General features: G+C 66.2%; 49 protein-coding genes, 1 other RNA gene and 1 riboswitch (2 of these 51 cut by a window edge). Of the genes, 31 read left to right on the forward strand and 19 right to left on the reverse strand.

Annotated elements, in window-relative coordinates; translation table 11 throughout:
• From gspD to pncB, 4 genes are all read left to right on the forward strand, one after another.
• Nucleotides 1–655 carry the 3' end of a type II secretion system secretin GspD gene (gene gspD / locus QP457_RS03180; RefSeq protein WP_180166726.1) on the forward strand. It extends 1,559 nt beyond the left edge of the window, so only the last 655 of its 2,214 coding nucleotides appear in the window; its start codon lies beyond the left edge, outside the window; the stop codon is at nt 653–655.
• Nucleotides 656–1,212: 557 nt separating this feature from the next.
• Nucleotides 1,213–2,067 (forward strand): glycosyltransferase, encoded by an 855-nt coding sequence (locus QP457_RS03185; RefSeq protein ID WP_180166727.1) that lies wholly within the window; start codon nt 1,213–1,215, stop codon nt 2,065–2,067.
• Nucleotides 2,064–2,903, forward strand: a complete 840-nt coding sequence (locus QP457_RS03190; RefSeq protein ID WP_205406027.1) for a glycosyltransferase family 2 protein — start codon at nt 2,064–2,066, stop codon at nt 2,901–2,903. Before QP457_RS03185 ends, QP457_RS03190 begins: the two co-directional genes overlap by 4 nt.
• Nucleotides 2,904–3,020: 117 nt before the next feature.
• Nucleotides 3,021–4,208, forward strand: coding sequence for a nicotinate phosphoribosyltransferase (gene pncB / locus QP457_RS03195; RefSeq protein WP_205406028.1), 1,188 nt, complete (start codon nt 3,021–3,023; stop codon nt 4,206–4,208).
• On the opposite strand, the gene QP457_RS03200 is transcribed toward pncB, so the two are convergent.
• Entirely contained in the window at nt 4,199–4,564 is a 366-nt protein-coding gene (locus tag QP457_RS03200; protein ID WP_089238703.1) for a type 1 fimbrial protein, read from the reverse strand. The genes pncB and QP457_RS03200 overlap by 10 nt on opposite strands.
• A gap of 421 nt (nt 4,565–4,985) precedes the next feature.
• On the opposite strand from QP457_RS03200, the gene QP457_RS03205 reads away from it, so the two are divergent.
• The 4 genes from QP457_RS03205 (at nt 4,986) to QP457_RS03220 (ending at nt 10,021) form a co-directional block, all read left to right on the forward strand.
• Nucleotides 4,986–5,525 (forward strand): fimbrial protein, encoded by a 540-nt coding sequence (locus QP457_RS03205; RefSeq protein WP_049469455.1) that lies wholly within the window; start codon nt 4,986–4,988, stop codon nt 5,523–5,525.
• Nucleotides 5,526–5,610: 85 nt separating this feature from the next.
• The gene (locus tag QP457_RS03210) at nt 5,611–6,339 is read left to right on the forward strand and encodes a molecular chaperone (RefSeq protein ID WP_089238705.1); all 729 of its coding nucleotides are present in this window, start codon (nt 5,611–5,613) and stop codon (nt 6,337–6,339) included.
• 92 nt (nt 6,340–6,431) lie between these two features.
• A complete protein-coding gene (locus QP457_RS03215) occupies nt 6,432–8,996 on the forward strand; it encodes a fimbria/pilus outer membrane usher protein (protein WP_205406100.1) in 2,565 nt (854 codons plus the stop codon).
• Nucleotides 8,987–10,021, forward strand: a complete 1,035-nt coding sequence (locus QP457_RS03220; RefSeq protein WP_205406029.1) for a fimbrial protein — start codon at nt 8,987–8,989, stop codon at nt 10,019–10,021. Before QP457_RS03215 ends, QP457_RS03220 begins: the two co-directional genes overlap by 10 nt.
• Before the next feature lie 99 nt (nt 10,022–10,120).
• On the opposite strand, the gene QP457_RS03225 is transcribed toward QP457_RS03220, so the two are convergent.
• Nucleotides 10,121–11,437 (reverse strand): NCS2 family permease, encoded by a 1,317-nt coding sequence (locus QP457_RS03225; RefSeq protein WP_180166731.1) that lies wholly within the window; start codon nt 11,435–11,437, stop codon nt 10,121–10,123.
• Between the two features lie 160 nt (nt 11,438–11,597).
• Entirely contained in the window at nt 11,598–13,262 is a 1,665-nt protein-coding gene (ettA, locus tag QP457_RS03230; protein WP_025876664.1) for an energy-dependent translational throttle protein EttA, read from the reverse strand.
• A 252-nt stretch (nt 13,263–13,514) separates the two neighbouring features.
• On the opposite strand from ettA, the gene QP457_RS03235 reads away from it, so the two are divergent.
• The 6 genes from QP457_RS03235 (at nt 13,515) to ribD (ending at nt 18,242) form a co-directional block, all read left to right on the forward strand.
• Entirely contained in the window at nt 13,515–13,991 is a 477-nt protein-coding gene (locus QP457_RS03235; RefSeq protein ID WP_105163431.1) for an RcnB family protein, read from the forward strand.
• 184 nt (nt 13,992–14,175) lie between these two features.
• Entirely contained in the window at nt 14,176–15,429 is a 1,254-nt protein-coding gene (glyA, locus tag QP457_RS03240) for a serine hydroxymethyltransferase (RefSeq protein WP_099820330.1), read from the forward strand.
• A 67-nt stretch (nt 15,430–15,496) separates the two neighbouring features.
• Entirely contained in the window at nt 15,497–15,916 is a 420-nt protein-coding gene (locus tag QP457_RS03245) for a hypothetical protein (RefSeq protein ID WP_205406030.1), read from the forward strand.
• Nucleotides 15,917–15,945: 29 nt separating this feature from the next.
• Complete coding sequence (locus QP457_RS03250) at nt 15,946–16,389, forward strand: hypothetical protein (RefSeq protein WP_205406031.1); 444 nt, start codon at nt 15,946–15,948, stop codon at nt 16,387–16,389.
• A gap of 94 nt (nt 16,390–16,483) precedes the next feature.
• A complete protein-coding gene (gene nrdR / locus QP457_RS03255; RefSeq protein ID WP_025876654.1) occupies nt 16,484–17,005 on the forward strand; it encodes a transcriptional regulator NrdR in 522 nt (173 codons plus the stop codon).
• 151 nt (nt 17,006–17,156) lie between these two features.
• Nucleotides 17,157–18,242 carry a bifunctional diaminohydroxyphosphoribosylaminopyrimidine deaminase/5-amino-6-(5-phosphoribosylamino)uracil reductase RibD gene (gene ribD / locus QP457_RS03260; protein ID WP_180166734.1) on the forward strand — a complete coding sequence of 362 codons (1,086 nt, stop codon included), beginning with the start codon at nt 17,157–17,159 and terminating at the stop codon, nt 18,240–18,242.
• Nucleotides 18,243–18,305: 63 nt separating this feature from the next.
• Here the strand turns inward: ribD and QP457_RS03265 are convergent, their stop codons facing one another.
• From QP457_RS03265 to QP457_RS03275, 3 genes are all read right to left on the reverse strand, one after another.
• Nucleotides 18,306–18,938: a hypothetical protein gene (locus tag QP457_RS03265; RefSeq protein ID WP_205406032.1), complete on the reverse strand. Its 633-nt coding sequence runs from the start codon at nt 18,936–18,938 to the stop codon at nt 18,306–18,308.
• Nucleotides 18,925–19,806, reverse strand: a complete 882-nt coding sequence (locus tag QP457_RS03270; RefSeq protein ID WP_205406033.1) for a hypothetical protein — start codon at nt 19,804–19,806, stop codon at nt 18,925–18,927. The genes QP457_RS03265 and QP457_RS03270 overlap by 14 nt, the downstream gene beginning before the upstream one ends.
• Before the next feature lie 149 nt (nt 19,807–19,955).
• Nucleotides 19,956–20,579 (reverse strand): outer membrane beta-barrel protein, encoded by a 624-nt coding sequence (locus QP457_RS03275; protein WP_100551543.1) that lies wholly within the window; start codon nt 20,577–20,579, stop codon nt 19,956–19,958.
• Nucleotides 20,580–20,778: 199 nt separating this feature from the next.
• Nucleotides 20,779–20,925: riboswitch (FMN riboswitch) on the forward strand.
• Between the two features lie 77 nt (nt 20,926–21,002).
• Between QP457_RS03275 and QP457_RS03280 the strand changes: the two genes are divergently transcribed.
• The 5 genes from QP457_RS03280 to thiL all read left to right on the forward strand — a co-directional run bounded on the left by QP457_RS03280 (nt 21,003) and on the right by thiL (nt 24,910).
• Nucleotides 21,003–21,629, forward strand: coding sequence for a riboflavin synthase (locus QP457_RS03280; RefSeq protein ID WP_205406034.1), 627 nt, complete (start codon nt 21,003–21,005; stop codon nt 21,627–21,629).
• Nucleotides 21,626–22,726: a 3,4-dihydroxy-2-butanone-4-phosphate synthase gene (gene ribB / locus QP457_RS03285; RefSeq protein ID WP_205406035.1), complete on the forward strand. Its 1,101-nt coding sequence runs from the start codon at nt 21,626–21,628 to the stop codon at nt 22,724–22,726. The genes QP457_RS03280 and ribB overlap by 4 nt, the downstream gene beginning before the upstream one ends.
• Nucleotides 22,727–22,875: 149 nt before the next feature.
• Nucleotides 22,876–23,343 (forward strand): 6,7-dimethyl-8-ribityllumazine synthase, encoded by a 468-nt coding sequence (gene ribH, locus QP457_RS03290; protein WP_089238735.1) that lies wholly within the window; start codon nt 22,876–22,878, stop codon nt 23,341–23,343.
• Nucleotides 23,340–23,819 (forward strand): transcription antitermination factor NusB, encoded by a 480-nt coding sequence (gene nusB, locus QP457_RS03295; RefSeq protein WP_049469504.1) that lies wholly within the window; start codon nt 23,340–23,342, stop codon nt 23,817–23,819. Before ribH ends, nusB begins: the two co-directional genes overlap by 4 nt.
• 125 nt (nt 23,820–23,944) lie before the next feature.
• Nucleotides 23,945–24,910, forward strand: a complete 966-nt coding sequence (gene thiL / locus QP457_RS03300) for a thiamine-phosphate kinase (RefSeq protein WP_180166739.1) — start codon at nt 23,945–23,947, stop codon at nt 24,908–24,910.
• A gap of 10 nt (nt 24,911–24,920) precedes the next feature.
• Here thiL and QP457_RS03305 read toward each other — a convergent pair whose 3' ends face one another.
• The 3 genes from QP457_RS03305 to QP457_RS03315 all read right to left on the reverse strand — a co-directional run bounded on the left by QP457_RS03305 (nt 24,921) and on the right by QP457_RS03315 (nt 29,309).
• A complete protein-coding gene (locus QP457_RS03305) occupies nt 24,921–27,914 on the reverse strand; it encodes an ATP-binding protein (RefSeq protein ID WP_205406036.1) in 2,994 nt (997 codons plus the stop codon).
• Nucleotides 27,915–28,013: 99 nt separating this feature from the next.
• Nucleotides 28,014–28,736: a fimbria/pilus periplasmic chaperone gene (locus QP457_RS03310; RefSeq protein WP_100551547.1), complete on the reverse strand. Its 723-nt coding sequence runs from the start codon at nt 28,734–28,736 to the stop codon at nt 28,014–28,016.
• 60 nt (nt 28,737–28,796) lie between these two features.
• Nucleotides 28,797–29,309 (reverse strand): fimbrial protein, encoded by a 513-nt coding sequence (locus QP457_RS03315; protein WP_205406037.1) that lies wholly within the window; start codon nt 29,307–29,309, stop codon nt 28,797–28,799.
• A 325-nt stretch (nt 29,310–29,634) separates the two neighbouring features.
• On the opposite strand from QP457_RS03315, the gene QP457_RS03320 reads away from it, so the two are divergent.
• The 3 genes from QP457_RS03320 to QP457_RS03330 are packed head-to-tail and all read left to right on the forward strand — an operon-like array spanning nt 29,635 to nt 33,550.
• A complete protein-coding gene (locus QP457_RS03320; protein WP_240196672.1) occupies nt 29,635–30,489 on the forward strand; it encodes a fimbrial protein in 855 nt (284 codons plus the stop codon).
• The gene (locus QP457_RS03325) at nt 30,486–33,002 is read left to right on the forward strand and encodes a fimbria/pilus outer membrane usher protein (protein WP_205406038.1); all 2,517 of its coding nucleotides are present in this window, start codon (nt 30,486–30,488) and stop codon (nt 33,000–33,002) included. Before QP457_RS03320 ends, QP457_RS03325 begins: the two co-directional genes overlap by 4 nt.
• 38 nt (nt 33,003–33,040) lie before the next feature.
• Entirely contained in the window at nt 33,041–33,550 is a 510-nt protein-coding gene (locus QP457_RS03330; RefSeq protein WP_240196673.1) for a fimbrial protein, read from the forward strand.
• A 95-nt stretch (nt 33,551–33,645) separates the two neighbouring features.
• Here the strand turns inward: QP457_RS03330 and QP457_RS03335 are convergent, their stop codons facing one another.
• From QP457_RS03335 to QP457_RS03370, 8 genes are all read right to left on the reverse strand, one after another.
• Entirely contained in the window at nt 33,646–34,056 is a 411-nt protein-coding gene (locus QP457_RS03335; RefSeq protein ID WP_205406039.1) for a hypothetical protein, read from the reverse strand.
• A gap of 529 nt (nt 34,057–34,585) precedes the next feature.
• Nucleotides 34,586–36,985 carry an autotransporter outer membrane beta-barrel domain-containing protein gene (locus tag QP457_RS03340; RefSeq protein ID WP_240196674.1) on the reverse strand — a complete coding sequence of 800 codons (2,400 nt, stop codon included), beginning with the start codon at nt 36,983–36,985 and terminating at the stop codon, nt 34,586–34,588.
• Between the two features lie 459 nt (nt 36,986–37,444).
• Nucleotides 37,445–39,862: an autotransporter outer membrane beta-barrel domain-containing protein gene (locus QP457_RS03345; RefSeq protein WP_205406040.1), complete on the reverse strand. Its 2,418-nt coding sequence runs from the start codon at nt 39,860–39,862 to the stop codon at nt 37,445–37,447.
• A 77-nt stretch (nt 39,863–39,939) separates the two neighbouring features.
• Nucleotides 39,940–42,321 (reverse strand): autotransporter outer membrane beta-barrel domain-containing protein, encoded by a 2,382-nt coding sequence (locus QP457_RS03350; protein WP_286041156.1) that lies wholly within the window; start codon nt 42,319–42,321, stop codon nt 39,940–39,942.
• Between the two features lie 400 nt (nt 42,322–42,721).
• Nucleotides 42,722–44,107, reverse strand: coding sequence for an FAD-linked oxidase C-terminal domain-containing protein (locus tag QP457_RS03355; protein ID WP_205406042.1), 1,386 nt, complete (start codon nt 44,105–44,107; stop codon nt 42,722–42,724).
• Nucleotides 44,104–44,721: a metal-dependent hydrolase gene (locus QP457_RS03360; RefSeq protein WP_205406043.1), complete on the reverse strand. Its 618-nt coding sequence runs from the start codon at nt 44,719–44,721 to the stop codon at nt 44,104–44,106. Before QP457_RS03360 ends, QP457_RS03355 begins: the two co-directional genes overlap by 4 nt.
• A gap of 110 nt (nt 44,722–44,831) precedes the next feature.
• Nucleotides 44,832–45,200 (reverse strand): YraN family protein, encoded by a 369-nt coding sequence (locus QP457_RS03365; RefSeq protein WP_205406044.1) that lies wholly within the window; start codon nt 45,198–45,200, stop codon nt 44,832–44,834.
• Nucleotides 45,190–46,911 carry a penicillin-binding protein activator gene (locus QP457_RS03370; protein WP_205406045.1) on the reverse strand — a complete coding sequence of 574 codons (1,722 nt, stop codon included), beginning with the start codon at nt 46,909–46,911 and terminating at the stop codon, nt 45,190–45,192. The genes QP457_RS03365 and QP457_RS03370 overlap by 11 nt, the downstream gene beginning before the upstream one ends.
• A gap of 81 nt (nt 46,912–46,992) precedes the next feature.
• On the opposite strand from QP457_RS03370, the gene rsmI reads away from it, so the two are divergent.
• The gene (gene rsmI / locus QP457_RS03375) at nt 46,993–47,811 is read left to right on the forward strand and encodes a 16S rRNA (cytidine(1402)-2'-O)-methyltransferase (RefSeq protein ID WP_089238759.1); all 819 of its coding nucleotides are present in this window, start codon (nt 46,993–46,995) and stop codon (nt 47,809–47,811) included.
• 122 nt (nt 47,812–47,933) lie between these two features.
• Nucleotides 47,934–48,285: RNase P RNA component class A (gene rnpB, locus QP457_RS03380), an RNA gene on the forward strand.
• Nucleotides 48,286–48,363: 78 nt separating this feature from the next.
• On the opposite strand, the gene QP457_RS03385 is transcribed toward rnpB, so the two are convergent.
• Together QP457_RS03385 and QP457_RS03390 are read right to left on the reverse strand one after the other, a co-directional pair.
• Nucleotides 48,364–48,843: a DM13 domain-containing protein gene (locus QP457_RS03385; RefSeq protein WP_205406046.1), complete on the reverse strand. Its 480-nt coding sequence runs from the start codon at nt 48,841–48,843 to the stop codon at nt 48,364–48,366.
• Between the two features lie 315 nt (nt 48,844–49,158).
• Nucleotides 49,159–49,935, reverse strand: a complete 777-nt coding sequence (locus QP457_RS03390) for an NRDE family protein (protein ID WP_205406047.1) — start codon at nt 49,933–49,935, stop codon at nt 49,159–49,161.
• A 369-nt stretch (nt 49,936–50,304) separates the two neighbouring features.
• On the opposite strand from QP457_RS03390, the gene QP457_RS03395 reads away from it, so the two are divergent.
• The 7 genes in view from QP457_RS03395 to mraY are tightly spaced (at most 14 nt apart) and all read left to right on the forward strand, a layout consistent with a single transcriptional unit that may run on beyond the window.
• Nucleotides 50,305–50,706 carry a division/cell wall cluster transcriptional repressor MraZ gene (locus QP457_RS03395; RefSeq protein WP_189914854.1) on the forward strand — a complete coding sequence of 134 codons (402 nt, stop codon included), beginning with the start codon at nt 50,305–50,307 and terminating at the stop codon, nt 50,704–50,706.
• A 14-nt stretch (nt 50,707–50,720) separates the two neighbouring features.
• Nucleotides 50,721–51,689, forward strand: a complete 969-nt coding sequence (gene rsmH / locus QP457_RS03400; RefSeq protein WP_205406048.1) for a 16S rRNA (cytosine(1402)-N(4))-methyltransferase RsmH — start codon at nt 50,721–50,723, stop codon at nt 51,687–51,689.
• Nucleotides 51,686–51,949 (forward strand): cell division protein FtsL, encoded by a 264-nt coding sequence (gene ftsL, locus QP457_RS03405; protein ID WP_025876599.1) that lies wholly within the window; start codon nt 51,686–51,688, stop codon nt 51,947–51,949. The genes rsmH and ftsL overlap by 4 nt, the downstream gene beginning before the upstream one ends.
• Nucleotides 51,946–53,790 carry a penicillin-binding protein 2 gene (locus tag QP457_RS03410; protein WP_180166752.1) on the forward strand — a complete coding sequence of 615 codons (1,845 nt, stop codon included), beginning with the start codon at nt 51,946–51,948 and terminating at the stop codon, nt 53,788–53,790. The genes ftsL and QP457_RS03410 overlap by 4 nt, the downstream gene beginning before the upstream one ends.
• Nucleotides 53,787–55,295, forward strand: a complete 1,509-nt coding sequence (locus QP457_RS03415; protein ID WP_205406049.1) for a UDP-N-acetylmuramoyl-L-alanyl-D-glutamate--2,6-diaminopimelate ligase — start codon at nt 53,787–53,789, stop codon at nt 55,293–55,295. The genes QP457_RS03410 and QP457_RS03415 overlap by 4 nt, the downstream gene beginning before the upstream one ends.
• A complete protein-coding gene (murF, locus tag QP457_RS03420; protein ID WP_205406050.1) occupies nt 55,292–56,686 on the forward strand; it encodes a UDP-N-acetylmuramoyl-tripeptide--D-alanyl-D-alanine ligase in 1,395 nt (464 codons plus the stop codon). The genes QP457_RS03415 and murF overlap by 4 nt, the downstream gene beginning before the upstream one ends.
• Nucleotides 56,676–57,671, forward strand: the 5' portion of a protein-coding gene (gene mraY / locus QP457_RS03425; RefSeq protein WP_025876592.1) for a phospho-N-acetylmuramoyl-pentapeptide-transferase. 90 nt of this gene lie beyond the right edge of the window; the window shows 996 of its 1,086 coding nt (coding positions 1–996); its start codon is at nt 56,676–56,678; its stop codon lies beyond the right edge, outside the window. The genes murF and mraY overlap by 11 nt, the downstream gene beginning before the upstream one ends.

Below are 57,671 nucleotides of genomic sequence, written 5' to 3' on the forward strand. Positions count from 1 at the left end.
CACCGACGGTGCCAACTGGGCGTTCACCGGCCACAACGGCGCCGCCGTGGTCAGTGCGCTGGACAAGGTCACCGACGTGCGCCTGCTGCAGACGCCCTCGGTGTTCGTGCGCAACAACGCCGAGGCCACGCTCAACGTGGGCGACAAGGTGCCGATCAATACCACCACGGTCAACACCGGCATCGGCACCAGCAGCTACAGCTCGGTGCAGTACATCGACACCGGCGTGATCCTGAAGGTGCGCCCGCGCGTAACCCGCGACGGAACGGTGTTCCTGGATATCGTGCAGGAGATCAGCAGCGCCTCCGACGTACCGGAGAACTGCAATCCGCAGGAGCGCAACTGCAATCCGCGCATCTCCACCAAGAAGCTGGCCACCGAGGCGGCGGTGCAGAGCGGGGACACCATCATGCTGGCTGGCCTGATCACCGATTCGGCCACTGATGGCAGCAGCGGCATTCCCGGCCTCAGCCGGATTCCGGTGCTGGGTGCACTGTTCGGCCAGAAGAGCCGCACCAGCCGTCGTTCGGAAGTGATCGTGCTGCTGACCCCGACCATCGTCCGCAACGGCCAGGAAGCACGCACCCTGACCGACGAATACAGCCAGCGCTTCCGCGCGATGGAGCCGCTGAACCAGCCGGGCTCAAAGAAGTAAGGGGGTTCGGCCGGGTTGCACCCGGCACCCGCCGAAGCCGAAGCAACGGCAGCAGCAACAGCAACAGCGGGTTTACTGGGGGAGGGCGGGGCACTGTGGGTTTGCGGGGACGCCGTAAATACGTCTATGTAGGCTTGGTCGCCGCATCCATGCGGCTCACACCCCGCAAACCCACAGTGCCCCGCCTTCGACAGTTTCCTGCTGCTGTGGGTAGGTGTCGACCTTGGTCGACACATCTGTCAGATATCGAAATGAATCTGGGATCAGATCCGTTTTCCTGCGGAAAACGGATCTGATCCCAAGAGTCGTTCCGACAGTTCGCGGAAAACCGTCGAAGGCGGGGTGGGTCCGGTTGCGGGGGTGTCCGCGGCATGGATGCCGCGGCCAAGCCCCCAGGGATGGGTTTACGGCGTCCCCCGCAACCGGACCCACCCCGCCATCCCACGGAATCCCCGCTGTTGCCGTTGCTTCGGCGTCGGCTTCGGCCGGTGCCGGGTGCAGCCCGGCCGACACCCACCCGATGCTACGCTGTGGCCACCGACAACCACGGAGGCGGGATGGGGGCGATCGTGTTGTTGCCGCTCGGCGTGGACGACGCGGTGCTTGACCGCTGCCTGGCCGCGCTCGATGCCGGTACCGCAGCGGGGACATCGATCTGGCTGGGCGATGACGCACAGGCCGGGCCACGTGCACAGGCGGTGGTCGAACACTGGCTGGCACATACGCCGCTGCAGGCCGAATACACCCGCCGCGCCAGACCCCTCGGCGAGGTCGCCCATCTGGACGAAATGCTGCGTGCCTGCGACGGCCTGGACGTCGCGGTGCTGGCCCCGGACAGCGTGCCTGCACCGGGATGGCTGCAGCAGTTGCAGGCCACGTTTGCGCGTGACGCCGCCATCGCCACCGCCACGCCGTGGTGCAATGTGGGCGAAACCGCTGCCTGGCCGCGGCTGGGTGAACTCAACCCCGAGCCGAGCGACCCGGCGCTGCTGGCCCACGTCTGCGCGGCGCTGCCGACCCTGCATCCTGAACTCCCCTCGGCAGTCACTCATGCGGTGCTGGTGCGCGCCAATGCGCGGCGGCGTGCCGGTGGCCTGGATGCAGAAAGCTACCTGGGCTGGAACGCGGCGCTGGTCGATCTGAGCCTGCGCATGGCCGGCCTCGGCTGGCGCAACGTGTTGTGCGAAAACGCCTTCGTCAGCCGTGCCAGTGAAGCGCCCAGCCGCGACGGCGACCTGGAGGCATTGGCCGCGCGCTGGCCGGGCTGGGTACCGCGGCTGGCTGACTTCCTGATGCATGATCCGCTGCACACGCTGCGCCAGGACCTGCAGCACAACCTGCAGCAGGCGATAATGCCGCGCGGGCAGGGCGACCTGTTCGTGCCGTCATCACCGCTGGAGCCGCCTGTTTGAATTCCGCCATTGCCGCCATCGTCGTCACCTACCAGAGCGGCAGCACCATCGATGCCTGCCTGTCACGACTGCGCCAGGCGCAGGACGTGGCCGAGATCCGGGTGATCGACAACGGTTCGCTGGATGACACCCTGGAAGTCATACAGCGCCACGCCAGCCACGATCCGCGCGTGCGTTTCATTGCCAACCCGGACAATCCCGGTTTCGCCGCAGCCAACAACCAGGGCGCTGCTGATTCACGCAGCCCGTGGCTGGCCTTCATCAATCCTGACCTGATGGTCGAAATCGATACCCTCGCCGCACTGCGTGACCGTGCCGCTGCGGTGGGCGATTGCCTGCTGGGCGTGGAGCAGGTGGACGAGCACGGCCAGGCCGATGACGCGGTAAGGCGTCGTGATCCGGACTTCCTCGCCATGCTGCGCTCGCCCGGGCGCGGCGCGCGGTTGGCCATTGCCCGCGACCCGGTGCAGCCGTTGCAGCAGGTACCGGCATTGTCCGGTGCGCTGCTGCTGATGCCGCGCGCCTTGTTTGATCGCATCGGCGGCTGGGATGCCGGTTACCGGCTGCATGCCGAAGACCTGGACCTGTGCCGCCGCGTGCGTGAGGCCGGTGGCGTGGTCGCCATCGCCAACGACCTGAAGGTGACCCACGTGCGCGGGGTGTCCAGCCGTTCGCGCCCGTTCTTCGTGGAATGGCACAAGCATCGCGGGCTGTGGCGCTACTTCAGCAAGTTCGAAGCGCCGCAGCGCTCGTTGCCGGTGCGGGTGGCAGTGTGGGGCGCGATCTGGGCCCACGCGCTGGTGCAGGTACCGAGGCTGCTGCGCAGGTCGCTGTAACACGCTGCCTCAGGATCATCCACGCATGGCGTGGATCTACTGCAGAGCCACGCCGTGCGATAGGGCTCCACCTCCCCGCGGACCCCGGTTCACCCCTACAGGCGCATAATTCCAGCCATGCCTATCATCCAGTCCCTGCTCGACACCGACCTGTACAAGTTCACCATGATGCAGGCGGTGCTGCACCAGCACCCCGGCGCGCAGGTTCAATACCGTTTCAAATGCCGCACCCCCGGTATCGAACTGGCCCGCTACATCGACCAGATCGATGAGGAGATCGACCACCTGTGCAGCCTGCGCTTCAGCAATGAAGAGCTGGACTACATGCGTGGCCTGCGCTTCGTGAAGCCGGATTTCGCCGACTTCCTCGGCCTGTTCCACCTGGACCGCAAGTACATCCAGCTGCGTGCGTCGAAGACCGTGCCCGGCGAGATCGAACTGGACATCACCGGTCCGTGGCTGCACACCATCCTGTTCGAAGTGCCGTTGCTGGCGATCATCAACGAAGTCTGGTTCCGCAACACCACCACGGCCGATTTCGCCGAGGGCGAGCGCCGCCTGCAGGCCAAGGCCGCACTGCTGCGCGATACCCCCGGTTTCGAACAGTGCCGCATCGCCGACTACGGCAGCCGCCGCCGCTACTCGCGCGACTGGCATGCGCGCCTGCTGCCGCTGCTGCGCGACGCGCTGGGCCCACAGCTGGTCGGCACCAGCAACGTGCACTTCGCCCGCCTGTACGGCATGACCCCGCACGGCACCATGGCCCACGAATACCTGCAGGCATTCCAGGCGCTGGGCCCGCGCCTGCGCGATTCGCAGGTAGCGGCACTGGAATCGTGGGCGCGCGAGTACCGCGGCGACCTCGGCATCGCGCTGTCCGACGTGGTCGGGCTGGATGCGTTCCTGCGCGACTTCGACATGTATTTCTGCAAGCTGTTCGATGGCGTGCGCCATGATTCCGGCGACCCGTTCGACTGGGGCGACCGCATGCTGGCCCACTTCCAGCAGCGCCGCGTCGACGCGCGCAGCAAGGTGCTGGTCTTCAGCGATGGGCTCGACATCACCAAGGTGATGCGCCTGTACGACTACTTCCGCGGCCGCTGCCAGGTGGCGTTCGGCGTGGGTACCCATCTGACCAACGATCTGGGGCCGATCCCGCTCAACATCGTCATCAAGATGGTCCGCTGCAATGGCCAGCCGGTGGCCAAGCTCAGTGACTCACCGGGCAAGAGCATGTGCGATGACCCGGGTTACCTGTCCTACCTGCGGCAGGTGTTCGAACTGCCGGACCCGGTTCAGGGGTAGTCGACCACCACCAGATAGGCGCCTCGCAGCGGTTGGCGCTGGGAGGCTTCCAGGCGATAGCGCTCGGAGAACGACAGGTCGCCGGCACGCATCGTGCGTGCGGCCACGGCCAGCTGCTGGCCATGGCGGCCGCCTTCGCGCAGCGTTGCCGTTTCACCTTCGCCCAGCGCCGTCACCGCGACCTTGGCGCCCTTGGCCGACGGCGGGCACGCTTCCAGGCTCAGCTCCTGCTGGGACAGGCGCGTCGTGCAGCCGGGATCGACGATGCGACCGCTGAAGCGGACGCTTCCGCTGCTGGCCTGGGCCAGTGCGCTGACGGACATCAAGGCCACGCACAGCAGGATCGAGCTCTTCATGACACGTTCTCTGGTTCGGTGTGTCCTAGTTAGCGACAACCGCGAACAGTCATTGATAGGCAGTGTTTCGTTCTGCTAGGGCCATCACCTGAGAAGGGTGATGCGCGTCAAATAACACCGTTTTTACCTGCAAACGCGGTCGACGATCGAGTGCCATTTGCGTCGCACGCTAAGCCTGCCTTGGCTTCCCGGGCATCCTCCATTTTTGAGCTATCACGTCAATTTATTGGCGTCAAGATGTTGTGTTCATAAAAAATTATGAGAACTAGGTCACATTTATGCATATACTTGCGTCACGGATTCAGGGAGAGGTACGTCCGAATCCGGCGACAGGTGAGACGCAAGGAAGGGTCCGATGCCCGGCAGTGCTCCTTGCTTCCTCCTCTACTTTCCATCTCTTCAGTAGGGTTAGGTACAAGCAATGCACAAGATCAAATTCATCGCGGTTCTGATGCTGGCTGCCGCTCCGCTGGCCGCCAATGCTGCCGACGGCACCATCACCTTCAACGGCAAGGTCACCGACAAGACCTGCACCATCTCGACCCCGGGTGGCAAGGACTTCTCTGTCAACCTGCCGACCGTGTCCAAGAGCACCCTGGCTGCCGCCGGTGCCGTCGCTGGTCGTACCCCGTTCGCGATCAACCTGACCAAGTGCAGCGCCGGCAACGTCGCTACCTACTTCGAGCCGGGTTCGACCGTTGACTTCAACAGCGGCCGCCTGAACAACCAGGCTGCGGCCAATGCTGCCGGCAACGTGCAGCTGCAGTTGCTGGGCTCGAACAACCAGTTCCTGCCGGTCAAGGCCTCGGGCGCCAACCAGGCCCAGGACAACTCGCAGTGGGTGACCGTTGCTGCCGATGGCACCGCCAACCTGAACTACTACGCTGAGTACTACGCGACCGCCGCCGCGACTGCCGGTGAAGTCACCAGCAACGTCAAGTACACGATCATCTACAACTGATCGTAGCCGTACCCGCATTGGCCGGCGTACGCGCCGGCCAGTGCTTCGCGGCCCCTGGCCACACATCTCGAGCGTAGTAATTCCGATGAAAGCAATCTTTCCCCGGGCGCTGCTGCTGGCAGCGTTCACGCTGCCCTTCTGCCAGAACGCTCTGGCCGGCGTGGTGGTCAATGGCACGCGAGTGATCTACCCGGCGCAATCGCGCGAAGTCACCGTGCAGGTCGACAACGTGGGCGACTCGCCCGCGCTGGTGCAGGCGTGGGTCGACAGTGGCGACGCCAACCAGACCGCTGATACCAGTGATGCACCGTTCGTGCTGACGCCGCCGATCAGCCGTGTCGAGCCCGGTCGCAGCCAGGCGCTGCGCCTGATCTTCTCTGGCGCGCAGCTGCCGACCGACCACGAATCGGTGTTCTGGCTCAACGTGCTGGATGTGCCGCCGTCGCCGGAAAGCGCCGACAGTGGCGAACAGAACTACCTGCAGGTCGCGTTTCGTTCGCGCCTCAAACTTTTTTACCGGCCGCAGGGCCTGAAGGGCGTTGCCAACGACGCGCCTGCAGCACTGCGCTGGACCCGCAGCGGTGATCGCCTGCGGGTGGAAAACCCCAGTCCCTTCCACGTGACCCTGGCTGAAGTGCATGCCGTGACCGGCAGCGGCGAACGACCGGTCGAAGAGCAGGGAAAGATGGTTGCACCGAAGCAGAGCCTCGATTTCGCGGCTCCGGCCGGCATCGAGCAGGTCCGCTTCATCACCATCAACGACTACGGCGGCCGGGTCGAACACACGATCCGCCTGTCCGCTACCGGGGGCTGAAAGCGCCGCGTGGGCCATTGGCCTGCGCATCCCGCAACTGCCGCCGTGCGGCGAATTGAAGGAATGTCAGTGTGATCGGAAACAGATTGACATTGTCGATCCATCAGGCGCTTTGCCTGTTGGCTGCTGGCGTCGCCTGCCCAGGATGGGCACTGGCTGCACCGGCCAATCTCGGCGAACAAGCGCTGATGGCGCAAAGCGGTGCGGCAACGGCGCGTGCGCCGGAACAGGCGCAGTTCAATTCCAGCTTCCTGTCTGGCCAGGCCAAGCAGGTCGACCTGGCAGCTTTCTCCAATGGCAACCCGATGGTTGCCGGCAACTACCGCGTCGACGTCTACGTCAACGGCGCATGGCAGGGCCGCCGCGATCTGCAGTTCAAGGCCGATGCGCAGGGCCGTGTCGATGCCTGCCTGGATGTGGCGACGCTGGAAGAACTGGGCGTGGACAGCGAAGCGGTTCTGCTCCAGCAGGATCCGTCCGCAGCGCTGGACAAGAGCACCTGTGCGCCGGTGCAGCAGCGCATGGCCAACGCCTACGGCGCCTATGACAGCGGCAACCTGCGCTACGACCTCAGCATCCCGCAGGCGTTCATGCGCCGCGAAGCCCGAGGCTACGTCAATCCCGCACTGTGGGACCGCGGCATCAATGCCGGTTTCGTTGGCTACAGCTTCAACGCGATCGACAGTGACAGCCGCACCGACGGTGGCAACCGCAACCGCAGCGCCTACCTGGGACTCAACGCAGGCCTGAACCTGGGCGGCTGGCAGTTCCGCCACGATTCCAACCTGACCTGGAACGAAGGCGACGGCCGTCATTGGCAGAGCATCGCCACCTATGCGCAGCGCGGTATTCCGCAGGTGCGCGGCATGCTCACCCTGGGTGAGGCCTACACCAGCGGCGAGCTGTTCGATTCGATCGGCTACCGCGGTGCCAGCCTGGCCAGCGACGATCGCATGCTGCCCGATTCGCTGCGCGGTTACGCGCCGATCGTGCGTGGCATCGCCGAGACCAACGCGCGCGTCGAAGTCCGCCAGAACCAGCAGCTGATCTATTCGGCCTCGGTGTCGCCGGGCAACTTCGTGATCGACGACCTGTACCCGACCGGTTACGGCGGCGACCTGGAAGTGAGCGTGGTCGAAGCCGATGGCCGTCGCCGCGAGTTCAAGGTTCCGTTCGGTTCGGTGCCGCAGATGCTGCGCGCCGGTGTGTCGCGCTATGCGATTACTGCCGGCCAGGTCCGCAACAAGCAGCTGCGCGATGAGCCGTGGCTGATGCAGGGCACCTATCAGCGCGGCATCGGCAACCAGCTGACCCTGTACGGTGGCAGCGCGTTGAGCGATGGCTATCTGTCGCTGCTGTACGGTATCGGCGTGTCCACGCCGCTGGGTGCCTTCGCCGCCGATGTCACCCATGCCCGCACCTCGTTCGATCACTACGGCAACAGCACCGGCGCCAGCGTGCGCCTGAGCTACAGCAACATGATCGGCGAGACCGGCACCAACCTGACCCTGGCCGCTTACCGCTATTCCACTGAAGGCTTCTACAGCCTGCAGGATGCGCTGTACGCACGCGACGCCGATGATCGTGGCGTCGATCCGAGCACCCGCGGCCGCCAGCGCAGCCAGTTCCAGCTGACCCTGAACCAGCCGCTCGGCCGTCGCTGGGGCGCGCTGTACGTGACCGGCTCGGTGCGTGACTTCTATGATCGCCCCGGTACTGCCAAGCAGTACCAGGTGGGCTACAACAACGCCTGGCGCTCGGTGAACTTCGGTTTCTCCGCACTGCGTACCGAAGAAGGTGCGCTGGGCCGTTCCGATACCCAGTACCTGTTGTCGATGAGCGTGCCGCTGGGCCGCGGAACCCGCCCGGTCTCGCTCAGTGCCGATGTCGGTGTGCGCGAACGCGGTGGCTACGACAGCAGTCGTGTAGGCATCACCGGCGCCGCAGGCGTGGACAACAACTTCAGCTACGGCGTGGCCCTGTCCGATACCCGCGACGGTGGCACCACCGCCGTCGGCAATGCCGAGTACCGCAGCCGCTACACCGCTTTGAACGCGACCTACGGCCATTCGCGTGACTTCCGCCAGGCATCGTTCGGTGCCAACGGCAGCCTGGTCATGCACAGTGGTGGTGTGACCCTGACCCCGCAGCGCGGTGAAACCATGGTGCTGGTCGAGGCACCGGGTGCACGTGATGCCATGGTCAGCAACGCGCCGGGCCTGCGCATCGATGGTCGCGGTTACGCCGTGGTCCCCTACGTGTCGCCGTATCGCCTCAACACCGTGACCCTGGACCCGCAGGGCATGGCTCACGATGTCGAGCTGGAAAGCAGCAGCCAGTCGATCGCTCCGTTCGCCGGTGCCATCAGCTACCTGCGCTTCGATACCCGCAAGGGCAATGCGCTGCTGATCCAGGTGCGCAACGCCGACGGTCGCACGCTGCCGTTCGGCGCGCAGGTCAAGGACGAAACTGGCCAGCCGGTGGGCATGGTCAGCCAGGGCGGCCGCCTGTACGTGCGCAGCGAGAAGAACCAGGGCAGCCTGCAGGTTGAATGGGGCTCCGGTGCTGACCAGCGCTGCACGGTTGATTACCAGGTACCGGCGGGCGCCGATGCGTCCAAGACCGGCTTCATCCCGCTGGAGGCAGCATGCCGATGATTCTCTTCCGTGGCCGCAAGGCGCTGGCCACCCTTGCCGTGCTTGGCGGCGTGCTGCTGGCCCAACAGGCCAGCGCCTCCTGTCGTATCCAGTCCAGCTGGTTTACCGCTCAGGACGTGACGATGGACATGGGGCAGATCGTGATCCTGCCAAGCACCGCCGTAGGCGGTGTGATCAAGGAAATCAGCGTGGCGATCAATCAGCAGAACAGCGTTGCCCGCTGTGACTGGTCAGGTGGTCGTTCCGTCGGCGAGTACGTCAATGCAGCGCAGCGCCGGCCGGTTGCGGGCTTTTCCAATGTCTATGAAACCGATGTCGCGGGCGTGGGCATCCGTCTGTTCCGCGACTCCGGTGCCATCCAGACGTACTACCCGCACTCCATCAATTTTGCCGGCAACGCCACCATCTCGCTGGTGGGCGGTCAGTTCCGCATCCAGCTGATCAAGACGGCGGCACAGACCGGCTCAGGCACCATCGCACCGAACGGCCGCTTCACCACGTACTACTTCGACGGTGATGGTGCCGGGCGCCCGGTGCTGACGTCGACCTTCAAGGGCTCGGGCACCACCGTGGTCAGCCCGACCTGCGAAGTACAGGCCGGCAGCCGCAACATTCCGGTGGATTTCGGCAGCGTGCCCAACACCAGCTTCACCGGCGTCGGCTCCAAGGCCGTCAACCGTGATTTCGACATCCGCCTGAACTGCCAGGGCAGCAACCTTGCACAGTTCCAGAGCAAGGTCGGCATCCGCCTGGATGCCGACCAGGATGGTTCGAACATGCCGGGCGTGCTCAAGCTCAGCGCCGCTGCCAACAGCGCTACGCGCATCGGCATCCAGATGGTGCAGCGCGATGGCAGCAGCGAGCGCGAAGTGCGTTTCGGCCAGACCATCAACCTCGGCACGACCACTATTGGCAGCTCTACGTTGAGCCTGCCGCTGCGCGCCCGCTACGTGCAGACCCAGGCCGGTACCGTGGGTGCCGGTATTGCAAACGGGCAGGCAACCTTCACCATCCAGTACGAGTGAAGGCCACGCGGCATCGGGTAGTGCCGGTCGCTGGCCGGCAACTGCAGGATTCCCGAGGCATGTGAGGTTGCCGGCCAGCGGCCGGCAACAGCCACCGGCTTACTCCAGCGCGTAACGCAGCACGAACAGCACCGCCACCAGCCACACCGCCGGATGCACCTCGCGCCAGCGGCCGGTGCCCGCTTTCAGCGCGGCATAGGCAATGAAGCCGAAGGCCAGGCCGTTGGCGATGGAATAGGTGAACGGCATCGCCAGCGCGCACAGTGCCGCCGGCACCGACTCGGTCAGGTCGCTCCAGTCCACTTCCACCAGTTCACGCAGCATCAGCCCGGCCACGAACAGCAGCGCCGGCGCGGTGGCATAGCCGGGCACCATCGCCGCCAGTGGCGAGAACAGCAGTGCGGCCAGGAACAGCGCGGCCACCACCAGCGCGGTCAAACCGGTACGGCCACCCACCTGCACGCCAGAGGCGCTTTCGGCGAAGGCGGTGGTGCTGCTGGTGCCCAGCAGCGAGCCGGCGACAATCGCCGTGCTGTCGGCCAGCAGCGCGCGCCCGAATCGCTTCTGTGCGCCCGGCAGTTTCAGCAGGCCGGCACGGCCGACCACGCCATACAACGTGCCGGTGGCATCGAACACTTCCACCAGCACGAACACCAGCACCACCTGCAGCAGTACCGCCATCGGCGCGCCGCCGTTGTGGTGCAGCAGGCCGGGCAGGTCCAGCTGCAGGAAGGTCGGTGCCAGGCTCGGCGGCAACGACACCAACCCGTGGTACTGCAGATCGCCCAACGCCCAGCCGGCCGCGGTCACCGCCAGGATGCCGATCAGGATCGCGCCGCGCACACGCCGCGCTTCCAGGATCGCGATCAGCAGGAAGCCGCCCAGTGCCAGCAACGGCGGCGCGGTATTGAGCGGGCCCAGTGCGACCAGCGTGTCCTCGTTGCCGATGATCACGCCGGATTTCTGCAGCGCGATGATCGCCAGGAACAGGCCGATGCCGGCCACGATCGCCGACCGCAATGACGCCGGAATGCCCGACACCAGCCACGCGCGCACGCCGGTCAGCGACAGCACCAGGAACACCAGGCCGGAAATGAACACCGCCGCCAGCGCCTGCTGCCAGGGCAGGCCGGCAGCACCGACCACGGTGAAGGCGAAGAACGCATTCAAGCCCATGCCCGGCGCCATGCCCACCGGGAAGTTGGCCGCCAGTGCCATCACCACCGAGCCCAGCGCTGCGGCCAGGCAGGTGGCCACGAACACCGCACCCGCATCCATGCCGGTGGTGCCGAGAATCTCGGGATTGACGAAGACGATGTAGGACATCGTCAGGAACGTGGTGACACCGGCCAGCAGTTCGGTGCGCACGGTAGTGCCGTGCTGTTGCAGCTGGAACAGGCGTTCGAACAGGGACATGGGGGTTCTCACGACAATAAGGTGTCACGACCCACGGTCGTGACCTACCCGAATGCAGAACGTGGGTGCCGACCGTTGGTCGGTACGCCTTCCTTCACCACCAACGGTGGTGACCTACCTAAATGAGAAAGGCCGCGCGAGCGCGGCCTTTCCGGTTGCCTTACTTCAGCGCCTTGAAGCGCAGGCGCTTCGGCGCAGCGTCGTCGCCCATGCGGCGGCGCTTGTCTTCTTCGTACTCGCGGTAGTTGCCCTGGAAGAACTCCACGTGCGAGTCGCCTTCGAACGCCAGGATGTGGGTCGCGATGCGATCCAGGAACCAGCGGTCATGCGAAATGACGAAGGTGTTGCCCGGGAACTCCAGCAGCGCATCTTCCAGCGCACGCAGGGTTTCGATGTCCAGATCGTTGGACGGTTCATCGAGCAGCAGCACGTTGCCACCCTGCAGCAGGGTCTTGGCCATGTGCAGGCGGCCACGCTCACCACCGGACAGCGAACCGACCATCTTCTGCTGGTCCTGGCCCTTGAAGTTGAAGCGGCCGATGTAGGCGCGCGACTGGATCTCGATGCCATTGATGTTGAGGATGTCCAGGCCGCCCGCGATTTCCTGGAACACGCTGTGGTTGCCTTCCAGCGCGTCACGGCTCTGGTCGACATAGGACAGCTGCACGGTCGGGCCGACCACGATCTCGCCGGTATCCGGCTTTTCCTGGCCGGTGATCATCTTGAACAAGGTCGACTTACCGGCACCGTTGGGGCCGATGATGCCGACGATGGCGCCCGAGGGCACCAGGAAGTTCAGGTTGTCGAACAGCAGGCGGTCGCCGAACTTCTTGGAGACGTTCTTGAATTCCATCACCGCCTGGCCCAGGCGCTCGCCCGGCGGGATGAAGATTTCATTGGTCTCGTTGCGCTTCTGGTAATCGACCGACTGCAGCTCTTCCAGGCGGGCCAGACGGGCCTTGCCCTTGGTGCGGCCGCCCTTGGCGTTCTGGCGCGACCACTCCAGTTCCTTCTGGATGGCCTTCTGGCGAGCCTTTTCCTGGTTGTCTTCCTGCTTCAGGCGCTCATCCTTCTGGGTCAGCCAGTCGGTGTAGTTGCCCTTCCACGGAATGCCGCGGCCACGGTCCAGTTCCAGGATCCACTCGGCGGCGTTGTCCAGGAAGTAGCGATCATGGGTGACCGCCACCACGGTGCCGGTGTAGCGCGCCAGGAACTGTTCCAGCCATTCCACCGACTCGGCGTCGAGGTGGTTGGTCGGTTCGTCGAGCAGCAGCATGTCCGGCTTCTGCAGCAGCAGGCGGCACAGCGCCACGCGGCGCTTTTCACCACCGGACAGCTTGCCGACGATGGCATCCCACGGCGGCAGGCGCAGCGCGTCGGCGGCCACGTCCAGCTGGTTTTCCAGGGTGTGCGCGTCGCCGGCAGCGAGGATCGCTTCCAGGCGTTCCTGTTCCTTGGCCAGCGCGTCGAAATCGGCGCCTTCTTCGGCATAGGCCGCGTAGACAGCGTCCAGCGCAGCCTGCGCCTGCAGCACTTCGCCAACGCCTTCTTCAACCGCTTCACGCACGGTCTTGGTCGGGTCCAGCTCCGGTTCCTGCGCCAGGTAGCCGACCTTGATGCCGGCCTGCGGACGGGCTTCGCCCTCGAAATCGGTGTCCACGCCGGCCATGATCTTCAGCACGGTGGACTTGCCGGCGCCGTTCAGGCCCAGCAGGCCGATCTTCGCGCCCGGGAAGAAGGACAGCGAGATGTCCTTGATGATCTGCCGCTTGGGCGGGACCACCTTGGACACGCGGTTCATGGTGTAGATGTATTGCGAGGACATGAGGTCTCCGTAGGCGCGACCCTGCGCCCGGTCCGTCACGGGGAACTTCCCGTTGCGGCAGCGGGCACAGACTGAATGGAATACCGCCAATTATAGCCGGAACCGCTTACCACCCGCGCTGGCCGCAGCGCCCGGGGCTGGCCGAGGACTGAATGGGCCGTCACAGTCCCGCGGCGGGAAGCGTTTCCAGCCGGAAACCGTTCAGATCGAATGCGCAATATGGGCTCACCACCCACCCAGCAGAGGTCTCCCATGCACATCCATCGACTCATGGCCGGCGCCGTGGCCTCTGTACTGGCGCTGGGCGCCATCGCCCCGGCCTTCGCCGACAACGACCACCGTGGCCGCGACCACGACCGCCGTGAATGGCGCGAGGATCGCCGGGAATGGCGCCACGACCGCCGCGACTGGGAGCGCGACCGCCGCGAGGCACGCCGCGATTACCGTCACGACCGCCGCTACGACCATGGCTACTACCGTCCGGCACCGCCGCCGCCGCGCGTGGTCTACAGCCCGGGCTACCGGCCCGGCTATGGCTATGGCTGGCAGCGCGGCCACCGCTACCGCGACTACTACCGTGGCCCGATCTACGTAGTGAACGACTACCCGCGCTACCAGCTGCGCCGCCCGCCGTACGGCCACCACTGGATCCGCGATGACCGCGGCAACATGCTGCTGGTCGCCGTGGCAACCGGCATCATCGCCGACTACATCATCAACAACCGTTGATGCAGCGCCGGGGTCGGATCCCTTTCCGCAGGAAAGGGCTCTGACCCCACAACGCCATGCGGAACCATACGGGGCCGGATTCGTTCGTCGAATCCGGCCCCGGTCGTTTCGGCCCCAGCAGGCCGGGGCGGGGCTACAATCTAGGGCTGAGTCGTACCCCTTTCCCCGCCTGCTGGAGTACCCGATGTTCCCGCGTGACGTCCGCATCGAAACCTACGATCCCGAACTGGCCAAGGCCATCGCCGCTGAGACCCAGCGCCAGGAAGACCACGTCGAGCTGATCGCCAGCGAGAACTACACCAGCCCGGCGGTGATGGAAGCCCAGGGCAGCCAGCTGACCAACAAGTACGCCGAAGGCTACCCGGGCAAGCGCTACTACGGTGGCTGCGAATACGTGGACATCGCCGAGCAGCTGGCGATCGACCGCCTCAAGCAGCTGTTCGACGCGGACTATGCCAACGTGCAGCCGCACAGCGGTTCGCAGGCCAACCAGGCCGTGTACTTCGCGCTGCTGCAGCCGGGCGACACCATCCTCGGCATGAGCCTGGCCCACGGCGGCCACCTCACCCACGGCGCCAAGGTGAACGCCTCGGGCAAGCTGTTCAACGCCGTGCAGTACGGCGTCAACGACCAGGGCCTGATCGATTACGACGAAGTCGAGCGCCTGGCCCTGGAGCACAAGCCGAAGATGGTCGTGGCCGGCTTCTCGGCGTACTCGCAGGTGATCGACTGGGCGCGCTTCCGCGCCATCGCCGACAAGGTCGGTGCCTACCTGTTCGTCGACATGGCGCACGTCGCCGGCCTGGTTGCTGCTGGCGTCTACCCGAGCCCGCTGGAACACGCCCACGTGGTCACCTCGACCACCCACAAGACCCTGCGCGGCCCGCGCGGCGGCATCATCGTCGCCAAGGGCGCCGACGAAGACCTGGTCAAGAAGCTGCAGTCGATCGTGTTCCCGGGCATCCAGGGCGGTCCGCTGATGCACGTCATCGCCGGCAAGGCGGTGGCCTTCAAGGAAGCGCTGGAGCCGGGCTTCAAGGCCTACCAGCAGCAGGTGGTGAAGAACGCCCAGGCGATGGCCAACACGCTGATCGCGCGCGGCTACAAGATCGTCTCCGGCGGCACCCAGAACCATCTGATGCTGGTCGACATGATCGGCAAGGACGTGTCCGGCAAGGACGCGGAAGCCGCGCTGGGCAAGGCCCATATCACCGTCAACAAGAACTCGGTGCCGAACGACCCGCGTTCGCCGTTCGTGACCTCGGGCCTGCGCCTGGGCACCCCGGCGGTGACCACTCGTGGTTACGTGGAACAGGATTGCGTGGACCTGGCCAACTGGATCGCCGACGTGCTCGACGCGCCGGCCGATGAAGCCGTGATCGCCCGCGTGCGCGATGCCGTCAGCGCGCAGTGCCGCAAGTACCCGGTCTACGGTTGATCGGGCACTGGGGTCGGATCCCTTCCCTGCGGGAAGGGCTCTGACCCTGGGCACCGGAGTACCGCGCATGGATGAGCGCCGCCTCAAGTATCTCTATGCGGCCTTGGCTGTACTCTTCGGCCTGCCCAGCCTGGTGGGCGGCGGGGCCGCAGCGACGATGCTGCTGTTGATGGGGCTGGGCCAGTTTGGTCACGGCACTCTGGCATCGGTGACGCTGATGCCGCTGTGGGGCCTGTCCGGAATTGCCGGCTGCCTGGCCTGGCTGTGGCTCAGCGCAGGTTACCTGATGCAGGGACGTGCCGGTCTGCGTGTGCGGCCGGCCTGGTGGCGCATGCTGCTGGTCGGTGGTCTCGCCGCCATGCCGCCGCTTGGGCTGGCGCTGTGGTGGGGCATCGCGGTCCATGCCGAAGGCTTCAATCTGCTGCTGTTGGGGCCGTCGATGCTGGTGCCGGCGGGCATGCTGGTGTGGCTGAAAAGGCAGGCGTGAGATCGCGCGCCGGAAGAGAGAAAGAACGCATGGATGAGCGTCTGCACAAACGCCTGTATATCGCCCAATGCCTGCTGCTGGGGTTGCCTGCGCTGGTGGCCGGTGGTGGCGTCGCCGGGTTCGGCATCTACACCTTCCTGATCCGTCATGGACTGATGCGCGGCGACGAAGGTGCCGTGCTGTTCCTGTGGGCGAGTGCGGGTGTTGCCGGGTTGCTGGCATGGCTGTGGCTCAGCATCCGTTATCTGCGGCAGGGGCGCGAAGGCCTGCGGCGCTCACCGGCGCTGCCATGGATCGGGCTGGTGCTCGGCGCCATCGCGGCGTTGGCCGTGGTCGGCGTGGTGCTTTTCAGCTTGAGTGCCGGCAGCCCCTGGCAGGTGCTGGGGTATCTGGTACTGGGCGTGCCGTTGCTGGTACCGGCTGCGCATATGGTGTGGCTGCGTCGCGCTCCGGGCCTTGCCGGACAAGGCTGATCGCCGCCTGCATTTGCTGCAAAACCCCTTCTCAGGTACCGTTGCGACGCTGCCACGACCGTGGCAGCAGGTATTTCCCTGAGCCAGGCGTTCAATGCATTGCCCCTTCTGCCAGCATGCCGATACACGGGTCATCGACTCGCGCGTCTCCGAAGACGGCGCGACGATTCGTCGTCGGCGTGAGTGCGAGGCGTGCAACGAACGCTTCAGTACCCTGGAAACCGTCGAACTGAAGCTGCCGGCCATCGTCAAGAGCGATGGCACCCGCGAAGCCTTCGATGCCCGCAAGGTCCGCGCCGGCTTTGACCGAGCGCTGCAGAAGCGCGCGGTGCCGGAAGAGAAGATCGAAGCGGCGGTACGCGCGGTGGTGCATCAGCTGCGTATCAGCGGCGAACGCGAAGTGCCCTCGATCAAGGTCGGCGAGTTCGTCATGAATGAACTGCGCAAGCTCGACCATGTTGGTTATGTGCGTTTCGCCTCGGTCTACCGCAGCTTCGAGGACGTGGCCGATTTCCGCGAGGAGATCGAGAAGCTCGAACGCGACCTGCCGTCGAGCACCGAACAATTGCAGCTGCTGGGCGATGTGATCGCCCTGACCAAGAAGAAGAAGGGCTGACGCCCGTTGCCCTGGTAGATGCCAACCTTGGTTGGCGCTGTGCCGCCACCCACGCATGGCGTGGATCTACTGGACTCTGCCAACCTTGGTTGGCGTCGTGCCGCCATCCACGCATGGCGTGGATCCATACCAACGGCGCTACCATGGCGGCATGAGCACATCGTTCTCCGTCCTCGACCACCTGCACATGGCCAACGCACTGCGTCTGGCCGAGCGTGCCGCCTATACCGCCCGCCCCAACCCGATGGTCGGCTGCGTGATCGCCCATGGCGAGCGCGTGGTCGGGCAGGGCTGGCACCAGCGAGCCGGTGGCCCGCATGCCGAAGTGTTCGCCCTGCGCGAGGCCGGCAGCGAAGCGCGTGGTGCCACCGCCTACGTCACCCTGGAACCCTGCGCGCATTACGGACGCACGCCGCCGTGCGCATTGGCGCTGATCGACGCCGGCGTGTCGCGCGTTGTTGCGGCGATGCGCGACCCGTTCCCGAAGGTCGATGGCGGCGGTTTCGACCTGCTGCGCGAAGCCGGCATCGAGGTCGCCGAGGGCTTGATGGCGGCGCAGGCGCGCGAACTCAACAAGGGCTTCCTGTCGCGCGTGGAGCGCGGTCGTCCGTGGCTGCGGGTGAAGCTCGCCGCCAGCCTGGATGGCCGTACCGCGATGGCCGACGGCAGCTCGAAGTGGATCACCGGCCCCGCCGCGCGCGAGGATGTGCAGCACTGGCGCGCTCGTGCCGGTGCGATCCTGACCGGTGCCGACACCGTGATCGCCGACGACCCGATGCTGACCGTGCGCTTGGCTGGCACCGAGGTGATGCCACCACTGCGCGTGGTGCTGGATTCGCGCCTGCGTTCGCTGGAATGCAGCCGCGTGCGCGAAGGTGGAGCACCGACGCTGTACCTGCACGATGCGATGATCAGCCCGCCCGACGCAGCCGACGCGGCATTCGCCAGCGTCGCTGTCCGCCACGGCCGCCTTGATCTGGGCGCGGTACTGGCACTCCTCGCCGAACGCGGCATCAACGAAGTGCATACCGAAGCTGGCGCGACGCTGGCCGGTGCACTGCTGCGCGGCGGCTGGGTGGACGAACTGCTGCTGTACCAGGCACCGACCTTGCTCGGCGACAGCGGCCGCCCGCTGCTGGCAGGTCTTGGCATCGACACGATGGACCAGCAGCGCCGCCTGCGCGTGGTCGATCAGCGCCAGGTGGGTGAGGATCTGCGGTTGCTGCTGCGCCCCTGAAAAAGGGACGGAGGGGATTAAGTCGTTTATGCCACAAACGACTCAATCCCCTCCGTCCCTTTTTCAGTTCGGCAGGTGCTCGTTCCACTCGAAGAACGGCAGGAACGCATCCGCCAGTCCGCTCATCAGCGGCGTTGGGTTCTGCACGCGCCAGGCACCACCGTCAGGGTCGCGGTGGAACGACACCGTGATGATCCTTTCCCGGTCCGGTGCCACGGCGATCATCTGCGTATATGCCGTCGCCAGCTCCCTGGCCATCTGCGGCGGGTGCGGTCCATTGAACGGCACGGGATGCTGTCGATACACGGGCAGCAGTGCCGACAGGTCGGGCAGGTGGCAGCGATAGTCGACGTCGGCGCTGTCGGTCTGCGCATGGCGCACGCTGTCGGTGGCGCAATGCACCGAGGCTTGCCGCTTGCGTAGCGCCGCCGCGGCCTTCGGCCAATCAGCCAGTTCGGGCGCCTCGTCCAGATGGCTTGCGCCCGCCAATGCCGCGGCGAAGGCAGCCCCGTTGTCGGTATCGAGATAGCGGGCCAGCGTTGCCTGTGCCGCTGCATCGCCGTGCACCATCACCTGTGCATACAGGTCGAATACCTGCACGGGCGTCAGCGCAGGTGCCGACGCCAGTGCAGTACCAGGGGCCAGCAGCGCAGCCAGCCCCAGCTGTTTCAGCAGAACCACCTCACGCGCACTCATCAGTCCACATCATCTCGGCCATCGGCCGCAGCGACTTGCACTCCTGCGTCATCTCCTCGGCCGACATCACCTGCGTCTTCGCCTTCAGCTCTTCGGCCATCGCATCAACACCGCTGATCTGGTCCGGCGCGATCTTCGCCACGCAGCTGCGGTGTTGCTGCAACAGCAGATCGCACGCCGGCACGCCGGTCACCTTCGGTGCCTTGGCCGCTTCAACGTCCTGGAGCCATTCTTCGAACGGCGCCAGCGCGCCCAGCACCGGGCCCACCAGATCGTCGAAGTTGCTGCTGTACCAGTAGCCCTTGTCCTTGGCGGTGTACAGGGTGAGGGTGCCGGTCACGGCCTTGCGCGGGCCACTCTGCAGGGCCTTGGTATAGGCCTCGGTGAAGCGCGCACGGGTAGCCTGCTCATCACTGGTCAGGCTGGCGGTGAACAGCGGATGCACATTGCCCAGGTCGGCCAACTGGCAGCTGAAATCGACCCTGGCGATCTTCTGGTCGTCCACGTACTCGTTGTCTTCCACCGTGCTGCGCGTGGCACGGCACTGCGAGGCCTTCAGCGCCTTGGCGTACATCGCTTCGGCCGCTGCGGGATCGCCCTTTACGCCGGCCACGGCCAGCACCGTCTGCCACGGTTCGGCCAGGGCCAGGGCCATCATGCCCGGCACCGGCGTTACCGAGTCCTGGCCATCGAAGGCCGGCTTCAGTGCGTCGTTGAGCGTGCGCGCGGCAGCGGCATCGTCTTCCAGCAATGCGCGTGCATAGAGGTCGAAGGTCTGTTCCGGCGTCAGCTGCGCCGGTGCGGCCGAAGCGAACAACGGGGCGCACAGCAGTGCAGTGGCCAGCAGGCCGCGGATCGGGGTCTTCATGACGGTGTTCCTGTTCCAGAGGGCGGCAAGCCTAGCGCACTTGCCATGGCATTCGATGGTGCGCGACAGCCAAGCATATTGCGCGCGGCGGCCAACAAAAAACGGGCCCCTTGCGGGGCCCGTTCGATCACACGACGAGGATCGGGCAATCAGAAGCTGGCGCGCACGCCGGCCGAGTACTGGGTGACGTCGCGGTAGCCGGAGATCTCGCCGACCAGACCCCAGGTGCGGGTGAAGTTGATCTGGCCGCCGACGGTGCCGACCCAGGTGCCCTTGAACTCGTTGCCGCCGTCCATGTAACCGGCCTTGATCCAGGCTTCGGTCATGCGCGAAGGCTTGCCACGCAGGCCCATGGTGGCACGCACCAGGTTGGTGTGGTCCTTGATGGTGAAGCGGCCGTAGTCCACGTCCTTGACGGTCACTTCCGCCTGCTGGCGGACCCAGGCAATGTCAGCGGTGTAATCGACGCGATCACTGAAGGGCATGTGGTAACCGACGCCCAGCTCCGGCTGGTTCAACTTCAGCTTCATCGAGCCGTAGTCGTAGTCGTACGACTTGCTTCCGTAGTTCCAGCCGCCGAACACGTGCACCTGCTCGGCCAGCGCGATCGAACCGCGCACATAGCCACCATCGACCTTCGGGTCGTTGAATGCTTCGTCGTCGGTCTTGACCTGGGTCCAGCCGCCTTCAACGTAGGTGTAGCTCAGGGCGTCGGCCGAGGCCGAGAACGGGGCGGCGGCCAGCAGGGCGGCCACGATCAGGATCTTGCGCATGGGAATTCCTGTGAATTTCAGTCCATTGGCGGTCCACCTGTGCGGCAGTCCGTGGCGACCTCATGTCGTCCGAGCGCCGATTTTAATGAAAGTTTTACGAAATGCGAGCGACGGCCGTCACAGGCCAGGGCACGCCCCGGGTCATCCGACCCCGTTCAGCCCGGGCTGTTACACTGGGCGGGCCGGTTCGCCGGTACACAAACGTCTTCAGGGCGGGGTGCAATTCCCCACCGGCGGTAGGTGCGCAAGCACGAGCCCGCGAGCGCCCCGGCCTTACCGTCGGGGGTCAGCAGATCCGGTCCAATGCCGGAGCCGACGGTCATAGTCCGGATGAAAGAAGACGGTGCCACAGGGCCTTTGCGGCCCTGCGCCCGCCTGTTTGCCTTGCGGCGTTTTTCGCTCACTTTTCGCGGAGAACGTTACTTGTTTACTGGAATCATCGAAGGCGTCGGCCGTCTGGCCGCTCGCGAATCCATCGGCGGCGATGTCCGCTTCACCTTCAACGTCGGCAACCTGCCGTTCGACAACGTGCAGATGGGCGAGAGCATCGCCATCAACGGCGTCTGCCTCACCGTCATCGCGTTCGACGCCAGCAGCTTCCAGGCCGATGCGTCCACCGAGACCCTGGGCCTGACCACGCTGGGCCAGCTGGCCGAAGGCGCCGTCATCAACCTCGAACGTGCCATGCGCCCGACCGACCGCCTTGGCGGCCATCTGGTCAGCGGCCACGTTGATGGCCTCGGCCAGGTGCTGTCCATCCACGAAGATGCCCGTGCCCAGCGTTGGCGTTTCGCCGCGCCGGCCGCGCTGCGCCGCTACATCGCCAAGAAGGGCTCGATCTGCGTGGACGGCGTCAGCCTCACCGTCAACGAAGTGGACGACGAAGGCTTTGAAGTGGCGCTGATCCCGCACACCGTGGCCAACACCGCGTTCTCCGCCACCGGCGTGGGCAGCGCGGTCAATCTTGAAATCGATCTGGTCGCTCGTTATGTGGAACGCCTGATCAGTGTGCCGACCAACGGTCAGCACCCGCACGGAGATGCCGCATGAACTTCGCCCCGATTCCCGACATCCTGGAAGACATCCGCCTCGGCCGCATGGTCGTCATCGTCGATGACGAAGACCGCGAGAACGAAGGCGACCTGATCATGGCGGCCGAGCTGGTCAAGGCCAGCGACATCAACTTCATGGTCACCCACGGCCGTGGCCTGGTGTGCCTGCCGCTGACCCGCACCCGCGCCGCCGACCTCGGTCTGGCGCCGATGGTGCAGGCCAATACCGCGCAGTTCCAGACCAACTTCACCGTCAGCATCGAGGCCGCCGAAGGTGTCACCACCGGCATCTCGGCGCATGACCGCGCCCACACCATCCGCACCGCGGTGAAGCCCAACGCCAGGCCGGCCGACCTGCACCAGCCGGGCCACATCTTCCCGCTGATCGCCCAGCCCGGTGGCGTGCTGACCCGCGCCGGCCACACCGAAGCCGGCGTGGACCTGGCGATGCTGGCCGGGCTGGAACCGGCCGGCGTGCTGGTGGAGATCCTCAACCCCGACGGCAGCATGGCGCGCCGCCCGGAGCTGGAAGTGTTCGCCCGCGAGCACGGCCTGAAGATGGGCTCGATCGCCGATCTGATCGCCTACCGCCTGGCCACCGAAAAGACCGTCGAGCGCGTCGATGAGCGCGAGATCGAGACCGAATTCGGTCCGTTCAAGCTGGTCACCTACCGCGACCGCATCGCCCACGACCTGCATTTCGCCCTGGTGCGTGGCACCCCGGATGCCGACACCCCGACCCTGGTGCGCGTGCAGGTGGAAAACCCGCTGGCCGACCTGCTGCACTGGCGTCGCGACGACTTCGGCGTGGCCGCGACCGATGCGCTGCGTGCCATCGATGCCGAAGGCGCCGGCGTGATGGTGGTGCTGCAGGCCCCGCGCGACGGCGAAGGCCTGCTGGCCCGCCTGCGCCAGCAGCCGGCGCCGGTGGTGCCGGGCAAGGACAAGGACGTGAGCCAGTGGCGCCGCAACGGTGCCGGTGCGCAGATCCTGTCCGACCTGGGCCTGGGCAAGCTGCGCGTGCTGGGCACTCCGCGCCGCCAGATCGGCCTGGCCGGGTACGGCCTGGAAGTGGTGGAGACGGTCACCCCGTAACCCCCTTGGCGTGCCGACCAACGGTCGGCACCCACCGTCTGCCCTCTGGTGGGTGCCGACCGTTGGTCGGCACGCCTCCAGGCCCCCGCCAGCCACGGCCGGGGCCCATCCACGGTAGAATTACCCCTTAATCGAATCCCAAGCCGCATATGAGCCACTACGAAGGCGATCTTCGCACTCCCGAATCGGCGCGCTTCGCCATCCTGGCCAGCCGCTGGAATGCCCGTATCACCGACGTGCTGGTCGCTGGCGCCCGCCAGAGCCTGGCCGGCAACGGCATTGCCGAAGCCAGCATCGACGTGATCCGCGTGCCGGGTGCCTGGGAACTGCCGCTGGTCGCCGCGCGCCTGGCCGCCGCCCACGAACACGCCGCCATCCTCACCCTGGGCTGCGTGATCCGCGGTGACACCCGCCACTACGAACACGTGGCCGACCGTTGTGCCGAAGGCCTGATGCGCGTGCAGCTGGACTTCGGCGTGCCGGTGCTGAACGGCGTGCTGGCAGTGGAACGCGTGGAAGATGCCGAGGCCCGCGCAGGCGGCAGCCACGGCAACAAGGGCGAGGAAGTCGCACTCGCCGCATTGGAAATGGTCAACCTTCTGGAGCAGCTGCCATGAACAAGAACACCCAGGGCAAGCCCTCCGGTAAACCCGTCCGCCGCGATGGCATCGATCCGGTGCTGCGCTCGCGCGCGCGCCGTCGTGCCGTGCAGGCCATTTACGCGTGGCAGATCTCCGGTGGCAACGGCCAGTCGCTGATCGCCCAGTTCGCCCACGAGCAGGCCCGCGAAATCGCCGACCTGGCGTACTTCGAAGCGCTGGTGCATGGCGTGCTCGACAACCGTCGCGACATCGACGAAGCCTTCGGCCCGTACCTGGACCGCAGCATCGACGAAGTGGACGCGATCGAACGCGCCGTGCTGCGCCTGGCCGGGTACGAACTGCGTTACCGCCTGGACGTGCCGTACCGCGTGGTCATCAACGAAGCCATCGAATCGGCCAAGCGCTTCGGTTCCGAACATGGCCACACTTACGTCAACGGCGTGCTGGATCGTGCCGCCGTGGAATGGCGCAAGGTCGAATCGGGTCACTGACCCGATTCCTGTAGAGCCGAGCCATGCTCGGCTCACCGTGCAGCGCACGGTTGCGTCCGGCAGTGCGGCGCGTGATCGAACTGCAGCCGAGCATGGCTCGGCTCTACAAGAAAGCAGAACGCCCCATGTCCCTGGCCGAATTCACCCTCATCGACCGCATCCGCGCCCGCACCGTCGAGCGTGACGACATCGTGCTCGGCATCGGTGACGACGCTGCACTGCTGCAGCCGCGCCCGAACGAACAGCTGGTGGTCACCGCCGACACGCTCAACAGCGGCGTGCATTTCCCGGCCGAAACCCCGGCGTTCGACATCGGCTGGAAGACGCTGGCCGTCAACCTGTCCGACCTCGCTGCGATGGGCGCGCGCCCGGCGTGGTGCACGCTGGCGCTGTCACTGCCCGAGGCCAGCGAAGACTGGATCGAGGCGTTTGCCGATGGTTTCTTCGCATTGGCCGACCAGCACGACATCGCGCTGATTGGTGGGGACACCACGCGTGGCCCGCTGTCGCTGTCGGTCACCGCGATGGGGCAGGTGTCACGCGGCCAGGCACTGCGTCGTGATCGCGCACAGATTGGCGATGACATCTGGGTCAGCGGCACCCTCGGCGACGCTGCCGGTGCGCTGCGCCTGTGGCAGCAGGGCGCATTGAACGTGACCGCCGCCACGCTCCTGGCCGACTACGAAACCCTGCGCCTGCGCCTGCTGCGTCCCACCCCGCGCGTCACTCTCGGCCTGCGCCTGCGTGCATTCGCGCATGCCGCCGTGGATATCTCCGATGGGCTGCTGGCCGACCTTGGCCACATCGCGGCACGCAGCGGCGTGCGCGCCGAAGTCGATGCCGATGCGTTGCCGATGTCAGCGGCGCTGCGCGAACTGCTGGGCCGCGATGCTGCCCGTGAGTGCGCGCTGCACGGCGGCGACGATTACGAACTGTGCTTCACCGCCGCCGCCGACCAGCGCGACGCGCTGCACTTCGTTGCCGAATCGCTGGATCTGCCGATCACCCGCATCGGCCGCATCATGGAAGGGCAGGGCGTGCATACCGAAGGCCACGACGGCCCGAGCGGGTACGAGCACTTCGCCGGCTGAGCGCACCACGTCATGCCCGCTGCCGCGCGGCAACCTGGCGTTCGATGCTCGCCGCAATCAACGCGACAGCCTCAATGACTGTCGCCTTTGACGCCGCATCTGTCACACCCGTGCTGCGCAGGGCCTGCTCGGCCTGTTGGCAGCTGCGCGCCGCCTGGGTCTCTCCCAGGAATGCCAGCGCGCCGGCAAAGCTGTGCAGTAGATCGATCATGGCCGGTGCATCGGCACTGTCCAGCGCTTGGCTCAACAACGTGTAATCACGATGCGCGGTCTGCAGGAACGCCTCGCGCATCTGCCGCTGAATCGCCTCGCTTACCACGGGGGATAACCGTGGCCGGGCCGAGCGATCGAGGTCGAATCCATGCAGCGCGGCCTCCAGCGAGGGCAGGTCGAGTGGCTTCAGCAGCAGGGTGGACATGCCTGCTTCGCGTACGCGTTGCGCATCCTCGGGCATCGCGTTGGCGGTGAGCGCCACGATGGAGAGGGAGGGATCGTCCGCACGCAGCTTCCGGGCCAGCCCGTATCCGTCCAGGCCCGGCATGTTCAGATCGGTCAGCACGATATCGAACCGACCCTCGCACCAGCGCTGCCAGGCCTCATCGCCGTCGGCCGCGAGGGTGACCTGCCAACCGAGTGCGTGCAGCTGCCCCAGCGTCACGTCACGACTGATCACGCTGTCATCCACCAGCAATGCGTGACCGCGCGAGGCATGCATGCGCTCGACAGGCGCCGGCTGTGGCGGTGCGTCTGCCACGGTCGTGGTCCGGTGTGCCGGAATGTCCACGTGGAAAACGCTGCTGGTGCCCGGGGTGCTGCGCAGGCCGATGGTGCCGCCCAGCAGTTCGCTGAAACGCTGGCACAAGGCCAACCCAAGGCCGCTGCCGCCGTGCTGCCGTGCCGAGCCGGCACCAACCTGCACGAACGGCTTGAACAGGTTGGCCTGCGCCTCGGCATCGATGCCCGGGCCCGTATCGCGGACCTCCACGTGCAGCCATTCCGTGCCATCAGGCCGCACCGAGGCATCAACGCTGACCGCCACCATTCCCGATGCCGTGAACTTCACCGCATTGCCAACCAGATTGTTGATCACCTGCGCCAAGCGGCCTGCGTCGGCCACGTAGGCCGGTCCCAGCGTATCGCCCGTGTGCAGCTCCAGGCGCAGGCCCTTCGCGCTGGCCTGTGGTTCGAACAGTGTCGCAGTCTGCTGCAGCAGCGTACGCGGATCGAATGGCGCCGGCTCCAGCGTCATCAGCCCGGCTTCGATGCGGGAAAGGTCCAGGGTGTCGTTCACCAGCCCTTGCAGCACATCAGCGGCGCTGCGCGCACGCGTGACATGCGCGTGCGACGCCGGTGGCATGGTCTGGCGCGCAAGCAGTTCAAGATGGCCGAGCACGCCGCTCAAGGGGGTGCGTATTTCGTGGCTGATCATCGCCACGAAGGCGGTCTTGGCCTGGTCCGCAGCCTCGGCATCGTGCTGGGCCTGTTCGGCATGCCGGCGTGCATCCAGCAGGCGCTGCTGGGTTTCCTTCTGTGCGGTCACATCGGTTACCGCGCAGACCCAGATCGCCCGCCGCTGGTAGCGCGAGGCGGCCACGATGGACTGCAGGTAGCGCGGGGAGCCTTGCTCATCCGAGGAGGGCGCCTCGAACAGCTGCCCGTGTACCTGGCCGTCAACGCGTTGCACCAGGCGGCCGACCAGCACTTCCATCAGGTTGCCAGCGGTGTCGCCGATCAACTGCTCAAGCGCCTGGTTGTGCAGGATCAACTGCCCGCGCTGCTGGTCGAGCAGGCACAGGCCCACCGGCGAGGTTTCGATCAGCGTGCGGCTCAGCGCTTCACTTTCATGCACCCGTGCGGCTTCCTCCAGTGCCGGCCGCAGCACGCGCCGGTCCACCAGCAGCAACAGCGTCCACAGCGCGGCCAGCAACGCTGCCAGGGCCAGCCCACCGCCGAGCAGATAGATCCGCTGCGCCGCCCAGATGTCGCTCCAGCGGTAGAGCCGCAGCAGCGTCCAGTCGATGCCATGCAATGGCGTGGATACCACGAAGGTACGGCCGTCAGGCAGTGCCAGCATCGTAGGCCGGGGCGATGGCACGGCGTGCAGCGCAGGCTCGGAAATCGCAGCGTCCACCGCGCTGCGCAGAACATCGTTCTGCTGGCGGTCCAGCACCACCCAGGTGCCCGGGCTGGCTTCCTCCAGCCGCTCGCGCAGGCCTTGAAGAGATTCAAACGTCAGCCGGTTGATGAAGGGGGTGCCGTTGCTGCGCAGGCGCATCTGGGTGACCAGCGCATCCTCGCCGGTGAAAGGATTGCGGCCGAAGTAGGCGCGCAGCCGGCCGCTGGCCAGTTGAAGCTCGGAGTCCGCACCCGCCGACTGCCAGCCCGCATCGGCGGTCTGGGCCAGCGCGGCCAGCGCCTGTTCACGGCTCTGTACCTTCATGAGCTGCAGCAGCTGCGCTTCATCATGCAGCCCGGCGATTGCAAACAGCCGCCCTTCCGGTTCGAAGGCGAAGGAGATCAAGGAGGTGGGCGAATCCTGCGCCGCTACGGTGGCGGCCATGTACGCCGAATAGGTCTGCACCATGCCCAGGTACGCCGCCTCCACCTGGGGCGGAAGACGGCCGTCGCGCGGGGACAGCGCCAGCCAGGGGACGGACAGGGCGCCCGGTGCCATGACGCCTGCGGCGCCCTCCTGTGCCGAAAAGCGCTCACTGATAGACATGCCTCCGGCCACCAGCGCGGGCTGCTGGGTGGCCCACAACGTGGCGTTGGTGTTCAAGCTGGCCACGTAGGCCCGCCTGCGCTCACCGATGTAGCGATCCACCGTCTGCTGACCGCGTCGTAGTGCTTCGCGCTCGTTGATATGCACGGTTTCCAGGCGCAGCCACAGCGCCGCGCAGCCGGCAGCCAGCAGCAGCACGGTCAGGATGGCGCCGCCGCCGAACAGCAGCCGGCGCTGCAATCGCTGCAGGGTGGCAAGCACGGAGCCCGAGGGTGACGCCATGGTGCGAACCTGCGACGTGCGGGTGTGGACTACAGCCTGCCGCGCTGGCCGCCCTCAATGCAAGCAGTCGCCGATGCAGCGCGTAAGCGCAGTTTGCGCCTACCGTCCAACGCGCGCTTCGGCTTCGCGCGGCGTGCCGTAATCATCCAGCCACTTGAATGCCACCGTCGCTGGCATCGTGGCACCCTCCGGCAGCGCATAACGCACCTGTGCCCCCGGCGCGATCATGTCCACCTCCACGCTGCTTCCATCGGCCAGCGTCAACGTGCTCAACGTCACGTGGTACGCGCTCGGGTTGCGTACCTGCAGGGTATCGCCATCGGCAGACCACTGCAGCGTGGCTGCTGCGTCGCGCGCATTGCCCGGCAGTCCGGCGGGGCGATGGAACAGCTTCACCCGCGTACGCACCGCGAACTGCAGCAGGTTCTTGCCGCTGGCATCGCTGGGCTTGGGCGGAATGTCCAGCAGATTGAAATAGAACACCGATTCGCGATCGGTCGGCAGCGGCGCCTCCGATGGGCGCGGTGCGTAGGTGACGCGATATGCCTGGCCCTGCTTCGGCTGCAGCAGGCGTGGCTCGGCCGGTGTCAGCCTGAACGGAGTGCGCACGTTCTCCGGGCGCGACTGGCTGTCGCCGTCGTCGATCCACACCTGCGTCATCGCCGGCAACTCGCCCACGTTGCTGGCCTTGACCGTCACGTCGCGGCCCTTGCTGGCGTCGTGCACGATGCGCGTGCCCTGCAGTGTCACCGCAGCCGATGCCGGCGGCGCCACCGACACGGCCAGCAGCGCGCATATCCATGCCTCGGCGCGTAGTTTCATGGTCAACCTCATTCAAGGGTGCAGGCCAGCACAGCGTGGCGCTGGCCTGCCGGAAGTGGATTACTTGTAGAGCACTACGAAGTCGCCCGAGGCATTGGCGGTGCCTGCCTGCGCGTTCTGCGCCGGTGAGGCGTACCACGCGCTGTAGTCCAGCTGGCCGCTGCCACCGGCGGCGATGGTCACCCACACCGCCGGGTCCTCACCGATCTTCTGCTGGTTGCCCGCAGCGTCGTACAGGGCCACGCCAACATTGGCTGCAGAGGACGCTGCCGTCAGTGCCAGGTTGCCGGTGCTGCCATCGGGCGTACCGCCGAAGCGCACACCCACATCCTGCGATGCGCCGGAACCGGAGCAATCCAGAGCGATGGTGAAGTTCTTCTGGCCGGCACGGGCGCTGGCGTTTACCGAGGCCAGATCGACCTTGCCCATCGGCACGGTGATGGTGCCGCCGGTGGAGCCCACCGAACAGGTGGAGGTCATCAGTTCGCCGGTGATTTCCAGCGTTTCGGCAGACACCGACGGCGCGACGACGGCGAGGGCCGAAAGCGACAGGAGGCGGAGTGAAAGTGGCATGACAGTTCTCGGTTGTGGAATGAGGACACGCAGTGGCCGCCCACGGCAGCCAGTGGGGCCAGTTTCGATGCGCGCCTCCGCCTGCGGTATGCAAGAAGTTGTAAAAGCGCGTTGACGTTCGCGAACTGCAATTAATCCGATAGGAAGTGGCAGTGCCGCTGCCTAGACTGCGCGGCCTCGATTGGTTGTCGAAGGACTTGAATTGGTACTCCGCCGAAACTACTGGCGCGCGCTGTCATGGCGATTGCTGCTGTTGGCACCGGCAGCGCTGTTGCTGGCATCTCCGGCTGTCGCCTGCCAGCGACTGGTCCTCGGTGATCAAACCTTGGACGACAACATTTCGATGCCCAATCTGGACCTGCCAGACCGTTACTACCGTGGCACGGGGGGCTACCTGACCGATGCGTACGAGTGCCCGGCGGGAACGGCCGAGTTCGTGGTGGATGTATCTCTGGCAGGCCTGACCTATGTGCGCGACATCGTCTATGACGGCATGGTATGGGCAGCCTACGGATTCAGCGATCGCTCGCCGTTGATTGGCATGGTGTACCAGCTGACTGGCAGCTCAAACCAACCATTGCACCCTGGGCAGCGCATCACCCTTGATGCTTCCGTTACGAGCAACGGCAAGAAGAATGCTGGTGTGATCATCCGGTACTTCTTTCGGGGGGGCGCCATGGAAAGCGTGCCCTACAGGCATCTCGGCACAGTCGAAGCCTGGCCGGTGAGTGATCCCAGTCAACGCCTGCTTTCGCCCATCGCGCTGGGTTTTACCGTTCCCCCCGTCACCTGCACACTTGCCAACGCCTCCCACAGTCTCGACGACGTTCTCGCCAACGAACTCGCCGCCAGCGGCAGCAACGCGAAGGAATCGAGCTTCGACGTTGCGATGAACTGCCCGATGGACAACATCGACGTGCAGCTGTCGCTGGCCGACGCGAATGATCCAGGCAGCAGCAACGGCCAGCTTGCACCCGCCCCCGGTGCCACCGCTGGCGGCGTGCAGGTGCAGCTGTTGCGCGGTGGCCAGCCGGTGCAGTTCGGCCAGGCGTGGTCGCACGGCTGGTCCAGCAAGGGCCAGCAGGCCATTCCGTTCAGTGCACGCTATCTGCGTACACCCGATCCGCTGGTGCCCGGCGACGTCAAAGGCGAGGCGGTGCTGACCGCTGACTACCGATGATGGCCGTTGGCCATGCCCGAGCCGCCACGCGATCGCTCTGCGCTGCCATCGGTGCCGTGTTGTCGACGGGGCTGGCGTTCGATGCCGCCGCTGCGCCGGTCGAGTTCAGCGAAGGCTTCCTGATTGGCGGCGAAGCCATCGACATGGCGCGCTATGCCAACGGCAATCCGTTGCCGGCTGGCGATTACGCGGTGGACGTGCACGTGAACGGCGAGTACCTGCGCAGCCAGGACATCCGTTTCGTCATCGAAGACGATCCGCAGATTGCGGTGCCATGCTTGACACCGGCGCTGGTGCGCGGGCTGCCGTTGAAGCCCGCGTTCCTGGAGGCTCTGCCGGCCGAAGAAAACCGCTGTGTGGATCTGCCAGCGCTGGTGGGGGGCGCCAGTACCACCTTCGACAGCGGCGAACTGCAGTTGTCCCTCAGCATTCCCCAAGCGGCGCAGGCCATCGCCGCGCGTGGCTTCGTGGCGCCGGAACTGCGCGACGACGGCATCACCGCCGCTTTCATCGACTACAGCGCCAACCACTACCGCAGCCAAGGCAACGACAGCAGCTACCTCGGCCTTCAAGGGGGCCTGAACCTGGGCGCATGGCGCCTGCGCCACCGCGCGTCGTTCACCCATGGCAGCCAGGGTACCCGTCACCAGGTCATCAGCAGCCACCTGCAGCGCGACATTCCACGCTGGAACAGCCAGCTGCTGCTGGGCCAGGGCAACACCGGTGGCGAGCTGTTCGAAAGCGTGCCGTTCACCGGCGTGCGCGTGGCCAGCGACGAGCGCATGCTGCCCGACTCACTGCGCGGTTATGCACCGGTGGTGCAGGGCATTGCCGAAGGCAATGCGGTGGTCACCATCCGCCAGAACGGCAGCATCATCCACGAAAGCAATGTGGCGCCGGGCCCGTTCACCATCGAGGATCTGTATCCCACCAACTTCGGCGGTGACCTGGACGTCAGCGTCACCGAAGCCGATGGCCGCGTGCAGCGCTTCAGTGTCAATTTCTCCGCCGTGCCGCAGGCGTTGCGTGCCGGGTCGTCGCGCTTTGCGGTCACTGCCGGCGAGCTGCGCGACACCGGCAACACGCTGCAGGCGCTGCGCTTCACCGAAGGTACCTACGCGCGCGGCGTGAACAACCGACTTACCGTGCTGGGTGGCGCGCAGCTGGGCGAGGACTATCGCGCGCTGCTCTCCGGTGCCGCCGTCAACACGGCCATCGGTGCGTTCGGTGCCGATATCACCCATTCGCGCGCCCGCCTGCGCGGCAGCGAAGCCGTCACCGGCAACAGCTTCCGCGTGAATTACCAACGTTACGTGGCGCGCACCGGTACCAACTTCGGCCTGGCCGCGTATCGCTACAGTACGCGCGGCTTCCTCAGCCTCAACGATGTGGCACGCGCGCAGAGCGACGACTGGGGTTACGGCCAGCGGGCCCGCCAGCGCTACCAGGTGAACTTCTCGCAGAAGGTGGGGCAGCGCAGCAACCTGTATCTCAGCGGCGGCCACGTGGCGTACTGGGACAGTGCCCGGCGCCGCAACGATTTTCAGGTGGGCTTCCAGAGCACGCTGGGGCGGGTCAACTATGGTGTGTCCGCGCTGCGCTTCCGCTTGGGCGATGGACGCCAGGACACCCGCTACTCATTCACTCTCAGCGTGCCGCTGGGCCGCAGTGCCAACGCACCGCGTGCCAGCACCCAGCTCAGCCAGGCCGACACCGGGCGGCAGTCGCAGTTGGGCATCAGTGGCAGCCTGGGCGAGTCACGTGCACTCAGCTACAGCCTGTCCGGCGCGCAGGGCAGTGGACAGAACAGCCACAGTGCGTATGCCGCGTGGCAGGGCAGCCGTGGCAACCTCAACGCCGGCTACAGCCGCAGCGGCGACTACCGCAGCCTGTCGCTGGGTGCGTCGGGCAGCGTGGTGTTGCACAGCGGCGGTCTGAACCTGGGCGCTCCCGTGGGCGAGGGCTTCGCGCTGGTGCAGGCGCCGGGTGCGCAGGGCGCACGCATCGGCAGCAGTACCGACCTGCGTGTGGCGCGCAATGGCTACGCGCTGCTGCCGCACATCAGCCCCTATCGCTGGAACATCATCGACCTGGACCCGTCCGGCCTACCGATCGAGGTGGAGCTGCTGCAGACATCACAGCGTGTGGCGCCCACCGCCGGTGGCATCGTGCGTGTGCCGTTCCAAGTGCGTCGCGAACGCACGCTGTTCATCGACGCCACCGATGCCTTGGGCCAGCCGCTGCCGTTTGCGGCGGTGGTGCAGACCGAAGACGGCGCGCCGGCCGGTGTGGTGGGGCAGGGCGGGGTGATCCAGCTGCGCGGTGCACAGGACAGTGGCGCGTTGATCGTCGACCCCGATGGCAAGCGACGCTGCCGCATCGACTACCGCATGCCCGATGCGCCGGATGCCTACGGGCTGTCGTGGAGCCAGGCGGTGTGCGTACCGCAGCCGTTGCCGCCGGAGAGCCTGCAGGCGGGCACGCCGGAGCAGGAAGAGGGCGCCGCCCCATGAGTTTCGTCTTTACTTTCATCGTTCACAGGAGTTCAACCATGTCCCATTCCCTTCTTCAGTTGATCGCAGTGCCGATGCTGTGCCTGATCGCGTCGGCCGCAGGTGCGCAGGCCACCCTCACCATCAGCGGCCGCGTGCTGCCGGGCACCTGCACGCTTGCAGCCCCGGCGATCGCGCTGGACCCGGTGAAGGCCGATGAGATGACGCCAGGTGCCGCCAACAGCGTGAAGGCAGGTGCGTTGAACTTTACCGGCTGCGTGGGCGTCAGCCGCGCGCGCCTGTCGTTCGATGGCACGGCCGCCGACGGCGACCCGGAGCGCTGGAAGAACACTGCCGCCGCCACGCCAGCAACGGGCGTGACGGTCGCGCTGCTGGCTGGCGCGAGCGGCAACAATTACCTGAAGAAGGGCGACGCCGATATTCCGGTGGCTGTCTCTGGTGCGACGGCCTCTTATCCGCTGCGGGCGGGCTACTTCATCCCCAACACCAGCGGCATCAACGCCGGCAACATCTCCACCGAGATCGTGGTGACTGCCGCCTACGATTGAAAGCCGGTACGGCCCTGTAGCGCCGAGCCCACGCTCGGCTGCTCTTCGGTCAGGTTCCGGGCAAGCTCGGCATGGGCTCGGCTCTACAGAAGCCGCTAAGCCGCGTGCAGCTGCACATCCACATACTCGGCCAACCCCCGGCACGCCAGCAGCAACCCCTCGCGCGCGTCATCGTCCACCTGCTGGCTGATATCGCCATCCACGCGCACGCGCTCGGTGGCGTGCAGCAGTTCAAGTAGAAATGTCAGCCCGGCATTGGCGCGGTCGATGCGCGCCAGTGCCAGCCGCTGCCCTGGCGTGCGGCCTTTGCCTGGCCACGGCTGCCCATCGGCGGCGTCGCCCTGGCGGATGTGCTGCAGGCAGTGCAGCAGCGAGATGGTGCCGGGCGCTTCGCCTTCCTGCAGTGCGGCGAAGGTGCTTTCCAGCGTGCGCGCCAGATCGTCAGGCAGGCGCGTGGCGGCCTCGCCCAGAGTGGCGAACAGGTGGGGATAGTGTGATGTGGTCATGGCGGCGTCCTTGTGTGCGAAGCAAGGGGCCACCCCGCTTAACAGCGAGGGTGGCGGACGGTGCGTGGTTCCAATACCGGTGATTAGTGTCGCCAAATGCCGGCGGGCACGAGGCCCCCACGCACCGCCCGCCGAAGACTCGCGGACAGAATGCCTGCCGACGCCACCCAGGCACGAGGGAAGGCGGTGACGCCGGCAGGTAAGCGTAAACGACACTAATCAAACGGGATTGGAAGCCCGTGCCACCTGTTGTCGGTGGCATCTACATCTTGCGCACGTAGGTGCCGCTGTACCAATGAGAAAAGTTTCAAATTCAAGTTTGTTGCAATCTGCATGCGCGCGGAAGATCGTCATGCAGAGTGAGGCGAATGCGTCAGCATTCGCGCAGCGTCCTTGTAGAGCCGAGCCATGCTCGGCTTACCGCGCGAAGCGCGGCGCTTTTCGCAATCTGATAGGACAGTAGCCGAGCATGGCTCGGCTCTACAGAAAGCGGAACGGCGCCGGAGATGTCGGCGCCGTTCTATTCCCATTACCAGCTGTACGCCACCGACAGGTTGGCAGTCGCCTCGCGATACCCACTGTCACCACGCATCACACCAAACCCGCCCCATGCACTGAAACCGGAACGGAATTCCACACGCGCACCTGCGCTCAGTTCATAGCGGTTGCGCGGAATGCCGGCCTTCAGCACTTCATCATCGAAGGCGATGCCATTACCCGCGCCATCGCGGTACCAGTTGGCCGCCAGATAAGGGCTGACCGAGGCACCCGCTGCCGAGCGGGATTCACCCTGCAGGCGCAGGCCGGCACGGCCGGACAGGCCGCTGTTGCCCTGCGCACGCACCACGGTGCCGTTGGCTTCGGTATGCACGTCGGTCTTGGCGTCGGTGTAAATCAGCTGCAGTTCCGGCTGCAGGCTCAACGCGGTGTTGCCGATCTGGCCGATGTCGAAGCGGTAGCCCGCCTCCAGCGACGACTGCCAGATGTCCGAGTCATAGCGCTCCTCGGCCAGGCCATCGCCCTGCACGCGGTTGCGGAACTGGCCGCGCTGCACGCTGGCATCCACGTACATCCCATCGTTGGCCCAGTTGCCATACACGCCCAGCGCGCCACCTTCCACCTTGCCGCGTGCACTGAAGCCGGTCACGTCCGAACGCGAAGTCGCGCTGCTGCGTGCGGCGGTGCCCATCACGCCGACGCGGCCACGGCCGTCATCGAACACGCCGATGTCCGCACCCAGCTGCAGGCGCGAGCGGTCCACACGCAGGTCGAGCTGGTCATCTACTGCACCCAGCTTGCTCTGGGTGGCGTCAACACGGGCCCAACCACGGATGCCCTCCGCCGCAGCGGCGCCGCCCTGGCGGTCGCGGTAGCTGTGGCGCAGCATCTGGTCCAGCGCGAACTGGTTGGCCAGATACGCGCCGGTTTCCGGGCGTAGCACCGGGATCGGGTTGATCGGGTCAATGGGGTCAACCGGATCAATGATCGGCTTGCACTGCGGCAGCGACGGGTCAGCCAGGCACGGGTCCGGCGTGGTTGCCAGCTCCGAGCGCAGGTACCAGTTGCCGTTGGCATCCTTCACCAGGAAGTACTCGTACTGACCGCCCACAGCGCGGCCGACCAGATCGAACTGCGCGTTGGAGGCGCCGCCGATATCGATCAGCTCGATGCCGCGATCGGTCTTGGCACCGGCACCGCCGGCATTGAGCACGCGCACGTTGGCTTGGCCGTTGGCATCACCGGCGATGACCAGCTTGTCGGTCAGCGAAGTGTCGTCGCCCAGCTGGGTGTTGAACAGCAGGGTACCGCCGTTGCCAGTGAACTCGTCCAGGCTGAGCGTGTTGAAGCTGCTGCCATTGCCCAGCGCCACGGTGCCGCCGGCGCCCAGAGTGAGGTGGCTGACGCTGCTGTCGCCGGTCATCAGCCAGGTGGCATCGCTGTCGATGCTGGCAGTGGTGACGTTGATGAAGCGACCGTCGATCTGCGCCTTGTTGCGCAGGAAGACGTCCAGGCTGCCATCAACCGTTGCGGCATCGAAGCTGACATTGCCGATCAGGCGCGTGTCATCCACGTTGAAGCGCACATGGCTGGCTCCCGGCGTGCTGCTACCGGTAAGCGAGTCCACCTGCAGCAGGTTGCCATTCCCCCCGATCAACCGTGCACCGTTTGCCACGGTGATCTCGAAGTCGGCAGCCTCGTCGGCGCCCACGCGGATCGCCGCGCCGCGCCCGGAGCGAATAGTGGAACCGTCAATACCCAGACGTAGCGTGTCGGGCGTATGGATCGAGCCGTACATCAACACCCCCACGTTGTCGGCGTCGATTTCCGAGCCATTGACGATGTCTACCCGGCCGTTTTCCATGCGCACGCCCAGACCACTGGACATATCGCTACCGCTTGTCGTGTCCTCCACGCGCACATGGGTGGAATCCAGAATGGACCAGGCGCCGGGCAAGGGAATGCCGCCGGGGGTGCTGCCCAGCGTCAGGCCGATGCTGAGTGGATTGCCTGGCAACAGGCCGTCGGCAGCGGTGACAAGAATGCGGCTGCCGATCAGGTGCGCCGACGACGAACCCTGCACCAGGATGCCGCCGCCTCGGATCGTACTGAACTCTGATTCGAAGCGTGCCGTCCCGTCCAGTTCCACTGCACGCTGGTGGGAGCCGCTGCGGTTGATGGTGGCATTCCATATGGTCACGCGTGAATCAACGGCACGGATGTTGTTGGTCTGGCCACCCGTCACGTTCAATATCGCGTCGTTGCGCAGCGTCCATTCCTCAATCGGGTCGCCGTCGTTGACCGTTCCCACGGTACCGTCCAGATCACCGGCCCAGGCGCCGGCCAGCGGCAGCATGCAGAGTGCGAGGACGATTCCACGCGCCAGCGGGCGTTGATGAGGATGAGCAGTGCGGGTGCGATAACGGTTCATGGTCTTGTCCTTTCTGGGAAAGAGTCGACACAGGGGTCGTTCAGTCTGCGGTTCACGTATTTGGCCTTTTCGACTTGCTCCTGTGAAGCGGTTTTGATGAGCTGAACTCGCCGGTTTGTGTCTTGATCGGCACGAATTCTGGGCCTACTTCCCCTTTGATCCCATGCAATTTGTTGCAAAGTAGGAAGGCGGGTTGATTCAGGTCGGATGCCGTTCACTGCCGTGATTTCGAGTGCAAGTGAGCGCACGCGTTGCATTCCATACGTCGTCATCGTCGATGGCGATGATCAGAAGCCAGCGGCCGGTGAGTACCCCACCAACCGCATCGGTAGCCCGCGGCCATGCCCGGCGCCTCGTTGTAGAGCCGAGCCATGCTAGGCACACGCACATTACACGGGCTTAATCGTGATCTGACCGGAGAGCAGCCGAGCATGGCTCGGCTCTACAAGGGCTACCGTCTTACCAGCGGTACGCCACAGACAGATTGCCGGTCGCTTCGCGGTAACCATGGTCACCGCGCATCACACCGAATCCACCCCATGCGCTCAGGCCCGAACGGAATTCCAACCGAGCGCCCGCGCTCAGTTCATAACGGTTGCGCGGAATGCCGGCCTTCAGCACTTCATCATCGAAGGCGATGCCGTTGCTGGCACCATCGCGGTACCAGTTTGCCGCCAGATACGGGCTGACCGAGGCGCCCGCTGCCGAGTGGCCTTCGCCCTGCAGGCGCAGGCCCATGCGCCCAGACAAGCCGCTGTCGCCCTGCGAGCGCACTACCGTGCCGTTGGTCTCGGTGTGCACATCGATGTTGGCATCGGTATAGACCAGCTGCAGTTCCGGCTGCAGGCTCAGCGCGGTGCTGCCGATCGCACCGATGCCGATGCGATAACCGGCCTCCAGCGACGACTGCCACAGATCCGAGTCGTAACGCTCTTCGGCCAAGCCTTCGCCCTGTACACGGTTGCGGAACTGGCCGCGCTGTACGCTGGCATCCACATACACCGCATCGCTGTTCCAGTTGCCGTACACGCCCAGCGCGCCGCCTTCCACCTTGCCGCGTGCGCTGTAACCGGTCAGCTGCGAACGCGAAGTGGCGCTGGACTGCGCGACGGTACCCATCACGCCCACACGGCCGCGGCCGTTGTCGAACAAGCCGACATCCGCACCCAACTGCAGGCGCGAGCGGTCCACGCGCAGGTCCAGCTGCTCTTCCACTGCCGACAGCTTGCTCTGCGTGCCGTCCACGCGCGCCCAGCCGCGCACGCCATCGTTGGCCGTGCCGCCCTGGCGGTCACGCCAGCCATGACGCAGCAGCTGGTCCATGGCGAACTGGTTGGCCAGGTAGGCGCCCGCCTCCGGGCGTAGCACCGGGGTAGGTGGTTCGATCGGGTCAATCGGGTCTACCGGATCTACCGGATCGACGATCGGCTTGCACTGCGGCAGGGTCGGGTCGGCCAGGCACGGGTCCGGCGTGGTCGCCAGTTCCGAGCGCAAGTACCAACCGCCGTTGGTCGCATCCTTGAACAGGAAGTACTCGTACTGGCCGCCGACTGCGCGGCCCTGCAGATCGAACTGCGCATTGGACGCACCGCCGACGCGGATCAGCTCGATGCCCTTGTCGGTCTTCGCACCGGCGCCGCCGGCGTTGAGTACGCGCACGTTGGCCTGGCCGTTGGCATCACCGGCGATGACGAGCTTGTCGGTAGCCGAGCTGTCGCCACCCAGTACGGTGTTGAAGCCCAGCGTGCCGCCGTTGCCGGTGAAGGTATCCACGCTGAGGGTATTGAAGCTGCTGCCATCACCCAGCGCCACGGTACCGGTGCTGTCCAGAGTGAGATGGCCGACGTTGCTGTCGCCGGTCATCAGCCAGGTGCTGTCAGTCCCGATGTCTGCCGAAGTGACGTTGATGAAACGGCCATCGATCTGGGCATTGTTGCGCAGGAACACGTCCAAGGTGCCTCGCCCTGCGCTGTTGCTGTCGCGATCGATGTTTCCAGACAGGCGCGCGTTGTCCACGGTGAAGCGGATGTTGCCCACAACAGCGGCGAACGGATCAAACGACGCTACTCGCAGCAGGTTGCCGTCGCCTCCATGAAGCTGTGATCCATTTGAAACGTGGATGTCGAAGTTTGGGTTGCCAACAAGCGCTGCGATCCGGATGGCAGCACCGGTTCTTCCAATCACAGTGGAATCATCGATGGCCAGGCTGCTCCGCACTGTACTTCCACCGCTGTACAGCAGCGCGCCGATATCTGCGGCATCAATGTAGGAGCCGTTGCGGATGAAGAGCTGCCCCTGAGCTTGTCGGGTTCCTATGCCGGTGTACCCCGGCTGCTGGAACTCTACCTGCTCGACCTGGACACGGGTTGAATCAAGGACTACCTGAGCACCCGAGGTGGTGCCGGGAAGGTCATCCAGATCCACGCCGATGGACGACCAGTTCCACGGGTCCAGGCCTGCTTGCTGGGTGACGTCTATCCGGCTGCCTACCAGCTCGGCCGAGGCCGTGCCGCTGACCTGCAGCCCATTGCCCAGAATCGAGGTCTGATGGGCGACGAGCGAAGACGTATCTTCCAGCAGGATGGCGTAGTCCAGCCAGAAAGACGAATCACGTACAGTCGCGCCCGAGAGCCGGATGGAAGAGCCGCCGGACGCCTGGATGTTCAAGGTTTCCGCGTCGGTGACCTGGAGCTGCGAGCCCAGTCGCAGTTGCCAGGCTTCTGCAGGCTGTCCTGGGACGACCTGCTCGGATTCACCCACAAGTTCGCGCGAGGTCGCGCTGCCCGCCACGCTGGTCAGGGCCAGGACCAGGCAGCCAGCCAAGCGTGCCGGCTGCGCCGGGTGCGGATGCCGTGCGCGGGGAGATAGGTTCTTCATTTGATCAGCTCTGAAGGAAGAAGCAGCCAGCGTTGGTCGGCCTCCTTGGCAAAGGAGGCCGGCCAGTTGCCTGTGGATTACCACCTGTAGGCAACACTCACGTTCGCAGTCGCTTCGCGGTAACCGTGATCACCGCGCATCACACCGAAGCCCCCCCAGGCACTCAGGCGCGAACGGAAGTCGACGCGCGCACCGGCGTTCAGCTCGTAGCGGTTGCGCGGCACGTTCGCCTTCAGCGCGTCATCGTCAAAGGCCATGCCGTTGCTGGCGCCATCGCGGTGCCAGTTGGCCACCACGTAGGGGCTGACCGAGGCACCGGCGGCACTGTGGCCTTCACCCTGCAGGCGCAGGCCCGCACGCCCAGAGAGACCGCTGTCGCCCAGGCTGCGCACCACGGTGCCGTTGGCCTCCCTATGGCGATCGATGTTGGCATCGGTGTAGACCAGCTGCAGTTCTGGCTGCAGGCTCAGCGCGGTGCTGCCGATCGCACCAATGCCGATGCGATAACCGGCTTCCAGCGACGACTGCCACAGATCCGAGTCATAACGCTCTTCGGACAGGCCCTCGCCCTGCACGCGGTTGCGGAACTGGCCGCGCTGCACGCTGGCGTCCACATACAGCGCATCGGAGTTCCAGTTGCCGTACACACCGAGTGCACCACCTTCCACCTTGCCGCGAGCGCTGTAGCCGGTCAGCTGCGAACGCGAAGTGGCGCTGGACTGCGCAACGGTACCCATCACGCCCACACGGCCGCGGCCGTTGTCGAACACGCCGACGTCCGCACCCAACTGCAGGCGCGAGCGGTCCACGCGCAGGTCCAGCTGGTCTTCCACAGCCGACAGCTTGCTCTGCGTGCCATCCACGCGGGCCCAGCCGCGCACGCCATCAACGGCGGAGGTGCTGCCGCCCTGTCGGTCGCGCCAGCCATGACGCAGCAGCTGGTCCATGGCGAACTGGTTGGCCAGGTAGGCACCCGCTTCCGGACGCAGCACCGGGATCGGAGTGATCGGATCGATCGGATCGATCGGGTCAATCGGATCGACGATCGGCTTGCACTGTGGCAGGGTCGGGTCGGCCAGGCACGGGTCCGGCGTGGTCGCCAGTTCCGAGCGCAAGTACCAGCCGCCGTTGGTGGCGTCCTTGAACAGGAAGTACTCGTACTGGCCGCCCACCGCGCGGCCGCTCAGGTCGAACTGCGCATTGGACGCACCGCCCACGTGGATCAGTTCGATGCCCTTGTCGGTCTTGGCGCCGGCGCCACCTGCGTTGAGCACACGGACGTTGGCCTGGCCGTTGGCATCACCGGCGATGACCAGCCTGTCGGTGGCTGAACTGTCGTCACCCAGTGCGGTGTTGAACGCCAGCGTGCCGCCGTTGCCGGTGAAGGTATCCACGCTGAGCGTGTTGAAGGTGCTGCCATCGCCCAGCGCTACGGTACCGGTGCTGCCCAGGGTGAGATGGCCGACATTGCTGTCGCCGGTCATCAGCCAGGCGCTGTCGGTGTCGATGGCGGCAGAGGTGACGTTGATGAAGCGGCCGTCGATCTGGGCGTTGTTGCGCAGGATTACGTCCAAGCTGCCGTTGGTGACAGACGTCGGGTCGAAAGTGACGTTGCCGATCAGGCGGGAATCATCCGCCGCGAAGTGCACATCGGTGCGGGCACTCGATACGCTGCCTTCGCGACCCACCAGCAGCAGATTGCCATCGCCGCCGGTCAAATGAGCATCGTTGGCCACGGTGATCTCGTAGGTGTTGTCAAACAATGGCATCACCTGGATCGCCGCGCCGCGGCCGGACTGGAGGGTAGAGTCGTTGACGTTCAGCCGCAGCAGTCCGTCGCCGTTGCGCTCACCCCACAGCATGGCGCCCACGTTGGCGGCCACTATCTGGGAGCGATTGACGATGTCCATCTGGCCGACCATCAGGCGTACACCGAGACCGCTGTTGTGGGGCCGACTGGGCGCGGCGAGATCGTCCACGTGGATGGAGGTGTTGTCGACCAAGGCATAAGGGGTGTCCCTCGTATTGGGATCGAGCCCCTGTGACAGGCCGACACCTACGGATTTTCCGGCCCCAGGCCGAAGTTCTGCGGCCGTCACGCGAATGACGCTGTTCTTGAGGGTAAGCGAGGTACTGCCGCCTCTCAGCTCCACTTCACCGTTGATCCTGGACGCATTGGCGTTGAGCGAGGATTGTTCCCACAATTGGATGGCGGCGGTCTGGTTGCCAGTGCGGGTTACCTGCGCATTGTCCAGAAGGACCTGCGAGGTGTCGTCTGCCTGGATCTGTTCGGTCTGGCCGCCGTTGACGCTCAGGCGGGAACCATTGATCAATCGCCAGGCCTCGCTCGCATCCCCTGCGACGACTTCGGCCGTCTGACCATCAAGATCGCCCGCCATCACAGTGGCTGCGGGCAGGGTTGCCAGCGCGACCAGCAGGCTGCGGAGGAGCGGGCGCACGGTGGGCCTGCAGGTTGAACGGGTATGGGGGGCGATCTGCATGGATGCATCCTTGTGTCAGGGAGGGAGACACGCGCCACCACATCGGGCCAAGCGTATTCAGGTCAGGAGCCGTATAGCCTCCGTTGCCGTGAAAATCCCGTGAGGATAGGGGCTTAAAGCGATAGCGCATGTCTCTGTTGGCCGCAGTGTCACGGCCAACGCGCAGCCATCCCATGCAAAAAGTTGCAAAGCGCACTGAACATGCGGCATCGCTTCAGCCACCGTGCAGGACTGCGACGCTGTGTCGCATGTGCTTTGCGGCGCGTTCTATTGCCGCGCCCTGTACAGACGTGCCAAGTCCGGCAGAGCGGAGGGCAGACCATGCTCCGCACCCACGCACACCTGCCACCCTGATGGGTCACACCGGCGGCAGCACTTTGCCGGGGTTGAGAATCCCGTCCGGGTCCATCGCATGCTTGATCGCGCGCATCGCAGCCAGCGTCGCCGGGGTGAATGCCTGCGCCATGAAATCGCGCTTGGCCAATCCAATCCCGTGTTCGCCGGACAACGTGCCGCCCAACGCCAGCGTCAGTTCGAAGATCTTCGGCAGCGCCGCATGTGCACGTGCGTTCTCGTCGGCGTCGTCCGGGTGGTAAAGGATGTTGACGTGCAGGTTGCCGTTGCCGGCATGGCCGAAGGTGACGATGGTCAGCGCGTACTCGCGCGCCAATGCCTGCACGCCAGATACGAGTTCCGGAATGCGCGACACCGGTACCACCACGTCTTCGTTGATCTTGCCCGGGGCGACGCTGCGCAGCGCGGGCGACAGCGCCTTGCGTGCAGCCCACAACTGATCGCGCGCGCGGCCTTCCATGGCCACGTCGAGTTCGATCATGCCGTCGCCCTCGGCGGCGGTGGCCAGCGCCTGCAGCAGGTAGGGCAGGGTGTCGTGGTCGCCGTCGGCTTCGACCAGCAGCATTGCACCGGCTTCCGGTACGTCTGCACCGTTGAGGCGCAGCAGCTGCAGGCTGCGTGCGTCCATGAATTCCAATCGCGTCGGAACCACAGGCTGCGACATCAGCCGCGACACTGCTGCGGCGGCGGCATCGGCATCGCGGTACAGCACGCGCAGGCCCGCCTGGCTGACCGGCAACGGGGTCAGCTTCAGCGTCGCTTCCACGATCAGCGCCAGCGTGCCTTCACTGCCCACCAGCAGATGGGTGAGGTCGTAGCCGGTGGCGTCCTTGGTGTAGGCGCCGCCGCAGCGGATCACCTCACCGGTGCCGGTCACCGCCACCAGGCCCAGTACGTTGTCGCGGCTGGTGCCGTACTTCACCGCGCGCGGGCCGCCGGCATTGCAGGCGAGGTTGCCGCCGATGCTGCAGATCTCCGCGCTGGAAGGATCGGGCGCCCAGAACAGGCCGTGCGGTGCCAGCGCCTGCTGCAGCGTTCCATTCAGTACGCCCGGTTGCACCACGGCACAGCGATCACCGGCGCGGATCCCGAGGATGCGGTCCATGCGGGTGAACGACAGCACGATGCTGCCGGGCAATGGCACCGCCGCACCGGTGGTGCCGGTGCCGGCGCCACGCGCAACCAGTGCCACGCCATGCGTGCGGCAGGCGCGCACCAGCGCCTGCACCTGTTCGATATCTGCCGGCAGTGCCACGGCAGCCGGGCGCTGGTGGCGCCACGAGTTGTCCTGCGCGTTCGCCTCCAGCGCGCCGTCATCCATGCGCCAGCCATCGGCCCCCAGCAGGGCGGACAGCTCGGCAACCAATGCAGCGGGCAAGGCAGTACTCATGACGGATCTCGTGGGGCAGCAGGGGCGGGTTGAATCAGTTTCCAGGCAACAACGGCGCCGGCCAGCGGCAGCCACACCCAACGCAGTTCCGACAGCAGCGTGGCCAGGCCGCGCGCACTGAAGAACTGCGGGGCAAACGGGGAAACGCGGATCGGGCGCCAGGGTGCGAAGAAGCGGTGGTCGTTCCAAGGCCAGGCCAGCGCGACGCCGAGACCGCCGGAGGTCATGGCGTCGAGCAATGGATGGCTGGCGGCGCACACGAAGACGAACGTCGCCGCTTGAACGGTAGATGCCAACCTTGGTTGGCACAAACCCGCCGACCAAGGTCGGCGACTACCGGAGCTGTGCGGTGCCGACCAAGGTCGGCCTCTACCAACGCCAAGCGCCAACGCCGCCAGCATGGCAAGCACGAGGGCAAACAACAACGAATGGCTGGCGCCGCGATGGCCGAACGCATCGGCATAGGGAATGTGCAGGGCGAAGGCCAATACATCGGCGTCGGGCAGCATTGCCGCGATCACCCCGGCTGCCAGCAGACGTGGCGGAATGCGGCCGCGATCAGCCGCGCACCACAGCGCCAGCGGCACGGCAGCGTGGGTGATGATCGATGGCATCAGTCACGCCCCATGGTAGTGCCGGCCAGGCTGCGCTCTGGTAGGTGCCAACCTTGGTTGGCACAGAAGCGCCGACCAAGGTCGGCCTCTACCAAAGCGGACGGTACCCATCAGCAATCATCCAGCCGGAACGCGTCGCGCAGCCAATGCAGCTGCGGCGGATCGCCAGTAGCTTCAACCACATCAAAGCGGCAGGGCGCATTGGCCACGGCGGGATGTTCCTGCAGGTACAGCTGCGCGGCATGCACCAGCCGACGGCATTTGCGTGGATCGACCGAGGCCGCGCCGCCACCGAAGTCCTGTCGCGCGCGATAGCGCACTTCCACGAAGACCACGGTGCCGGCGTCATCCATCACCAGGTCCAGTTCACCGCCGCGATAACGCACGTTGCGTGCGCGCGGCTGCAACCCGGCCTGCTGCAGATGCTGCTCGGCGGCGGTTTCCACCGCCGAGCCACGTTGCAGGTGCTCAGCGACCACCGGCGATCGGCATCGGCCGGCCACCGCTGAAGGTCGACCATGCCGGCTGGCGCAGGATGTTGCCGTTGCTGTCCAGGTACAGCGTGCCGGTGGCGCCGTCCAAGCCGCCTTCGGTGGCCAGCTTGTCCAGGTAGGCACTGATCTTCCACGCATCGGCGCCGAAGGCGAACAGGCGGCTGGCCGCGCCGCGCGCGCTGGGCAGGGTCTGCGCGACCTGGGCAGCGGACGGCACGCCGGACACGCTGCGCACGTTCCAGGCTTCGTTCGGGTAGATGATGCCGTCCAGCGCTACGTCTTCTTCGACCTTGCCGCTGCCGGTGGTCAGCTGAGACGTACCCACGCGGGTGGCACCACCGGCACCGGCCAGCGCCAGCTGCGGTGCCAGCAGGCGGGCCTGTGGCGCACGTACGGCCAGGAACACCGCATCGACCGCGCCGGCGTTGCGCACCTGCGCGCTGACATCCCCCACCGTTTCGCTGACCGCGATGGTGGCGGCGACGCTGCCGCCACGCTGGGCAAAGCGCTGTGCGAATGCGGCAGCGGCGCGGCGGCCGGTGTCATCGCTGCTGTTGATCACCAGCGCCTTGCTGCGCTCGCGGCCACGCATGTATTCGGCGGCGACGATGCCGTCGTCTTCCGGTGCCAGCGAGAAACCGGCACTGCCGGCCGGCGGTGCATCCTTGCCGCGGTTCAGGCCCAGCACCGGCACCGGCAGCTGCTGGCGGCCATACACGGCATCCACCTCGTCGCGGCCGAGCGGGCCGACCACGAAGTCGGCGCCGGACGCCACGGCCTTGTCATAGGCGGCCAGTGCACCGGCCGGGGTACCGGCGGTGTCGAAGAAGTTGACCTCCGGACGACGGCGGGTTTCGCCGTAGTAGGCGCTGAGCAGGCCATCGCGCACCGGCTGCGCGGCGGTGGCCAGGCGGCCGCTGAGCGGCAGCAGCACCGCCAGCTTGGCCGGCGGGCGGTAGCCATCGCTCATCGCCGGCGGGCGCTTGCTGGTGTCGAACTGGGCGGCGCCATCGCGATCGAACGGGCGCGGCAGCGGCAGGCCACGGGCGATCAACGCGCGGCCGGCAAAGTTGTACAGCGGGTCATTGGCCGGCAAGGCGGCGGCGCGGCTGCGCAGGGTGGCATCGTCGAGGGTGCCGAGCAGGCCGGAGATGGCGGCCTGGTTCTCGCTGCGCGCAGCACCGGTCAGGCCGGCATGCGCACGGGCGCGTTCGGTGGCGGCGCCGAATGCATCGCCGGTGGCCTGCAGGGCATTGGCGCGGGCCAGCGACCAGCGCGTGCGCAGGCTCGGGTGCACGTTGTCGCCATGATCCTTCAGCAGGGCCAGCGCCTGCGCCGGCTGCTTGTCGGCCAGCGCCAGCTCGGCACTGGCCAGCTGGTAGCGCTGCAGGCTGGCACCGTTCACCTGGCGGGCGGTCACCTGGCCCAGCAGGCTGCGCGCGCGGGCGCTGTCGCCGGCCAGATGCCAGGCCCAGGCCGCATCGGCCAGGGCGTTGCTGCGGGCACCACCACGCAGGGTGGCGGCCAGCGCTTCCAGTTGCAGGGCGGCGTCGCGCGGCTTGCCTTGTTCGATCAGCGCCAACGCCTGGCTCTGGGCCGGCGATTCGGGCGCGCTGACGAGGCTGGTGGTGGCACAACCGGCCAGCAGCACCAACGACAGCGACAGGGCAGAGATGCGTGCGGCGGGCTTGTTCATGATCGGGTCCATGCGATGAGGGCAGCGGCCTTGGCCAGGTACACGCTAGGATTCTACCCTTGCCCCGTGAGTACCGCTGAAATGAGTGTCCCAACCCTGTATGTCGTCGCCACGCCGATCGGCAACCTGGCCGATCTGAGCCCGCGCGCGCAGGAAGTGCTGCGTTCGGTGGCGGCCATCTGCGCCGAGGACACCCGCCGCAGCGGCCAGCTGCTGTCCCATTTCGGCATCCAGCAGCCGCTGGTGGCCCTGCACGAGCACAACGAAGAGGCCCTGGCCCAGCGCCTGGTGGCACGCCTGCAGGCCGGCGAGTCGCTGGCGCTGGTCAGCGATGCCGGCACCCCGCTGGTCAGCGATCCGGGCTTCCGTCTGGTGCGCGCGGCGCGCGCAGCTGGCATCAAGGTCAGCCCGATTCCCGGCGCCTGCGCCGCCATTGCCGCGCTGAGCGTGGCCGGCCTGCCCAGCGACCGCTTTACGTTCGAGGGCTTCCTGCCGGCCAAGGCCAGCGGCCGCCGCGACCGCCTGCAGGGGCTGGCCGGCGAAGTGCGCACGATGGTGTTCTACGAATCCTCGCACCGCATCACCGAATCCCTGGCCGACATGGCGGCGATCTTTGGTGGCGAGCGCCCGGCCGTGCTGGCGCGTGAGCTGACCAAGCTGTTCGAGACCGTGCTGGATGGCGACCTGGCCGGGCTGCTGGCGCAGGTGGAAGCGGACGACAACCAGCGCAAGGGCGAGTTCGTGGTGATGGTGCAGGGCGCTGGCGATGATGCCGAAGCGCAGCTGGCTCATGGCCGTCAGGTCTACGCCAAGCTGAGCGAGCACCTGCCGCCGTCGACCGCGGCCAAGCTGGCGGCCGAAATGACCGGTGCGCCGCGCAAGGCGTTGTACGGAAGTTGATGGATAGCCGCAGCCACGCATGGCGTGGCTCTACTGCAGATCCACGCCATGCGTGGATGAATGAATCGCGTGCCGTAATCAACCCGGCAGGGCAGGTCCACGTGCGGTAGAATGCGCGCGGCGGAGTCGGCCAGACAGTCGCGTCATCCCTTCGGGGGTGCCGAGGAAAGTCCGGGCTCCATAGGGCAAGGTGCCAGGTAACGCCTGGGCGGCGCAAGCCGACGGAAAGTGCAACAGAAAGATACCGCCTACGTCTTCTTCGGAAGGCCGGTAAGGGTGAAATGGTGCGGTAAGAGCGCACCGCGAGTCTGGCAACAGACCGGTACGGCAAACCCCACCTGGAGCAAGACCAAATAGGGATCCATTGGCGCGGCCCGCGTTGGATCCGGGTAGGTTGCTTGAGCGTTGCGGCGACGTAACGCCTAGAGGAATGACTGTCCACGACAGAACCCGGCTTATCGGCCGGCTCCGCCCCTTCATTCCATCCACGCATGGCGTGGATCTACCAGGTAGTGCCGGCCGCTGGCCGGCACCCGGGATCACCTGCCGGCCTCAGCCCGGCTTCCGGTACTGCCCGGCAGAAATGAACTGCGAGAAGCGCTCGCACCACACCACCACGGTGGTGAACTCATCCACGTCCACGTTGGCCGGCACATCCACCAGGAAGCGGTTGAAGGTCTTGACCTCGCCGATGCGCTGGGCCTTGTCCTTGATCTTCAGGAAGTCGGCCTTGTTGTCGACGAAGTCGTGGACCAGGTAGACCTTGTAGTCCGGGCCAGGGCCCATCTTGCCGTCGAAGGCGACCTGGCGGGCGCTGACGCTGACCTCGCCTTCGGCCCAATGCACCGCGTCACTGCCTTTGAGGTCGCGACGGAAGGTGGTGCGGTAAGTAGCGTCGGCCATCGCGGTCTGTACCTGCTCGACCGGCGGATCGTCGGGGGCGATCAGGATGGGCAGGAAATACACGCCCAGGCCGAAGCCAAGGCCGAGGGTGAGTACGTGGGTGGCGAGCAGGATGAGGATGCGGCGCATGGGGCCTCCTTGTGGGTGTGGATCGCGCGGCATGGCGCCGGGCAGGACCACCTTGGGAGGCTGGGGCGACATTTATAGACACAGTGCCGAAGGCGAAAAGGGCACAGCGGGGTGTCTGTGGTGCTGTAGCCCTTGTGGCAGAGGCGGGTATTGGTCGCGCCCTGAAGCTGAATGACGCGTTTGGTCTGTCCCGTCGACGGCCCATTTGATGGAGAACACGACACGCCGGGCGCTGGTAGTGCCGGCCGCTGGCCGGCAGGCGCGCGACCTGCCCGTAGATGCAGAGGTTGCCGGCCAGCGGCCGGCACTACCGGGTCAGAAGATGACGTGACTCTGTCCGCTGGGTACGCCTTGCGGTCCAAAGCGACGCTCATGGATTTCGCCGTGGCCGTTCGCGTCAATCAGCAGCACGGTGCTGGCGCGGGTGCCGTAATCGTCGCCACGGATGAAGGCGGGGCTGAGCCAGCGTTCGCGCTCCATGCCGATGCCGGTATCGGGCAGGTCGCTGTCGGCCGGGCGATGTTCGTCGGCCAGGGCGTTCCACAGTGGGGTCAGATCCCTTTCCCCTTGGGAACGGGATCTGACCCCGTCCTGTTCCAGCCAAGCGGAAAGTGCGTCCATCAACCGTCGGGTCTTTGGCCAGGGCGCGTCGATGGCGCCATTGGACATGCCGTGTACGCCCGGCCCAAGCGTCTGCCGCTCGGCCGGGTGGTTGCCCAGGTATTCCAGGCTGTGGCCATCGGCCAGCAGCAGGTTGAACGGGGCGTAGGCCGCGGAGATTCCGGCCAGACGTTCTATATGCGTACCCGCCGGATCGCGGCCACGCAGGTAGTCGGCCACCAGGGCACCACGTGACGGCCCGGTCTGGGACGCCTGCGGATCGCGGACGTTGGTCACCACCGCCATCCGGCCGCCGGCACCGACGCCGGCCCAGCCGCCGCCGGAGCGCAGGTCGCGCCCGCCGATGACGGACGTCTCATCCTGCCAGGGGGCCAGGGCCGCGGTGGGGCGGGCGTGGAACTCATCACGGTTGCCGGCCATGACCAGCCGCCAGCGCGGGTGGTGCAACCAGCCAAGAGCAAGCAGGCACATGGGGCCATTGTGCCCGGTTTGCGCAGAGCGGGGTCGCTTTCAGCCTGTTCCGGATGAATGCGCAGGCCATGTTTCACGCGGCCTCCACACCCCTGAACTTCCGTTCAATCTCAAAAATTGAGACGGATCAGCAACTTGTGGATAAACCTTGAACAACTCTCTAAACATTGGCGCAAGCCATTGATGCGGCTGGCGATTTCCCTGCTGAAAAGTTGTTGACAACCCTTGGGCCGCTGCTAAGGTGGGCATCAGAGGGAAATCCGGGTGTTTTGTGGATTTTCGTGGTTCAATGTTTCACCGGGCGAAGGATAAGGTGCAGGCGTCGTGTTCCAGGGCGAGACGGCCATCACAGTTGACGACAAAGGACGCATGGCGGTTCCCACCGCTCATCGCGACCTGGTTGCGCGCGTCAGCAACAACCGTCTCGTATTGACCTACAACCCCTTCGAATCGGGCTGCCTGTGGCTGTATGCCGAGTCGGAATGGGAGCGGGTACGCGACGACGTCATGTCCAAACCCAACACACAGCGCGTCGTACGTCTGCTGCAGCAGAAGCTGGTCGGTTCAGCCGCCCACCTGGAGCTGGACGGCAACGGTCGCATCAGCATTCCCGCCAGCCACCGCGGTGCGGTGGGCATTGAGAAGAAGGCGGTATTGCTCGGTATGGGCGACAAATTCGAATTGTGGAGCGAGCAGGCGCATCGGGCCCTGATCCAGCAGACGTTGTCTGATGAGGATCTGGGTGATGGGTTGCTCGACCTGAAGTTGTGAGCCGGGGTGCCCGGATGCGCCCAGAAGCGCAGACCGGTCACCTTCCGGTGTCGCAGTCGCCGGCGGTGCATCTGCCGGTCCTGTACACCCAGGTCCTGGAAGGCCTGAGGGTGATCGAAAACGGACGTTATCTGGATGGCACGTTCGGTCGTGGCGGTCATGCACGTGGCGTGCTCACCCAGCTCGGTCCCGAGGGACGCCTGCTGGTCATGGACAAGGATCCGGAAGCCATTGCCGTTGCCGAGCGCGATTTCGCGCCGGACCCGCGCGTGTCGATCTTCCGCGGCAGCTTCGCCCAGCTGCTGCAGTGGAACGAGACCGTCGAAGGCCTGGACGGCGTGCTGTTCGACCTTGGCGTGTCCTCGCCGCAGCTGGACGTGGCCGAGCGTGGTTTCAGCTTCGGCAAGGACGGCCCGCTGGACATGCGCATGGACCCGGACAGTGGCGAAAGCGCTGCGCAGTGGATCAACCGCGTGGAAGAGCGCGAGCTGATGGACGTGCTGTGGACCTATGGCGAAGAGCGCCAGGGCCGACGCATCGCCAAAGCCATCGTGGCCCGCCGTGAGAAGCAGCCGTTCACCCGCACCGCCGAACTGGCCGAGCTGATCGCCTCGGTGATGCCGCGTGGCAAGGACAAGATCCACCCGGCCACGCGCAGCTTCCAGGCCATCCGCATCCACATCAACCGCGAACTGGCCGATCTGGAAGCCGGGCTCGATGCGGCGGTGGAGCGCCTGAAGCCCGGTGGCCGGTTGGCGGTGATCAGCTTCCACTCGCTGGAAGATCGCATCGTCAAGCAGTACATGAACCGCCTGGCCAAGGCGCCGCCGGCCAACCGCCGGCTGCCCGAAGCGCAGGCATTCGTGCCGACGCTGGACCTGATCGGTGGCGCCATCAAGGCCACCGACGAAGAGCTGGCGATGAACCCGCGCGCCCGCAGCGCCGTGCTGCGTGTGGCCCAGAAGCGGGAGGCCGATGCATGAGCCGGCTGCTGCTGATCATCCTGTTGGCCTGCACCGTGGCCTCGGCGATCGGCGTCGTGTTCGTGCGTCACCGTCACCGGCAGACGTTCATCGAGCTGTCGCGCGCCGAGCGTGCGCGTGATGACCTGAACATCGAATTCGGCCGCCTGCAGCTGGAGCAGGCGACCCTGGCCGAAGCCAACCGCGTGGACAGCATCGCCCGCGAAAAGCTCGGCATGAAGTTCCCCGAGGCCGCCGACGTCGTGGTGGTGCGCCCATGAGCAAGACCGGCCGCAACCGTCCCCGCAACGCCTTCAACCTGCGCCAGCGCCTGCGCTGGGTGGCCTTGGCACTCGGCCTGTGCTCGGTGTCGCTGGTCGGTCGTGCCGCCTACGTGCAGATCATCAACAGCGACTTCTACCAGCGCCAGGGTGAAGCACGTTACCTGCGCGAACTGCCGATCAAGACTTCGCGCGGCATGATCACCGACCGCAACGGCGAGCCGTTGGCGGTGTCCACGCCGGTCGCTTCGATCTGGGTGAATCCGCAGGACCTGCTGCGTTCGCCCGAGCGCATCCCCGAGCTGGCACAGGCGGTGGGCATGTCGGTGGACGAGCTGAGCAGCCGCCTGTCGCAGAAGTCGGACAAGGAATTCATGTACCTGCGTCGCCGGATCAATCCGGACGAGGCAGAGCGCGTGGTCGCCCTGAAGATTCCGGGCGTGGCGGCACAGCGCGAGTTCCGCCGCTTCTACCCGCAGGGTGAAGCGATGGCGCACGTGCTGGGCTTCACCAACATCGACGACCGCGGCCAGGAAGGTCTGGAGCTGGCCTTCGACGAATGGCTGCGTGGCAAGCCCGGCGGCAAGCGGGTGATCCGCAACCGCAAGGGCGAGACCGTCGAAAGCGATCTGCTGCGCGCCGCCGAGCCGGGCAAGGACCTGACTCTCAGCATCGACCGCCGCATCCAGTACCTGGCCTTCAAGGAACTGCGCAATGCGCTGGTGGCCAACAAGGCGGCCGGCGGTTCGATGGTGATCATGGACGTGACCACCGGCGAGATCCTGGCCATGGTCAACCTGCCGACCTACAACCCGAACTCGCTCAACGGCGCGGTGCCGGACACGCGCCGCAACCGTGCGGTGACCGATCTGGTCGAGCCGGGTTCGACGATGAAGCCGCTGACCATCGCCACGGCGCTGCAGGCGGGGGTGGTGACCAAGGACACCGTGATCGATACCAACCCGGGCTACATGCAGGTTGCCCGCTTCACCATCCGCGACGTGCCGCGCAACAACGGCGTGCTGAACGTCACCGGCGTGATCACCCGCAGTTCCAACATCGGTGCGGCAAAGGTTGCCGCGAAGATGCCGGACCAGGTGTTCTACGACGGCGTGCGCCGCTTCGGCTACGGCTCGGTGCCGCACAGTGGTTTCCCGGGTGAATCCGGCGGCGTAGTGCGTCGCCCGGCCAACTGGGACGGTGCCACCAAGACGACCATGTCCTACGGCTATGGCCTGAATGTCACGCCGCTGCAGATCGCCACCGCCTATTCGGCGCTGGCCAACGGCGGCAAGTTGATTGCGCCGACGTTCGTCAAGGGCCAACGCAACGAAGGTCATCAGATCATCGACGAGAACGTCGCCAAGCAGGTGGTGGCGATGATGGAAACGGTGGTCACCCAGGGCGGCGCCAAACAGGCGGCGGTGCTGGGCTATCGCGTGGCCGGCAAGACCGGTACCGCGCGCAAGACCGGCCCCGGTGGTTACGAGCGTGGCCACTACAACGCGCTGTTCGCCGGCGTGGTGCCGGCCACCAATCCGCGGTTTGCCACCGTCATCGTCATCAACGACCCGCAGGGCGGCAAGTTCTACGGCGGCCTGGTGTCGGCGCCGGTCTATCACAACGTGATGGAAGGCACCCTGCGCCTGATGGACGTGCCGCTGGACGACCTGCAGTCGTGGCTGGCGGCCCAGCAGTCCGGAAAGATCGGCCATTCGGCCTCGGTGCTGCCGGTGCCACCGGCCGAAGCCGCACTGCCGGTGGATGCTGCCGCTGAATTCGATGCCGCGCTGCCCAGCGCGCAATCCCATGTGCCACCCGCTACGGGAGGCACGCAATGAGTCCTTCGATGTTGCTTTCGCAGTTGCTTCCGGACGTGGCCCTGGCGGGCCATGATCCCGTTCTGACCGGCCTGGTGCTGGACAGCCGTGCCGTGCGCCCCGGCAATGCCTTCGTCGCCATCGCCGGTTTCGGCGCGCATGGCCTGGGCTTTGTCGAGCAGGCGCGCGCAGCCGGCGCCGGTGCCATCCTGTTCGAAGCACCGGCGCCCGCCGAACTGCCTGCACCGGCCGATGCCATCGCCGTGCCGGACCTGCGTGCGCGGCTGGGTGCGATGGCCGACCAGTTCCATGGCGCGCCTTCGCGTGCGATGACCATGGTTGGCGTGACCGGTACCAACGGCAAGACCTCCACCGTGCAGCTGCTGGCCCAGGCCTGGCATCTGCTCGGTACGCCCAGTGGCAGTATCGGCACGTTGGGCGCCGGACTTTATGGTGCGGTCGAGCCGACCGGTTTCACCACGCCGCTGGTGCTGCAGATGCATGCACTGCTGGCACAGCTGCGCGACGACGGCGCGCGTGCGGTGGCGATGGAAGTCAGCTCGCACGCACTGGACCAGGGCCGCGTGGATGCCGTGCACTACGACGTGGCGGTGTTCACCAATCTCACCCGCGATCACCTTGATTACCACGGCGACATGGCCAGCTACGGCGCGGCCAAGGCGCGGTTGTTCCATCGTCCGGGCCTGAAGGCGGCGGTGATCAATCTTGACGATGCATTTGGTCGCCAGCTGTTCGCCGGCCTGCCGGCGGGCGTGCAGGCGATCGGCCTGAGTTCGCGCGGTGCCGACGGCGCCAACGTGCGCGCCGACGCACTGCGGCTGGATGGCCGCGGCATCAGTTTCGAGCTGATCATCGATGGCCAGCGCGCTGCGGTGCAGTCGCCGCTGCTGGGCCGCTTCAACGTGGACAACCTGCTGGCCGTGGCCGGCAGCCTGCATGCGCTGGGGCATCCGCTGCCGCGCATTGCCGAGGTGCTGTCGGCGCTGCAGCCGATCCGTGGCCGCATGAACCGCCTCGGCGGCGAAGACGGCCTGCCGACCGTGGTGGTCGACTACGCACACACCCCCGACGCGCTGGAACAGGCGCTGGACAGCCTGCACGGCCACCTGCAGGGCACGCTGTTCTGCGTGTTCGGCTGCGGTGGCGAGCGCGATACCGGCAAGCGCCCGCAGATGGCTGCGATTGCCGAACGTCTGGCCAACCAGGTCATCGTCACCGACGACAACCCGCGTGGTGAAGATGGCGACGTGATCGTGGCCGACATCCTGGCCGGCTTCGCTGATGCCTCCACCGTGACCGTGCAGCGCAACCGCGCGCGCGCGATCGGCCTGGCGGTGAAGCGCGCCGGTGCCGGCGACATCATCCTGATTGCCGGCAAGGGCCATGAGCCGTACCAGGAAGTGAATGGCGTGCGCCATGACTTCGACGACACCGAAGTGGCCGCTGCTGCACTGGCCGCCAAGGTCGGTGTGCTTTCCGCGCAGGCCGGGGAGGGCGCGGCATGAAGCGCACCCTGCTTTCGCTGATCGCGCACTGGGCCGGTGGCGAGATCCACGGCGACGACGTGGCCATCGACGCCTTCAGCAACGATACCCGCAGCCTTGGCCCGGGCAGCCTGTATGTGGCGCTGCGTGGCGAACGCTTCGACGGCCATGACTTCGCCGCTGACGCACAGGCACGTGGCGCCAGCGCGCTGCTGGTCGAGCGCCTGCTGCCGCTGGACCTGCCGCAGGTGCTGGTGGCCGACAGCGAGCGCGCGCTGGCGAAGATCGCCGCCGGCATGCAGCGCGACCGTGCCACCGAACTGTTCGCCATCACCGGCAGCAACGGCAAGACCAGCGTGAAGAGCCTGCTGCTGGCGATCCTGCAGCAGGTGGCCCAGCACGCGCACAAGGTGGTCTACGCCAACCCGGGCAACCGCAACAACGAGATCGGCCTGCCGCTTGCAGTGATCGACGCACCGGAAGATGCCGACTACGCCGTCTACGAGATGGGCGCCGGCAAGCCGGGCGACATCGCCTACCTGACCGACATCGCGCGCCCGCGCTATGCCCTGGTCAACAACATCGCCCCGGCGCACCTGGAGCGGATGGGCAGCCTGCTCGGCGTGGCCGTGACCAAGGGCGCGATCTACGCCGCACTGCCGGCCGATGGCGTGGCCGTGATCAATGTCGACGACGCCTACGGGCGCTGGTTCGAACAGCATTTCATCGGTACCCCGGCACGTTGCCGGGTGCTGCGCTATGGCCTGGAACACACCGCCGACGTCACCGCGCGCGACATCCGCGCCGGTGCGCAGGGCAGCCGCTTCACGCTGGTCACGCCGATGGGCGAGGCGGGCGTGGTGCTGGGTCTGCCGGGTCGCCACAACATCAGCAATGCACTGGCCGCCGCCAGCCTGGCGCTTGCCGCCGGCATCGAACTGTCACTGGTCGCCACCGGCCTGGCCGAAGCGCAGCCGGTGCCGGGCCGCCAGATCGCCCATCAGCTGCACAACGGCGCGGTGCTGGTGGACGACAGCTACAACGCCAACCCCGGTTCGCTGGCCGCCGCCATCGACGCACTGGCCGCCGCACCGGAAGAGGGCTGGCTGGTGCTGGGCGACATGCGCGAGCTGGGTCCCGATGCCGAGGCGCTGCATGCACAGGCGGGCATCCGCGCGCGTGCCGCCGGCCTCAAGCGCCTGTATGCACTGGGCCCGCTCAGTGCCGCCGCTGCCGCCGCGTTTGGCGAAGGCGGACGTCATTTCACCACCCATGACGCGCTGTCGCAGGCGCTGAAGGACGAGCTGCACGCCGGCGTGCGCTGCCTGGTCAAGGGTTCCCGTGGCAGCGCCATGGACACGATTGTCAAAGCGCTGCTGGCGCAAGGAGAGGAATCCCCGCATGTTGTATGAACTGGCTCGATGGTTGCAGCAGTTGGAGAGCCTGTTCGGGCTGTTCAACTACCAGACGTTCCGCGCCATCCTTGCCGCGTTGACGGCGCTGTTTCTGTCGCTGTGGCTCGGCCCGGCGATGATCCGCAAGCTCGCCCAGTTCAAGGGCGGCCAGCCGATCCGGACCGATGGTCCGCAGACCCATTTCTCCAAGGCCGGTACGCCGACCATGGGCGGTTCGCTGATCCTGCTCACCGTCACCCTGTCGGTGCTGATGTGGGCGGACCTGCGCAACCGCTACGTGTGGCTGGTGCTGGCGGTGATGCTGTGCTTCGGCGCCATCGGCTGGTACGACGACTGGATCAAGATCGTCCGTCGCGACCCGAACGGCCTGAAGTCGCGCTGGAAGTACCTGCTGCAGTCGATCTTCGGCCTGGCTGCGGGCATCTTCCTGTTCCAGACCGCCGACGTGCCGGCGGCGCTGACCTTCTACATCCCGATGTTCAAGTCGGTGGCGCTGCCGCTGGCCGGCATCGGCTTCGTGGCCATTGCCTATTTCTGGATCGTCGGCTTCTCCAACGCGGTCAACCTGACCGACGGCCTGGATGGGCTGGCGATCATGCCGACGGTGCTGGTGGCCTGTGCGCTGGGCGTGTTCGCCTATGCCTCGGGCAACGCCGTGTTCGCCAACTACCTGCAGATCCCGCAGATTCCGGGCGCCGGTGAGCTGGTCATCATCTGCGCGGCAATCGCTGGCGCAGGGCTGGGCTTCCTCTGGTTCAACACCTATCCGGCCATGGTGTTCATGGGCGATATCGGCGCGCTGTCGCTGGGCGCGGTGCTGGGCACCATCGCGGTGATCACCCGCCAGGAACTGGTGCTGGTGATCATGGGCGGCGTGTTCGTCATCGAAACGCTGTCGGTGATGATCCAGGTCGCCTCGTTCAAGCTGACCGGCAAGCGCGTGTTCCGCATGGCGCCGATCCATCACCACTTCGAGCTGAAG

The sequence above is a fragment of the Stenotrophomonas sp. As-7 genome (genome assembly GCF_030291015.1).
In the GTDB taxonomy this organism is placed as follows: Bacteria; Pseudomonadota; Gammaproteobacteria; order Xanthomonadales; family Xanthomonadaceae; genus Stenotrophomonas; species Stenotrophomonas lactitubi.

Bases quoted from the DNA above. Each gene is read 5' to 3' on its own strand.
- QP457_RS03360 (WP_205406043.1), bottom strand. From the start codon at position 44,721: ATGCCATCGATCATCACCCACGCTGCCGTGCCGCTGGCGCTGTGGTGC.
- QP457_RS03210 (WP_089238705.1), top strand. From the start codon at position 5,611: ATGAAAGCAATCTTTCCCCGGGCGCTGCTGCTGGCAGCGTTCACGCTG.
- rsmH (WP_205406048.1), top strand. From the start codon at position 50,721: ATGCGCCCAGAAGCGCAGACCGGTCACCTTCCGGTGTCGCAGTCGCCG.
- QP457_RS03355 (WP_205406042.1), bottom strand. From the start codon at position 44,107: ATGAGTACTGCCTTGCCCGCTGCATTGGTTGCCGAGCTGTCCGCCCTG.
- ribH (WP_089238735.1), top strand. From the start codon at position 22,876: ATGAGCCACTACGAAGGCGATCTTCGCACTCCCGAATCGGCGCGCTTC.
- ettA (WP_025876664.1), bottom strand. From the start codon at position 13,262: ATGTCCTCGCAATACATCTACACCATGAACCGCGTGTCCAAGGTGGTC.
- QP457_RS03390 (WP_205406047.1), bottom strand. From the start codon at position 49,935: ATGTGCCTGCTTGCTCTTGGCTGGTTGCACCACCCGCGCTGGCGGCTG.
- nusB (WP_049469504.1), top strand. From the start codon at position 23,340: ATGAACAAGAACACCCAGGGCAAGCCCTCCGGTAAACCCGTCCGCCGC.
- QP457_RS03330 (WP_240196673.1), top strand. From the start codon at position 33,041: ATGTCCCATTCCCTTCTTCAGTTGATCGCAGTGCCGATGCTGTGCCTG.
- QP457_RS03310 (WP_100551547.1), bottom strand. From the start codon at position 28,736: ATGAAACTACGCGCCGAGGCATGGATATGCGCGCTGCTGGCCGTGTCG.
- QP457_RS03220 (WP_205406029.1), top strand. From the start codon at position 8,987: ATGCCGATGATTCTCTTCCGTGGCCGCAAGGCGCTGGCCACCCTTGCC.
- QP457_RS03305 (WP_205406036.1), bottom strand. From the start codon at position 27,914: ATGGCGTCACCCTCGGGCTCCGTGCTTGCCACCCTGCAGCGATTGCAG.
- QP457_RS03225 (WP_180166731.1), bottom strand. From the start codon at position 11,437: ATGTCCCTGTTCGAACGCCTGTTCCAGCTGCAACAGCACGGCACTACC.
- QP457_RS03325 (WP_205406038.1), top strand. From the start codon at position 30,486: ATGATGGCCGTTGGCCATGCCCGAGCCGCCACGCGATCGCTCTGCGCT.
- QP457_RS03185 (WP_180166727.1), top strand. From the start codon at position 1,213: ATGGGGGCGATCGTGTTGTTGCCGCTCGGCGTGGACGACGCGGTGCTT.
- QP457_RS03385 (WP_205406046.1), bottom strand. From the start codon at position 48,843: ATGCGCCGCATCCTCATCCTGCTCGCCACCCACGTACTCACCCTCGGC.
- glyA (WP_099820330.1), top strand. From the start codon at position 14,176: ATGTTCCCGCGTGACGTCCGCATCGAAACCTACGATCCCGAACTGGCC.
- QP457_RS03250 (WP_205406031.1), top strand. From the start codon at position 15,946: ATGGATGAGCGTCTGCACAAACGCCTGTATATCGCCCAATGCCTGCTG.
- QP457_RS03245 (WP_205406030.1), top strand. From the start codon at position 15,497: ATGGATGAGCGCCGCCTCAAGTATCTCTATGCGGCCTTGGCTGTACTC.
- QP457_RS03275 (WP_100551543.1), bottom strand. From the start codon at position 20,579: ATGCGCAAGATCCTGATCGTGGCCGCCCTGCTGGCCGCCGCCCCGTTC.
- QP457_RS03335 (WP_205406039.1), bottom strand. From the start codon at position 34,056: ATGACCACATCACACTATCCCCACCTGTTCGCCACTCTGGGCGAGGCC.
- QP457_RS03415 (WP_205406049.1), top strand. From the start codon at position 53,787: ATGAGTCCTTCGATGTTGCTTTCGCAGTTGCTTCCGGACGTGGCCCTG.
- murF (WP_205406050.1), top strand. From the start codon at position 55,292: ATGAAGCGCACCCTGCTTTCGCTGATCGCGCACTGGGCCGGTGGCGAG.
- QP457_RS03370 (WP_205406045.1), bottom strand. From the start codon at position 46,911: ATGAACAAGCCCGCCGCACGCATCTCTGCCCTGTCGCTGTCGTTGGTG.
- ftsL (WP_025876599.1), top strand. From the start codon at position 51,686: ATGAGCCGGCTGCTGCTGATCATCCTGTTGGCCTGCACCGTGGCCTCG.
- ribD (WP_180166734.1), top strand. From the start codon at position 17,157: ATGAGCACATCGTTCTCCGTCCTCGACCACCTGCACATGGCCAACGCA.
- QP457_RS03395 (WP_189914854.1), top strand. From the start codon at position 50,305: ATGGCGGTTCCCACCGCTCATCGCGACCTGGTTGCGCGCGTCAGCAAC.
- QP457_RS03315 (WP_205406037.1), bottom strand. From the start codon at position 29,309: ATGCCACTTTCACTCCGCCTCCTGTCGCTTTCGGCCCTCGCCGTCGTC.
- QP457_RS03265 (WP_205406032.1), bottom strand. From the start codon at position 18,938: ATGAGTGCGCGTGAGGTGGTTCTGCTGAAACAGCTGGGGCTGGCTGCG.
- rsmI (WP_089238759.1), top strand. From the start codon at position 46,993: ATGAGTGTCCCAACCCTGTATGTCGTCGCCACGCCGATCGGCAACCTG.
- QP457_RS03235 (WP_105163431.1), top strand. From the start codon at position 13,515: ATGCACATCCATCGACTCATGGCCGGCGCCGTGGCCTCTGTACTGGCG.
- QP457_RS03205 (WP_049469455.1), top strand. From the start codon at position 4,986: ATGCACAAGATCAAATTCATCGCGGTTCTGATGCTGGCTGCCGCTCCG.
- ribB (WP_205406035.1), top strand. From the start codon at position 21,626: ATGAACTTCGCCCCGATTCCCGACATCCTGGAAGACATCCGCCTCGGC.
- QP457_RS03345 (WP_205406040.1), bottom strand. From the start codon at position 39,862: ATGAAGAACCTATCTCCCCGCGCACGGCATCCGCACCCGGCGCAGCCG.
- nrdR (WP_025876654.1), top strand. From the start codon at position 16,484: ATGCATTGCCCCTTCTGCCAGCATGCCGATACACGGGTCATCGACTCG.
- QP457_RS03340 (WP_240196674.1), bottom strand. From the start codon at position 36,985: ATGAACCGTTATCGCACCCGCACTGCTCATCCTCATCAACGCCCGCTG.
- QP457_RS03270 (WP_205406033.1), bottom strand. From the start codon at position 19,806: ATGAAGACCCCGATCCGCGGCCTGCTGGCCACTGCACTGCTGTGCGCC.
- QP457_RS03410 (WP_180166752.1), top strand. From the start codon at position 51,946: ATGAGCAAGACCGGCCGCAACCGTCCCCGCAACGCCTTCAACCTGCGC.
- pncB (WP_205406028.1), top strand. From the start codon at position 3,021: ATGCCTATCATCCAGTCCCTGCTCGACACCGACCTGTACAAGTTCACC.
- QP457_RS03200 (WP_089238703.1), bottom strand. From the start codon at position 4,564: ATGAAGAGCTCGATCCTGCTGTGCGTGGCCTTGATGTCCGTCAGCGCA.
- thiL (WP_180166739.1), top strand. From the start codon at position 23,945: ATGTCCCTGGCCGAATTCACCCTCATCGACCGCATCCGCGCCCGCACC.